A 55,287-nucleotide genomic window follows, 5' to 3' on the forward strand; every position below is an offset into this window, starting at 1 on the left:
CGTCAGGTCGCCCACCTCGCGCAGCGCCTCGGACAGCGCCCCTTCGATCGGGATGAACATGACGACGTAATCGACCGACCCGTCCACCATGCGGGTGTAATCCTTGTCGGCCAGCGTGGTGATGTGGTTGCGCAGGGCGCGGACATGCCGGGTGCGGGCCAGCGCGGCCTCGGCCTCGTCCTCGGCGTTGATGCAGGTCTCGTAATCGACAAGGCTCACCTTGCTGTCGATCACCAGCCGTTTGCCGTCGGGCATGTGCACGATCACGTCGGGGCGAAAGCGCGCGCCCTCGTGGTCGGTGTGGGACTGCTGGATATGGTATTCCTCGCCCTTGCGCAGGCCCGACCGTTCCAGAAGGGATTCGAGGATCATCTCCCCCCACGCACCCTGCCGCTGCTTGTCGCCCTTCAGCGCGCGGGTCAGGTTCACCGCCTCGCGGCTGACCTGTTCGGAGCGGCGGGTCAGGGTTTCGATCTCGGTCTTCAGGGCCGCGCGGTCCTTCAGCGCGCCGTCATGGACGTTGCGCAGTTCGGTCTGGAAATGTTCGACATGCTGCTTCAGGGGGGCCAGGGCCGCCTCCAGCCGCTTGCCGCTTTCCTCGCCGTTCAGGCGCAGGCTGTCGGTGGCCAGCTGCTTGAAGCGCGCCTCCATATCCTCGCGCACGGCGGACAGAAGCTCGATCTTTTCCTGCGCGGCGATGCGTTCCCGCTCCAATAGGGTGTTCAGATGCGACAGTTCCACCTGTGCCGCGTGATGCTGGCTGCGGGTCGTCTCGAATGCCTCAAGCGTGGCGCGGTGGCGGGCGTCGATGTCGGTGGCGCGGCGGTCGGCGGCGCGGGATTCGCTTTCCAGCGTGGCGACGCGGGCGGTCAGGGTGCCGTTATCCTCGCGCAGGGTGCCGACATGGCGGCGCTCCTCGGTCAGGTTGGCGGCGATCTCGTCCTTGGCGCGCGTCAGGCCCGCGTGATCGGCCTGCAGCCGCGCCAGATCCTGCGCGGGACGCGGGTCGGGGCGACGCAGGACCCAGCCGATGATCAGGCCAGCCAGCGCGGCGGCGGCCGCCAGAAGAAGCGGTTCGTTCATGCCATCACCCCCGAGGCCTTCGCCCCGCGTTCGGCGCGCAGATTGCGGGCCAGAAGGTCCATGCAGGCCATGCGCACGGCCACGCCCATCTCCACCTGCTCCTGAATGACGCTGCGGTTGATGTCGTCGGCGATGGTGCCGTCGATCTCCACCCCGCGGTTCATCGGGCCGGGATGCATGACGATGGCGTCGTCCTTGGCGAAGGACAGCTTTTCCGCATCCAGCCCGTAGCGGTGGTAGTATTCGCGTTCGGACGGAATGAAGCCCCCGTCCATGCGCTCTTTCTGCAGGCGGAGCATCATCACCACATCCGCGCCGTCCAGCCCGGCGCGCATGTCGTCGAACACCTCGATCCCGAATTCCGACACGCCCGAGGGCATGAGCGTGGGCGGCCCCACCAACCGGACGGTGTTGGTCATCTTGCCCAGAAGCAGCATGTTCGACCGGGCCACGCGGCTGTGCTGGATATCGCCGCAGATGGCCACGGTCAGGCCGTTGATCCGGCCCTTGGCGCGGCGGATGGTCAGCGCGTCCAGAAGCGCCTGCGTGGGGTGTTCGTGCCGCCCGTCGCCCGCGTTCAGGACCGCGCAGTTCACCTTTTCCGCCAGCAGGTTCACCGCCCCGCTGGACCCGTGCCGCACCACCAGAAGATCGGGGTGCATCGCGTTCAGCGTCAGCGCCGTGTCGATCAGCGTCTCGCCCTTTTTCACCGAGGATTGGGCGACGGACATGTTCATCACGTCGGCCCCCAGCCGCTTGCCCGCCAGTTCGAAGCTGGCCTGGGTGCGGGTGGAGTTTTCAAAGAACATGTTGATCTGGGTCATGCCCGCCAGCGTGTTCGACCGTTTCACCGTGCGGCGCGACATCTCGACATATTGGTCGGCCAGATCCAGAACGGCCAGAATCTCGTCCGGGGCGAGGTGTTCGATCCCCAGCAGGTGGCGGGCGCGAAAACTCATCGGGGGACTCCTGTCCGGGGGTGTCGGGGCGCTTATAGGAACCCGGCGGCGATGCGACAAGCCTTGTTCCCGCAGGCCCGTGGTTCTAGTGTCGCGGCCATGGAACGGGATGCGTGCGATCTGGACTTCGAGACGGCGGCGGCGATGCTGGCCTGGCAGGTCGATCTGGGCGTGCTGGACGTGGTGGGCGACGCGCCGCTGAACCGGTATGAGCTGGAGGCCGTGGCCCCCAAACCCACCCCGGTCGCCGCCCCGCCGGTGGTGGTGGAGGCCCCCGACCCGGTGGCCGAGGCCCGCGCGATGGCCGCCGCCGCCCCCGATCTTGAGACGCTGGCAGAGGTCGTGGCCGATTATCCGCATTGCGAGCTGAAACGCGGCGCGCGCAACACCGTCTTCTGCGACGGGCGGGCCGGGGCGCGCGTGATGATCGTGGGCGAGGCGCCGGGCCGGGACGAGGATATGCAAGGCCGTCCCTTCGTGGGCCGTGCGGGTCAGATGCTGGACCGGATGCTGGCGGCGATCGGTCTTGCCCGCGACAATCCCGACATCACCCGCGCGGTCTATATCACCAATGTCATGCCGTGGCGTCCGCCGCAGAACCGCGACCCTACGAAAGAGGAGGTGGCGATGATGCGGCCCTTCCTGTCGCGCCATATCGAACTGGCGGCCCCCGATCTTCTGATCGTGCTGGGCAACACCTCGGCGCAGGCGGTTCTGGGCAAGACCGGCATCACCCGTCTGCGGGGCACATGGCATGAGGGATTCGGCCTTCCGGTTCGCCCGATGCTGCATCCCGCCTATCTTCTGCGCAATCCGGCCGCCAAGCGCGAGGCTTGGGCCGACCTTCTGGACATACAGGCGAGACTGACATGAACGACACCCCCTTCCGCCCGCTGCGCATCGCGATCCTGTCCATCTCGGACACCCGGACGCTGGAGACGGACAAATCCGGCAAGGTTCTGGCCGAACTGATCGAGGGCGCGGGCCATATCGTCCACGACCGCGTCATGAGCCGCGACGACCGCGCGGGCATCGCGGACCGCCTGCGCGCCTGGGCCGACGATCCGGCGGTTGAGGTGGTCCTGTCCACCGGCGGCACCGGCCTGACGGGCCGCGACGTGACGGTGGAGGCGCATCGCGACGTTTATGAAAAGGAGATCGAGGCTTTTGCGTCGGTCTTTGCCATGGTGTCGATGCGCACGGTGGGCACCTCGGCCATCCAGTCCCGCGCGACGGGGGGGATCGCCAACGGCACCTATATGTTCGCCCTGCCGGGAAGTTCGGGCGCGGTGCGCGATGCGTGGACGGAGATCCTCGTCCACCAGTTCGATGCGACGAACGGCCCCTGCAATCTGGTGGAAATCCTGCCCCGCCTGACCGAAGGGCGCTGACCCCAAGCGTCAGTTCGACGGGCAGCCCCGCGTTTCCACGCTGTGCCCGTCGCCCAGAACGCTGACGGTCAGGGAGGAACGATCAAGCGCGAAGGGCGCGTTCGTCGGGCCGACCATGTCGGCGGTGGCGGTCAGGGTGCTGCCCTGGCGGGTGGTCCGCGTCTCCGACACCCAGATGGCGGGGTTGGCGGGTTCGATCACCACAAGCTCCGTCCCGCCCTGCGCGGGCAGGGTCATCCGCGCGGTGATGGCCAGACCGTCGTCGATGGGGGTGACCGTGCAGGTCAGATTAGCCAGCCGCGCCTCGCGCGCGGTGGCGGGACGGTGGGCGAGGGCGGTCTGGATGCGGGCGTCCGGCGCGCCCTGTCCCGACAGATCGGCCCGTAGGTCCACCGTGGCGGGAATGCAGACATCGCGGCACACGCCCATGTCCAGTTCCGCGTTCAGGCGGATCGGGCGCGCGGGGTCCTGTGGCACCACCTCCACCGGCAGGATCAGTTCGTCGTGATAGCCGATGGTGCGCATCCCGTTCGTGCGAAAGATCGACGGGGTGGGCCAATGCAGCCGCACGGATTTCACGTTCTGCGATCCAGACCAGTCGAAATCGGGGGGGATGCCCGCATCGCCCGGGCTGCGCCAATAGGTTTTCCACCCCTGCGCCAGCGACAGGCGTACCGCCACCATCCGCGCGCCGTCCGGTTCCTGCCATCCCGGCAGGATCTCGCCCGCCACGGGCGGGGGGGCGGCAAGGGCGGGCGCCGCCACAAGGGACGCCAGAAGGAACGGGGCGATAAGGGCACGGATCAGCATGGGCCGGACCATGACGCCGAAGCCCCCGAAATAGAAATCACGTTTGGGCGAAGCGGCCTCCCTTGCAGGGGCGGGTTGCGCGAATACATCAAGGGCATGAGTGATGAGTTGACCCTTGCCGGCGCGGTTCTGATTGCGATGCCCCATATGGGCGATGACCGGTTCGACCATTCCGTCGTCCTGATCTGCGCCCATTCCGACGACGGGTCCATGGGCATCATCGTGAACAAACCCGCCGAGGATCTGGCATTCGGCGACCTGCTGGAACAGCTGGAAATCCCCCTTTCCCCCGAGGGGCGCGACATCCGCGTGCATCTGGGCGGCCCCGTCGAACGCGGGCGGGGCTTCGTGCTGCATTCGGGCGATTACGAGGCCGAAGGGCCGACGCTGGAGATCGAGGGCGGGTTCAAGATGACCGCCACGATCGACATCCTTCAGGCCATGGCGCGGGGGCAGGGGCCGGACCGGGCGCTTCTGGCCCTGGGCTATGCCGGGTGGGGGCCGGGACAGCTGGAGGAGGAGATCGCCCGCAACGACTGGCTGATGCTGCCCGCCGCCTCGGCCGATCTGATCTTCGCGCCCGAGGACGGGCGGAAATGGGCGCAGCATCTGGACGCGCTGGGCGTCGATCCCTTGCTGCTGTCGCCGCAATCAGGACGGGCCTAGCAGCCGGAAGGCGTCCACGTCCACCAGCCCGTGATCGGTGATCTTCAGATGCGGAATCACCGGCAGGCACAGGAAGGCCAGCTGCAAAAACGGCTCGTCCAGCACCACGCCCAGCGATCTGGCCGCACGGCGCAGGTCGATCAGGCGGTCGCGCACGATCTCGAACGGCTCAAGGCTCATTAGCCCGCCAAGGGGGAGGGGCAGGTCGGCCAGAACCTCGCCATTCGCCACGACGGCAAAGCCGCCCTCGATCCGCGACAGGTGGTTCACGGCCAGCGCCATGTCGTCGTAATCCGCCCCCACCACGGCGATGTTGTGGTGATCGTGGCAGACGGTGGAGGCGATGGCCCCTCGTGTCAGGCCGAACCCCTGCACGACGCCCGTGGCGATGTTGCCGTTGTGCCCGTGCCGTTCCACCACCGCGATGCGGATCAGGTCGCGGGCCGGATCGGGGCGGCGGTCGCCGTGATGGTCGGGAATGTCGGCGCGGCGGTGATCGGTCAGAATCTGGCCCGGACGGATGCCGATGACGGAGAGGGTGTCCGAGGTGGAGGAATGACGGAAATCCTCGGCCCGCACATGCGGGGCCTTGACGGAATGGCGGGCGACGGCGGGAAGGCCCTCGCGCGCGGCGAAGGCGGCCTCGTCCGCGACGACCCCGCCCGCGATCACCATATGCGCGCGGCAGCTTTCCAGCGTGTCGATCACCGCGATGTCGGCCCGGCGGCCCGGTGCGATCATGCCGCGGTCCTTCAGGCCGAACGCCTCGGCCGCCGAAAGGGTGGCCGCACGGTAAACGGCCAGCGGCGGACATCCGGCGGCGATCAGGCTGCGGATCATATGGTCGATATGGCCGTGTTCGGCGATGTCCAGCGGGTTCCGGTCGTCGGTGCACAGCGCGATATAGGGCGAGGTGCGTTCAGTCAGCACCCCCGCCAGCGCCATCATGTCACGCGAAACCGACCCCTCGCGGATCAGGATGCGCATGCCTTTACGCAGCTTCTCCAGCGCCTCTTCTTCCGTCGTCGCCTCATGCTCGGTGCGGATGCCGGCGGAAAGATAGCCGTTCAGGTCGCGCCCCGACAGAAGCGGGGCATGGCCGTCGATATGGCGACCCTGAAACGCCTCCAGTTTCGCAATGCAGTCGGGATCGGCGTGCAGCACGCCGGGGAAATTCATGAACTCGGCCAGCCCGATCACGCGGGGGTGGTCGGCATAGGGGGCGAGGTCCGCCGCCATCAGCGCCGCCCCCGCGGTTTCCATATGGGTGGAGGGCACGCAGGAGGATAGGTTCACCCGCAGATCCATCACCAGCCGGTCGGCCGCCCCAAGGAAGTAGTCGAACGCCGCCGCCCCGCAGACATTCGCCAATTCATGCGGGTCGCAGATCGCCGTGGTGATGCCGCGCGGGGTCACGCAGCGGTCGAATTCGAACGGGGTGACCAGCGACGATTCGATGTGCAGATGCGTGTCGATGAAGCCGGGCACCAGAATGCGCCCCGTGCAGTCGATCTCCCGCACGCCGTCATAGGTGTCGAACACGCCGACGATGGTGTCGCCGCAGATGGCGACATCGCCCGCCACCAGATCGCCGGTCATCAGATCGAAGATCCGGCCCCCCTTCAGGACCAGATCGGCGGGGGTGGTGCCGCGCCCTTGCGCGATGCGGTTCTGGATCGTCATGCTCATGCTCCTCTTGCACCTTGGGGGGAAACGATGTGGAGTGGCGGGGCACAAGACGAAAGATCGCCATGCCCCCCGTTCCAGCCCGCCCCATGCGCGGGATCGCCCTGAAGGTCTGTTCGGTTCTGCTTTTCATCGTAATGGCGTCGATCATCAAGGCTACTTCGGACGAGGTGCCGCCGGGGCAGGCCGTGTTCTTCCGGTCGGCCTTCGCCATTCCGGTCATACTGGTCTGGCTGGCGATGCGGCACGAACTGCGCACCGGGTTGAAGGCGCAGAATCTGATGGGCCATGTCTGGCGCGGCCTTGCGGGCACGATGGCGATGGGCTTCGGCTTTGCCGCGCTGGCCTATCTGCCGCTGCCCGAGGCGACGGCGCTCAGCTATGCCGCGCCCCTGCTGACGGTGATCTTCGCCGCGATGTTTCTGGGCGAGGATGTGCGCGCCTTTCGCATGACGGCGGTGATGATCGGGCTGGTGGGGGTGATGATCGTTCTGGCCCCCAACATGACCGTGGGGCCGGGGGCGATGGACGATGCGGCGGCCCTGGGCGCGATGCTGGCGCTGACGGGGGCGGTGTTTGGGGCGCTGGCGGCGGTGTTCATCCGCAAGATGGTCGCGATCGAGACGACGTCGTCCATCGTCTTCTATTTCTCGCTGACTTCCACCGTGCTGTCCTTGGCCACGATCCCCTATGGCTGGGTGTGGCCGGGATGGGGGTTCACGGCATTGCTGATCGTGGCGGGGCTGTTGGGCGGGACGGCGCAGATTTTCATGACGCAGGCGTTCCGCGAGGCAGACGCTTCGCTCATCGCGCCGTTCGACTATGCCTCGATGCTGTTCGCCCTGATCATCGGCTATGTCGTGTTTTCCGAGGTGCCGACCATGACCATGCTGGGCGGGGCCGCGCTGATCATCGCGTCGGGCTGCCTGATCATCTGGCGCGAGCGGCGGTTGGGGCTGGAGCGCAACCAGCCGCGCAAGGCGATGACGCCGCAGGGCTGAACGAACAAAGGCCGCCCCGAGGGACGGCCTTTTGTTATTTTGGTGGAGCCAGGCGGGATCGAACCGCCGACCTCTTGAATGCCATTCAAGCGCTCTCCCAACTGAGCTATGACCCCACCGGAGTGCGTCCCGTTTCCGTGTTGGTCCCGGTCTGCTCGGGCCTTCTATGAGAGGTGCGGGCAGGGTGCAAGAGGAAAAATCGCACCTCGCCCGAACCTTTTTCATATCAGCTTTCGTCTTCGTCGCCCGCCACGTCGGCCAGTTCGTCCAGCGAGACGTTGTCGTCGCTGTCATCTTCCAGCAGATCGTCGTCGATCTCCGATTCGTTGGTCGAATCGTCGTCCAGCAGGTCGTCGCCGTCCAGCTCTTCGGTCAGGTTGGTGTCTTCCTTTTCCGCGCTGACGCGCGAAATCACGGCCGAGGCCGCTTTGCGCCGGGCGCTTTCGATATCCACGATCTCGCCCGTGTAGGGGCTGACGATGGGCGTGCGGTTCAGGTCATAGAAGCGTTTGCCGGTGGTGGGGCAAAGCCGCTTCGTGCCCCATTCCTCTTTGGGCATGTCATATCCTTCAAGGGCTGGCTGGTGCGAAAGGTCGCCGTCGCTTGCCACAGCGCGACGCAAGTGTCAAAGGCTTTCGGACCCAAGGGAATTGGGGGTTACGGGCGGGAATTGCAAGGATAGTCTGGGCCGTGATGGATATGACCCTGCCGCTTCATGTTCCGGGATTGCCGGATGTGCCGCTGATCCTGCGCCGTTCGGCGCGGGCGCGGCGATTTTCGCTGCGTGTGTCGCGGTTGGACGGGCGGGTGACGCTGTCGGTGCCCGCGCGCGCCAAGGTGGCCGAGGCGTTGGCCTTTGCCGGCCGTCATGCCGACTGGCTGCGCGGGGTGATGGACGATCTGCCCGCCGGGCAGCCGGTCACTTGGGGCACCGCCCTGCCGGTGGAGGGGCGGGCGCGGATCGTGACCTCCGCCACAGGGCGGGTGCGGGTGGAGGGGGACGCGCTCTGCGTGCCCGGACCCGCGCCGGGGCCGCGGGTTCAGGGTTGGCTGCGGGGTCTGGCGCGCGACCGTCTGGCCACCGCCTGCGACCGCCATGCGGCCACCATCGGCCTGCGCTACACCCGGCTGACGCTGCGCGACACGCGCAGCCGCTGGGGAAGCTGCACGGCGGATGGGGCGTTGATGTTCTCGTGGCGGCTGATCCTCGCCCCGCCCGAGGTGCTGGATTACGTGGCGGCGCATGAGGTGGCGCATCTGGACCAGATGAATCATTCGCCCGCCTTCTGGGCGGTGGTGGCGCGGCTGTGCCCCGATTACGCCCCCCGACGCGCCTGGCTGCGCGGCCCGGGGGGGGAGGGGCTGCACGCCTGGCGCTTCGCATGATCCCGCCCGTTCCGCCTGCCATGTCGATCCTGCCCAACACGCCCGCCGCGCATGAACGGGTGTATCGCACGCTGCGCACCTCCATCATGCATGGCGAGATGGCCCCCGGTCAGGCGCTGACCCTGCGCGGCATCGGCAAGGAGCATGGTGTCTCCATGACCCCCGCGCGCGAGGCGGTGCGGCGGCTGGTGGCCGAGGGGGCGCTGACGCTCTCCTCCTCCGGCCGGGTGGCGACACCCGCCCTGTCGCCCGACCGGATCGAGGAACTGGCCGCGATCCGCGCGCTTCTGGAACCGGAGCTGGCGTCCCGCGCGTTGCCCCGCGCGCATTTCGCGCTGATCGACCGGCTGGCCGCGATCAACACCGCCAATGCCGAAGCGGTGGCCAAGGGCAATGCCGTTGCCTATATCCGCACGAATCTGGAGTTTCACCGCACCCTTTATTTGCGCGCGCAGGCCCCGGCGATGCTGGCGTTGACGGAAACGGTATGGCTGCAACTGGGACCGACGATGCGCGCGCTCTATTCCCGCCTGCGCCGGAACGAGCCGCCGCAGCACCACCGCCTGATTCTGGCGGCGTTGCGGGCGGGGGACGAGCCGGGATTGCGCCTGGCCATCCGCACCGACGTGACGCAAGGTCTGCGCCACCTTGCCGGATGGGAGCGGACATGACCTATCACATCGACCCGGATGCCGAGATTGCCGAGACGGTCTTGCTGCCCGGCGATCCCTTGCGCGCGAAATGGGTGGCGGAGACGTTTCTGGAGGGCGCCGTTCAGGTGAACGGCATTCGCGGCATGTTGGGGTTCACCGGCGGGTGGCGGGGGCATCGCGTGACGGTGCAGGGCACGGGGATGGGGATGCCGTCCCTGTCGATCTATGCCAACGAACTGATCCGGGCGGGGGCGAAGACGCTGATCCGCATTGGCAGCGCGGGCGGGATGCAGCCGGAGGTGAAGGTCCGCGATCTGGTTCTGGCGATGTCGGCCTGCCATGCGGGCTGGCCCTCGGCGACGATCTTCCGCGAGTTGTCTTTTGCACCCACCGCAGATTTCGGCCTGCTGCGCCGCGCGGCCGGTTTGGCGCCCGAGGCGCATGTGGGGCAGATCTATTCCTCCGACACCTTCTACGACGAACGCCCCGACTTGGGCGAACAGATGCGCCGCCACGGCGTTCTGGCGGTGGAGATGGAGGCGGCGGAGCTTTACGCCCTAGCCGCCCGGCACAAGGCGCGGGCGCTGGCGGTGCTGACGGTGTCGGACCATCTTCTGACAGGCGAAAGCCTTGATCCCGAGGCCCGCGAACGCAGTTTCCCCCGGATGGTTGAGGTCGCCTTGGGGGCGGCCTTTGGAAAGGACGACTGATGCGGACACGGCGGTTGGGGGCGAACGGCCCGGATGTGGGGGCCATCGGCCTTGGCGCGATGAGCTTTGGCGGCATGTTCGGCGCCACGGACGAGGCGACGTCGCGCGCCTGTCTTGATGCGGCGGTGGCGGCGGGGATCGACCTGATCGACACGGCCAACGTCTATGGCATGGGCGTGTCCGAGCAGATCATCGGCGACTGGGGCGGGGCCGCCCGCATCGCCACCAAATGCGGCATCGTCAGCGGCCCGCCCCGCAGCGTGGACAACACCGAACCCTATATCCGCACCTGTCTTGAGGAATCGCTGCGCCGGCTGAAGCGCGATCACGTCGATCTCTATTACATCCACCGCCGCGATCCCGGCGTGCCGGTGGAGGAGGTGGCGGGCACCATGTCCCGTCTGATCGAGGACGGCAAGATCGGCGGCTGGGGCCTGTCCGAGGTGTCGCCCACCACCCTGCGCCGCGCCCATGCCGAATGTCCGGTGACGGCGGTGCAAAGCGAATATTCGCTGTGGACCCGCCAGCCGGAACTGGGCCTCTTGCAGGCGACGGCCGATCTCGGTGTGGCCTTTGTCGCCTTTTCCCCCCTGGGGCGCGGCATGTTCGGCGATGTGCCGCTGCGGCGTGAGGATTTCCGGTCGGGCGTGGATTTCCGTCACACCAACCCGCGCTTCACCGGCGCGGATTTTGCCGAGAATCTGGCCCGCATCGCGCCGTTCCGCGCCTTCTGCCACGATCGTGGCTGGTCGGTGGCGGCGGTGGCCGTGGCGTGGGTGCTGGGCCGGTGGGACCACGTCATCCCCATTCCGGGCACCCGCACCGCCGACCATCTACGCCAATGGGCAAAGGTGCCCGACCTGACGGAGGCCGATCTGGCCGAGATCGACCGCCTTCTGCCCCCCGGTTGGGCGGCGGGGGATCGGTATGGCGATCACCAACTGGCCTTTGTCGAGCGTTATTGCTGAACGCGCAGGCAATCGCGCGGTTCGGCACCTTGGGGTAGATGGATTTCCGCCCCGCAGGCGACGCAGTGAAAGAAGGTCTCGCCTTCCCTTGCCCGCGTCCGATCCTCGCGCCAGCGGCAGTCGCGCGTCAGGGTGCGGCTGCGATGCCACCACCATGACAGGACAAAAAAGGCGATAAGCCCGAGGATGAGGAATATCGGCATCCCCATGATCTGGGGCGTGCCGGGCCCTCAGGCAAGCGCCTTCTGGCCCGCGATGCGATAGCCGACGGCTTCGGCCACATGCGGCTGGCGGACGTCGGCGCTGCCGTCCAGATCGGCGATGGTGCGGGCCACGCGCAGGATGCGGTGATACCCGCGCGCGGACAGGCCGAAACGGTCGGCCACCCGGGCCAGCAGCGCCTGACCCTGTGCGTCGGGGGTGGCGATCTCCTCCAGCAGGGCGCCTTCGGCCTCGGCATTGGTGCGGGCGTGGGTTTCCTCGAGCCGCGCCGTCTGGACCGCGCGCGCCGCCGCCACGCGTTCGGCGATGGTGGCGGACGTTTCGCCCGTGGCCTCCCCCCCCAGATCGGACCACGGCACCGAAGGCACGTCCAGCCGCATGTCGAACCGATCCATCAGGGGGCCGGAGATGCGGCCCATGTAATCCTCGCCGCAGGCGGGGGCGCGCGAACAGGCGCGGGCCGCATCGGCCAGATGCCCGCAGCGGCAGGGATTGGCCGCCGCCACCAACAGGAACCGGCAGGGATAGCGGATATGGGCATTGGCGCGGGCGACCATGATCTCCCCCGTCTCGATCGGCTGACGCAGGGTTTCCAGCACCTGTCGGGGAAATTCGGGCAGCTCGTCCAGAAACAGGACACCGTTATGGGCAAGGCTCAGCTCTCCCGGTTTCGCGCCGCGCCCGCCGCCGGTGATGGCCGGGACCGACGCGGTGTGATGAGGCGCGCGGAACGGCCGGTCGCGGCGCAATCCCCCGTCCAGCAGCCCTGCCACCGAATGGATGGTGGAGGTTTCCAGCGCCTCCATCGGTGACAAGGGCGGCAAGATGCCGGGCAGGCGCGCCGCCAGCATGGACTTGCCCGAACCGGGTGCCCCCACCATCAACAGGTGATGCCGCCCCGCCGCCGCGATCTCCAGCGCGCGCTTGGCCCGTTCCTGCCCCTTCACATCGCGAAAATCGCGGGCGGTGGGGGCGGGGGCGATGTGCAGCGCCTCGGCCGGGGCGAGGGGGGATTGCCCTGTCAGGTGGCGCAGGACATGGGTCAGCGTGGGCGCGGCCAGAACCTGCGTGGCACCGACCCAGGCCGCCTCGGCCCCGCAGGCCTCCGGGCAGATCAGGGCGCGATCGCCTTCGGCGGCGGTCATCGCGGCGGGCAGGGCCCCCGCCACGGGCATCAGCCGACCGTCCAGCGACAATTCCCCCAAGGATACGGTGCGCGCCACGTCATCCCCCGGCACGATGTCCATCGCCGTCAGCAGGGCCAGCGCGATGGGCAGATCGAAATGCGATCCTTCCTTCGGCAGATGCGCCGGGGCCAGATTGATGGCGATCCGGCGCGAGGGAAGGGCGATGGACATGGTGTCCAGCGCGGCGCGAATGCGTTCCTTCGCCTCGCTCACGGCCTTGTCGGGCAGGCCCACGATGGAAAACGCCGGAAGACCGGGGGAGAGGGCGCATTGCACCTCCACCAGCCGGGCCTCCACCCCTTCAAAGGCGACGGTATAGGCGCGGGCAACCATGGCAAACTCCGGGCAAGGTCCGTCCGGCATACGAAAATGTTGGTTTAAGAAAGGTTAACGCGCGCCCGCCGGTTCGGGGCCAGCGCCGAAAAATCTGCGCAAAGGCTACTTGTCCGAAGTTTTCGGGGAACTAAAGCGGCGCTTCCCCCGTTTCCCCATCAGAAAGCCGGATCCGCCACGGCAGGACATGTGGCGGAACACCGTGGGGTCAAGCCCCATCAAACAAAAGCAGAGGGAGAGGGGTCTCATGCCACTCGATATGTTCAGCGATCAGACGATGTCGCGCAAGGCGATGAAAGCGGAACTTCTGGATGCGGAAACCGAACTGCGGCTGGCCTATGCCTGGCGCGACCAGCGCGATGAGAAAGCCCTCCACCGTCTGATCACCGCCTATATGCGGTTGGCGATTTCCATGGCGGCCAAATTCCGCCGCTATGGCGCGCCGATGAACGACCTGATCCAGGAGGCGAGCCTTGGCCTGATGAAAGCCGCCGACAAGTTCGACCCGGATCGGGGGGTGCGCTTCTCCACCTATGCCGTGTGGTGGATCAAGGCCTCGATCCAGGATTACGTCATGCGCAACTGGTCCATGGTGCGGACCGGCTCCACCTCCAGCCAGAAGGCGCTGTTCTTCAACATGCGCCGCGTGCAGGCCAAGCTGGAACGTGAGGCCGAGGCGCGGGGCGAATCGCTGGACAGCCATCAGCTGCGCCACATGATCGCCATCGAGGTCGGCGTGCCGCTGGCCGATGTGGAGATGATGGAGGGCCGTCTGTCCGGCTCCGACTTTTCGTTGAACGCCACGCAATCGTCGGACGAGGATGGCCGCGAATGGATCGACGCGCTGGAGGACGATTCGGCGCAGGCGGCCGAGCAGGTCGAAGGTTCGCATGATGCCGCCTATTTGCGGAACTGGCTGATTTCGGCCATCCAGAACCTGAACGCGCGCGAGCGTTTCATCGTGACGGAGCGCAAGCTGCGCGAAGCGCCCCGCACCCTGGAATCCTTGGGCGAGGAACTGGGCCTGTCGAAAGAGCGCGTGCGCCAGTTGGAAGCCGCCGCCTTCGCCAAGATGCGCCGCAGCCTTGAGACGCAGAGCCGCGAGGTTCACCACTTCCTTTGATCGCAGGCGCGGCCTATGGTTGCGCCCATGATGAAAGGCAAACGCATTCTTCTGATCATCGGTGGCGGGATCGCCGCCTACAAGGCGCTGGAGGTGATCCGGCGCCTTCGCGATCGTGGGGCCGCGGTCACGCCCGTCCTGACCCGCGCGGGGGAGGAGTTCGTGACCCCATTGTCGGTGGCGGCGCTGGCCGGGCACAAGGTCTATCGCGATCTGTTCGATCTGACGGATGAGGCGGAGATGGGGCATATCCAACTCTCCCGTTCCGCCGATCTGATCGTGGTTGCGCCCGCGACGGCGGATCTGATGGCCAAGATGGCGCAGGGGCGGGCGGACGATCTTGCCTCCACCCTTCTTCTGGCGACGGATACGCCGGTGCTGGTGGCCCCCGCGATGAATGTGCGGATGTGGGATCACCCGGCCACGCAGCGCAACATCGCAACGCTGAAGGCGGATGGCGTCCGATTCGTCGGCCCGGACGATGGCGCGATGGCCTGCGGCGAATTCGGCCCCGGCCGCCTGTCCGAACCGATGGAGATCGTGGCGGCCGTCGCCGCGTCCTTCGGCGCGCAGCCTTTGGCAGGGCGGCACATCCTCATCACCTCCGGCCCCACGCAGGAGCCGATCGATCCCGTCCGCTTCATCGCCAACCGATCCTCGGGCGCGCAGGGGACGGCGTTGGCGCAGGCCTGTCTGGGATTGGGCGCGACCGTCACCTTCGTGACCGGCCCCGCCACCGTGCCGCCGCCGACGGGGGCTGCGGTGGTGCGGGTGGAAACGGCGGCGCAGATGCTGGCGGCGGTGCAGGCGGCACTGCCGGCCGATGCGGCGATCTTCGCCGCCGCCGTGGCCGATTGGCGCGTGGCCGAGGCGGGCGCGGCCAAGCTGAAGAAACGTCCGGGCGAGGGGCCGGCCCCGCTGACCCTGATCGAAAACCCCGACATCTTGGCAACCGTTTCCCGGGGGGAGAACCGCCCCCGTCTGGTCGTGGGCTTTGCCGCCGAAACCCATGATGTCCTGACCCACGCGCAGGACAAGCTGCGCCGCAAGGGCTGCGACTGGATCGTGGCCAATGATGTGTCGCCCGCGACGGGCATCATGGGCGGGACGGAAAACGAGGTGACGATCCTGCGCGCGGACGGCACCACCCCGTGGCCCCGCATGACCAAGGATCAGGTCGCCCGCCGTCTGGCGGAGGAGATCGCGGCGGCCCTTGGCTGAGGTTGCGTGGGGCATCGCGACGCCCTATCGTCCGGGCCGAAGACAGGAGGCCCGATGACCGACCCGACCGTAGAGATCCGTGTGCTTGACCCGCGCGTGCATGACTGGGGCATCCCCGCCTATCAGACCGCCGGTTCGGCGGCGGTGGACCTGTTCGCCTGCATCGACGCCCCGATGGAGATTGCGGCCGGGGCCCCGGCGACGCTGATCCCGTCGGGCCTTGCGCTGTTCATGGATACCGACCGCATGGCGGCGCTGGTGCTGCCGCGTTCGGGCTCGGGGCACAAGAAGGGGCTGGTTCTGGGCAACCTCGTCGGTCTGATCGATTCGGATTACACCGGCGAGGTGAAGATCAGCCTGTGGAACCGCAACCCGACCGGCGCCCCCATCGTGGTCGAGCCGGGCGAGCGGGTGGCCCAGATGATGTTCGTGCCCGTGCTGCGCCCGACCCTGACGGTGGTGGACCAATTCTCCGGCACGACCGCGCGCGGGGCGGGCGGGTTCGGATCGACCGGCTGATGCTGTCGGAGGCCGAGCTTCACCGCTATTCCCGCCACATGCTGCTGCGCGAAGTGGGGGGCGTGGGGCAGATGCGGCTGGGCCGGGCGCGCGTTCTGGTGATCGGCGCGGGGGGGCTTGGGGCCGGGGCGCTGCCCTATCTCGCGGCGGCGGGCATCGGCCATATCACCGTGATGGACGGGGATGAGGTGGAGGTGCACAACCTGCAACGCCAGGTCGTGCACGACACCGCCCATATCGGCATGAACAAGGCGCTGTCCGCGGCGGCGCGGATGCGCGCGATCAACCCGCATGTCGTGGTGGAGGCGATGCCCCGCCACCTGACCGATGAGCCGGACCTTGTGGCCGCGCATGACCTGATCCTGGACGGAACCGACAGTTTCGCCACCCGGTATCTGGCGAATGACCTTGCGGTGCGGGTCTCGCGCCCGCTCATCTCGGGCGCCCTGACGCAGTGGGAGGGGCAGATCGGCCTTTATGCCGACGCAGGTTCGGCCTGCCTGCGCTGCGTGTTCCCCGAGATTCCGGCCGAGGGGCTTGTCCCCTCCTGCGCCGAGGCGGGGGTTCTGGGACCCCTTCCGGGCATCATCGGCGGGATGATGGCCGCCGAGGCGGTGAAGCGTCTGGCGGGCGCGGGCACGCCTTTGCGCAACCGGCTGATGATCTTCGACGCGCTTTACATGGAAACGCGGGTGATGACCGTTCATCGTCGCGACGACTGCCCGACCTGCGGGAACCCCGCGCATCGCTGATCGTTTGTCCCCGCAAGGGGAAGGGTGACGATGCCAAGCGATGTTCAGGTGCCCGAGGGGCTGGTCTATGTCGATGACAGGATGCCCGGCATTTCCCGCAAGCGCGCCGGAAAAGGTTTTTGCTTCGTCGGGCCGGACGGGGCCACGCTGAAAGGGCCGGACCGCAGCCGCTGCCTGAAGCTGGCCGTCCCCCCCGCCTATGAAAGCGTGTGGATCTGCGCGTTGGAAAATGGGCATCTGCAGGCCACCGGGCTGGACGCGCGGGGGCGCAAGCAATACCGCTATCACCCCGATTGGGGCGCGTGGCGATCGGCGGCGAAATACGACACGTTGCCCGCCTTCGGGGCGGGTCTGGGCCGCCTGCGCCGCCGCGTGGATCGGGATTTGAAAGAGGATGCGGGCGATCTGTCCTTCAGTCTTGCGGCGATGGTCCTGTTGATCGACCGGACCTATCTTCGGGCGGGAACCCCGGCCTACACCCTTGCCAACAAGACATTCGGGGCCACGACCCTGCTGACCCGTCATCTGTCGCTGGCCGATGGCGTGGTGCGGCTGAAGTTCAAGGCCAAGGGCGGCAAGGCGGTGAACCGCACGCTGCGCGACAAGCGTCTGCACCGGATCATGCACCAGATCGGAGATCTGCCGGGACGGCACCTGTTCACCTGGGTGGATGAGGAGGGGGAGGTTCGGCCCGTCTCCTCTCACAATCTGAACGACTATATCGCCGAAGGGTCGGGGGTGGCGGGGGCGACGGCCAAGACGTTTCGCACCTGGGGCGGGTCGCTCGCGGCCTTCACGGCGGCACGGGAGCCGGGCAAGCTGTCGCTGAAATCCATGTGCGAGCTGGCGGCGGAGGCTTTGGGCAACACGCCCACCATCGCCCGCAAATCCTACATCCACCCCGAAGTTCTGGCGCTGTCCGACATGGAGCCGGTGGCACGGATCGACATGCTGAACGCGCTGCCCACAGAAGGGGACAGCGCGCTGAAGGCCGACGAGCGGCGGATGCTGGCGTTCCTGAACGCCTAGTCGTCTTTCGCTGCGGTTTCGGGTTTCCCCTTGCGCTTGGTCGCGGCCATGTCGTGCAGTTCCTTTTCCGACATGCTGGCGGCCATTTGCTTCGAGGCGCCTTTCAGATCGGATTTCTTCGTCTCGCCCCGTTTGGCCGAAAGTGCGGCCCCGGCGGCTTTCTGCTGGGCTTTCGATTTGGCGGGCATGGCGCGGGCCTCCTTATGCGCGGATGGGGGGTGTGACTTCGCCCGGTGCGGGAAGATCGGGATCTTCGGCTGGGGGCATCTGATCCGGGCCGGGATCGGGCAGATCGGGTCCGGGCGAGGGCGGGGGGGAATTTGGGGGCAGGTCACCGGGTTGCGGGATGCCGACCATTTGAATGTCCGTCATGATGTCCTCCTTTTGAAAGACAACAGAGCGACACCCCGTCATGTTCCCGGAAAACGTCGACTGAGGAACGCCGACCCCTCCGACCCGAAGCGCCATGGGCGATCGGTGGCGCGGGTGATGCCGATGCGCGGGCCGGTGACGACAGGGCCGCGTGGTGCGGGATGGAACCGCAGGATGTCGGCACCGTCCGCCGCCGCGTCCAGCCCGAAAGCCTGCCCGATCTTGCCCGGCCCCGAACACAAGGCGCGCGGTGCCTCGGTGCCGCGCCGCCGCGCCATCACCTCCAGCCCGGCCAGCGGTTCCAGCGCGCGCAACAGCACCGCATCCCCAGACCGGCACACGACGTTCAGACACCAGTGGATGCCATAGGAGCGATAGACATAGGCCAGCCCCGCCGGGCCGAACATCGCCCGGTTGCGGGGGCGGGGGCCGCCAAAGCTGTGGGAGGCGGGGTCGTCGGAGGTATAGGCCTCCGTCTCCACGACGCGCGCGGCCAAGGGGCCGACCTCCAGCCGGCTGCCGATCAGATCGCGTGCGACGTCGGGGGCGGGGCGGTCGAACCAAGCATGGGGAAAGGGGGTCAGCGCGCGCCCCGCAGACTGGACAAACGCGCGACGGCGATCGCCAGCATCAGATAGCAGGCCAGTTCCAACACCTCCTCGGTGCGGCCCGCCATCTGGTCGGTCTGGGCCGAAATCTCGATCCCGAAGCCGGCCAGCTTGCGCCCCAGCCCGTCGATCGTCTTGGCCACCACGCCCAGAACGAAGGCCCCGGCAATCAGCCATGCGTCCAACCGTCCGGCCTTCAGCCGCTGCCACCACAGGGGCGCGTTGCGCGTCAGCAACCGCCACGACGCCCAAAGCGTCAGCGCGATGATCGCGGCCCCCAGAAGCTTCTCCCCCCATGGGGCGGGCCCGGTATAGGTGTTCAGCTTCAAAAGCCCATAGTCGGTGAAACGTTTGTCGGCGTCCATTTCCCGCGCCGCCATCGCCAGAAACAGAAACGGAATCTGCCATTCGCGCCACCGATAGGGCCCCGCCAGCCAGAGCCACAGCACGACCGCCGCGAACAGCACCCCGACCGATGCCAGTTCAAGCCCGTGGCCTTCTTTGAAAAACAGGTTCAAATCGCTCACCGTTGCTGCCGAAATGCCAAGAAATCCGAACGTCACAATCAACAGCGTCAGGCTTATGGTTCTGAACCGGAGGTCTTTCATCGAGTATCCTTTACGAAATATCCGTCCGGCGCGCACCTGCGGCGTTTTGACATATTCGTGTCATGAAAGTGCGACGCCGACACCGCGAATCTGTGCGGTGGGGCGGATGGGTGACGTATGGCATTTGCGGGCGGATGGGCGCAAGATGCGCGACATGACCCATCGCGCCCTTATCGTGTCCCATGGCCAACCCTCCGACCCCCGCCCGGCGGGGGAGGAGATCGAGGATTTGGCCCGCCATGTCGCCACCCATCTGGACGGGTGGGACGTGCGCGCCGCGACCCTGGCCGAAGCCGGGGCGCTGGAGCGGGGGTTGGCCGGGGGGGTGGGGGTCGTTTATCCCCTGTTCATGGCGGCGGGGTGGTTCACCGGCACGCATCTGCCCCGGCGGCTGGCGGCGGCCGGGGGGGCGGCGTGGCCCGTGCTGGCCCCCTTCGGCGCCGATCCGGCGGTGATGGCGCTGACCGTCGATCTGGCGCGGGCGGCGGGGCGACCGGTGCTTCTGGCGGGCCACGGGTCGTTCCGCAGCGCCGAGCCGTCGCGCGTGGTCCACGATCTTGCCGCGCGGATCGAGGCGGAGACGGGGAAGCCCTGCCGCGCGGCCTTCATCGACCAGAGCCCGCAGATCGCGGATGTGGCGCGGGACATGCCGAATGCCGCCTGCCTGCCGTTCTTTGCCGCACGGCGGGGCCACGTGATCGACGATCTGCCGGATGCGCTGGCCAGGGCGGGGTTCACCGGCCCGCTTTTGCCGCCCGTGGGGCTGCATGACCGGGTGCCCGCGCTGATCGCGGCGGCGCTGATGCGGGCGCGGGGGGCATGATCAGCCGGGGCGGTGCGCCACGTCCTTGTGGATGATCACCTCCACCTGCGGATAGGCGAGGGTGATGGTCCGTTTCAGGCCCGCGCCGATGTCATGCGCCTCTCGCAGGGTCAGGTCGCCATCCAGTTCGATATGCAGGTTGATGAAGACGCGGCTGCCGGCGGTCCGGCTTTTCAGGTCGTGGAACCCCCGCACCTCGGGCCAGTTGCGGACCAGCGTCTCGATCCCGTGCAAGAGGTCGGGATCGGCCTGCCGGTCCATCAGCGCATCGAACGCGCCGCGCCCGATCTTCAGCGCGCCCACCACCATCAGCCCCGCCGCTGCCAGCGCCACCACGCTGTCCACCGCCGGCAGGTCCAGCCGCCCCGAGGCCAGCAGCGCGAACAGCGCCCCGATCGATGGGATGAGATCGCCCAGATAATGCAGCCGGTCCGCCGCCACCACGCGGTTGCCCGTGGCCCGCGCCACGCGCCCCTGCCACCAGACCAGCGCCAGCGTCAGCAGGATGGACACCGTCATGACCACGATCCCCGCCCCCTCGCGTCCCAGAGAGGGCGGCTCGGGGTGGATCAGCCGTCGCACCGCCGCCACGGCGATGACGCCCGCCGACACGAAGATGAAGACGGCCTGCCCCAGGGCCGCGATGTCCTCGGCGGAACTGTGGCCGAAGGGGTGATCCTCGTCCGCGGGGCGTTGGGCATAAAAAATCGCCGTCATCGCACCCAGCGACAGGATCATGTCCATCGCGCTGTCGGCCAGGGACGCCGCCACCGACAGCGACCCCGTCTGCGCCACGGCCCACAGCTTCATCAGCACAAGCACCGTCGCCACGAGGAACGAGGCGATCCCCGCCCGCAATGCCAGATGGGTCATTCCAGAATCTCGTCCTTGCCCACGCCCCAGATCTGCGATTTCAGAACCCAGCCGCGTTCGCCCGCCAGCCGCAGGCGGCACCAGTTCGCGGTGCATTGCAGCAACGTCGCCACCACATCCTTCTGCGCGCGCAGCACGACGGTCGAATCCTCGCTCGGGCTGTCGTGCAGGTCGGCCATGTCGGCGGTGATGAGGGCCGAGCGGGAGCCGGACAGAAGCGCGTAATGCATCCAGCCGCCCACGCCCTCGGCATCCTCAACCCGCCGCCAATGACCGTATTCGGCGGTGATCAGCAGGGGCATCCCGTCGCGGGTGAACACCCAGTCGATCCGGTGGGTCAGGCCGGGGCCGCGGCGGGCGTTGCCTTCGCTGGTCTTGAGCGTGACGAAACGGGGCAGGGGCAGGTTCGTCACCGCCCCCAGACGGGGTTCGGGCGCGTCCTGTGCGATGGCGGCCGCGGCCAGGGGCACCAGAAGGGCCAGCATCACGGCCCGCACGAAATTCCACATCACTCTGCCCCTTGGGTCGTCTTTTCCCCCGTCAAACCATTCCAGGCCCGATTTGGCCAGAGGGTCGCGCTTCAGTATCCCGTGACGCGATCCACCAGATGCAGGAAAGGCGCACCCGCCTCGCCCCGCCGCACATTCTCGGCCACCACGCCCGACGCGGTGTCGGGCCGCGTCCAGGCGGCGATATGCGGCGTGACGGTCACGTTCGGATGATGCCAGAACGGATGATCCGGCGGCAAGGGTTCCTGGCGGAAAACGTCCATCGTCGCATGGCCGACCTGACCGGAATCTAGCGCATCCAGCAGCGCGCCTTCGTCGATCAGGGGGCCGCGCCCGGGGTTGATGATTGCGGCCCCCGGGGCCAGCTGCGCCAGGGCGCGGTCGTTCAGCACGTTTTCGGTGGCGGGCGTGTCGGGCAACAGCAGCACGACGATCTCGGCCCCCTTCAGGACCGCGTCCAGCCCGTCGGGGCCGGAGGCGGTGGTCAGACCTTCCAGTGTCTTGGGGCTGCGGCTCCACCCATGCACGTCGAACCCGATGCGGGCCAGGGCGTGGGCGCAGGCGGCCCCCAATTCCCCCAGTCCCAGCACGGCGACCTTGCGGTTCTGGGCCAGGGGGGGCTGCTTCTGGTCCCAATGCGGCGCGGTGGCGGTGATGAAGCGGTCCATGCCCAGATGGTGGCGCAGGGCATGGCCGGTCACATATTCGATCATTCCCTTTTCCAGCCCCGGATCGACCATGCGGCACAGGGGTTGGGTCAGGGTCGTGTTGCCCACCACGCGTTCCACCCCCGCCCACAGGCTGAGCACGGCGCGGGTGTTCACGAAGGGGCTGAAATCCTCGATCAGCCCGCCGGGGGCGAAGACGATGTAGTCGATCGCCGCCGGATCGGGCGCCTCGGTCACGATGTCGGCGGTGACGCCGGCGCGGGACAGGGCGGCCCCCAGATGCGGTTCGTATTTCGCCCATTGATGCGCCCCGGCGGCGAAGAAAACAGTCGTCATTCAGCGGTCCCTTGCCCGATGTACATGCGCGCTCTGCACGATCCCGAAGGCCGTCAGAAGCACCATCATCGCCGATCCGCCATAGCTGACCATCGGCAGCGGCACACCCACGACCGGGGCGAGCCCCATGACCATCAACATGTTGACCGCGAAAAGAAAGAAGAAACTGGCCGCGATGCCCAAGGTCACCAGCGCCGCGAACCGGTCGCGCATCTGGATGGCCGATGTGATGCAGAACACGATGATCAGCGCATAAAGAACAAGCAACGAGCAGGCGCCGATGAAGCCGAACTCCTCGGCCACGACGGTGAAGATGAAGTCGGTATGCTTTTCGGGCAGGAAGTTCAGGCGGCTTTGCGTGCCTTGCATGAACCCGCGCCCCGTCCAGCCGCCCGATCCCAGGGCGATCTTGGCTTGGGTGATGTGGTAGCCGGCCCCCAGCGGATCGCTGGAGGGATCGAGGAAGGTGTCGATCCGGCGATACTGGTAATCGCGCAGAAGCTGCCATGTGGTGCCCCGACTGGCCAGCACGGCCGTCACGATCCCGCCGCCCAGACCCGCGACGGCCGCGAAATAAAGCCAGTGGACCCCGGCGCAGAACATCACCACCGCCCCCCCGCCCAGAAGCAGGATGGCGGTGCCCAGATCGGGCTGCACCATGACCAGCGCCACCGGCAGAAGGATCATCCCGACCGGCAGCAGAACCCACAAGGGACGCGACACCTTGTTCACCGGCAACCAGTCGTAATAGGCGGCCAGCATCATCACGAGGGCGATCTTCATCAACTCGGACGGTTGCAGCGTGATGAACCCGAAGTTCAGCCAGCGCTGCGCCCCCATGCCCACATGGCCCATCACGTCCACGGCGACCAGCAGGCCCACCGACACCAGATAGGCCACCCCCGACATGTTGCGCCAGAACCAGATGGGGATGAACGCCACCACCAGCATCACCGTCAGGCCGACGGCAAAGCGTTTCATCTGCGGCTCGGCCCAGGTGTCGATCCGGCCCCCGGCTACGGAATAGAGCATGAGCCAGCCCACCGCGCAGACCGTGGTCAACAGGATGATCAGGGGCCAGTTGAGGTAGAGGACCTTGCGAAACCCCGTGGGGACCGTCTGGATGCGGTATTCAAGAAAGCTCATCAGGCGCGGTCCGGGGTGGAGGTGGCGCGGGCCAGCGCGTCCATGTCGCGAAGGCGCAGTTCCGACAGGGCCGTCTCGATCCGCGCGCGCTGGTTCTGGGGATAGGCGGCAAGAGCGGGCATCTTGCCCGTCAGCGCGCGCAGCAGAACGTCGCGCACGATGGGGGCGGCCACCGCCGATCCGCCGCCGCCATGTTCCACGACGCACGCCACCGCCACGCGCGGCGCGTCGAACGGGGCATAGCCCACGAACAGCGCATGGTCGCGCCGGTTCCACGGCAGCTGATCGTTGCTGATCACGCCCCGCGCGCGTTCGGCGGCGGTGATGTTGCGCACCTGGCTGGTGCCCGATTTCCCGGCCATGATCATCGACGGATCGACGATGCGGGAATTGTATCCGGTCATCCCCTGAACGTTCGACACCGTGTGCATCCCGCGCTGGACCATGCGCAGAAGGGGGGCGGGAATGTCCAGCGGCGGCGCCTCGGGGACGGCCACGTCCTGTCCGCCGACGGATTTCACCAGATGCGGCACCACCGCCCGCCCCGAGGCCAGCCGCGCCGTCATCACCGCCAGTTGCAGGGGCGAGGTGAGGACATAGCCCTGCCCGATGGAGGCGTTGATCGTATCGCCGATCCGCCAGTCCTGGTCGTAGCTGTCACGCTTCCATTGCCGGTCGGGCATGACCCCTTCGACGATGGCCGACATCGGCAGGTCGTGGCGCGTGCCAAGGCCAAGGCGGCGGCCCATCTCTGCGATCTTGTCGATGCCGACCCGCTGCGAGATGTCGTAGAAATAGACGTCGCAGCTTTTGCCCAAGGCCAGATCAAGGTTGGCATGACCGTGGCCATAGCGCGAATGGCAATGGAACCGCCGCCCGCCGAATTCGTAATATCCGGGGCAATAGACGCGGGTTTCGGCGTCGATCACCCCCGCCTCCAACGCCGCCAGCGCGGTGACCATCTTGAAGGTCGATCCGGGGGGGTAGGCGCCCTGAACCGACTTGTTGGCCAGCGGTCGATGGTCGTTTTCGGTCAGCACCGAATAATCGGCATAGGAGATGCCGCGCACGAACAGGTTGGGATCGAAGGACGGGGCGGAGGCGCAGGCCAGAATCGCGCCGGTCTGGACATCCATCGCCACGACCGAGGCGCTTTCCTCGCCCAATCGCGCCTGTGCGAAGTTCTGGATGCCGGCGTCGATGGTCAGATGCAGGTCCGATCCGGCCACGCCTTCGATCCGGTCGAGTTCGCGCATGACGCGGCCGACGGCGTTCACCTCGATCCGCCGGGTGCCGGCCTGACCGCGGAGCGGGGTTTCCATCCACGTCTCCACCCCGATCTTGCCGATCTGGAACTGGGGGATCTGCAACAACGGATCGGGCACCTCCTGTGCCGCCAGATCGCGTTCGGACACGGGGCCGACATAGCCGATGACATGCGCGAAATCGGTATCCATGGGATAGATGCGCGACAGCCCCACCTCCGGCACCACGCCGGGAAGGGACGGGGCGTTGACGGCCACGCGGGACATGTCGTCCCATGTGATGCGGTCGGCCACGACGATGGGGACGAAGGCCGCGCGCTTGCGCGCCTCCTCCGCGACGCGGGTCAGGTCGGTGTCGGCCAGCGGGATCACGCGTTGCAGGCGGTGCAGCACGTCGGGCACGTCGCCCGCCCCCTCGCGCGTGATGGTCACGCGGTAGTTCTGTTCGTTCCCCGCGATCAGCCGTCCGCCCCGGTCGAAGATCTGCCCCCGATGGGGCGGGATCAGCCGGATCGATACGCGGTTTTCCTCGGCCAGCAGGCGATACTGGTCGGCCTCGTCCACCTGCATGTATCGCAGGCGCGCGCCCAGCACGGCCACGATGGCCGACATGGCGCCGCCCATCACCAGGGCACGCCGCGTCATCTTGCGGGTGCCGTTGTCTCCGTCACGATGGGCGATGCGTTTCACATCCGTCTCCCGTAGGCATCGATTTCACCGGTGGCGGGCTTGTGCAGACCCAGCCCCCAGGTCGAGATCGCCACCACCACAGGATAGCACAGAATGGTGGCCAGCGCTTCCAGCATGGCATACCCCAAGGGCACCTGCGGAAGAAAGGCCGCGCTGAACACGAAACGGTAAGCGAGCGTCATGGCGACAATCAGCACCGCCATCAGCGCCCATTCCCCGATCCAGTTCAATTCGCGCGTGAAGGCGGGGCGGCGGCGCAGGAATTCGGTCGCAAGCACAGTCAGCGCGGCCCACAGGCCGGGCGGGCGCATCAGCAGGAAATCCTCGGTCAGGATCACCAGCGCGATCAGCCAGACCGCCATCGCATCGGGCCGCCGCAGCGTCCAGGCCAGCGTGATGCACAAAAGCACCGCCGGCCCCGGCCATCCGCCCGCCATGCCGCCCAAGGGCAGCAGGTTCGCGGTGATCAGCACCATGCCGAGTGCCACATACAGGCACCGCAGCAACCATCGCCGCGCCCACAGCGTGTCGGTCATGGTGCGCCATCGGACATGAGGTCGGGAATGTCGGGGGTGGCGGGCAGGGGGGGTGTTACCAGATCGCCCGGATCGCCCGGCGTGGGGCGCTCATGCGATCGCAAAACGCGCAGGAACTCCAGCCGTCCGTAATCGGCGGCCAGACGGACGCGCAGGCGGCGGTCGGGGCTTTGTGCCACCTCGCCCACCAGAAGATCGCTGGGCAGGACCGACCCGTCGCCCGAACTCACCACCCGGTCGCCGGGGCGCACCAGATCGGGTTTGTCCAGAAACTCCAACGCGGGGGCGGCGGTGTTGTCCCCCGACAGGATGGCGCGCTGGCCGGAAGGAAGGACGGTCACCGGGATGCGGCTGTTCGAATCGGTCAGCAGGATGACGCGGCTGGTCTGCTGCCCCACGCCCGCGATGCGCCCCACCAGCCCCACGCCGTCCATGGTGGCCCAGCCGTCGCGGATGCCGTCGCGCTGGCCCACGTTCAGGAGAACCGACTGCCGGAAGGGCGAGCCGCTGTCGGCCAGCACCATCCCCGTCACATGCGTCAACTGCGGGTCCAGCCGCACCTGATTGAGGTCCAGAAGCCGGGCATTCTGCTGTTCCAGCTGCAGCGCGGCTTCCTTCCACGCGCGCATCTGCTGCAACTCCCGCCGCAGTTCCTGGTTCTGTTCATAGATGCGGACATAGGATTGGGCATTGTCGATCATGTCCGCCACCCGCGTCACGGGGGCCATGGCCCAGGACATGCTTGGCACGAACCGGTCGGTCAGGGCGGTGCGAAGCTGTTCCATCCGCACGCTTTCGATGCGCCAGATCAGGAACACCGCCAGAAGCAGCAGAACCAGCCCCGCGACCAGAATGCGTCGCAGGGGGCGGGTGAAGGGGTCCGGTCCGGTGCGATCGCGGGGCAATTCTGGCCTCAGGTGTCGTAATCAATCACGTGGCGAAGCTGTTTTTGATATTCCAGCGCCTTGCCGGTGCCAAGCGCCACGCAGTTCAAAGGTTCGTTGGCGACCGAGATCGACAGGCCGGTTTCCTCGCGCAGCGCCAGATCCAGATCGCCCAGAAGCGCGCCACCGCCCGTCAGCATCACGCCGCGATCGACGATGTCGGCGGCCAGATCGGGGGGCGTCGCCTCCAGCGCCTGCATCACCGCGTCGCAGATCGACTGCACGGGTTCGGCCAGCGCCTCGGCCACCTGGGCCTGATTGATCTCCACCTCTTTCGGGACGCCGTTCAGCAGGTCGCGCCCGCGGATCAGCATCGACGCGCCGCGCCCGTCATCGGGCATCCGCGCCGTTCCGATGGAGGTCTTGATCCGTTCGGCCGTGGCATCCCCGATCAGCAGGTTCTGCTGGCGGCGCAGATAGGAGACGATCGCGTCGTCCATCCGGTCACCGCCCACGCGGATCGACCGGGCATAGACGATATCGCCCAGGGACAGCACCGCCACCTCGGTCGTGCCGCCGCCGATGTCGACCACCATGTTGCCGGTGGGTTCGGTGATGGGAAGCCCCGCGCCGATGGCCGCCGCAATGGGTTCGGCGATCAGGCCCGCACGCCGCGCGCCCGCCGACAGGACCGACTGGCGGATCGCCCGCTTTTCCACCGGGGTCGCGCCGTAAGGGACGCAGACGATGATCTTGGGCTTGGAAAAGGTGGTGCGTTTGTGGACCTTGCGGATGAAATGCTTGATCATTTCTTCCGCCGTGTCGAAATCGGCGATGACGCCATCGCGCAGCGGGCGGATGGCTTCGATGCTGCCGGGCGTGCGGCCCAGCATCAGTTTGGCATCCTCGCCCACCGCCAGAACCTGACGCTTCCCGTCCTTGACGTGATAGGCGACGACCGAGGGTTCGTTCAGGATGATGCCCTTGCCCTTCACATAGACAAGCGTGTTCGCCGTTCCGAGGTCGATCGCCATGTCCGACGAAAAGATACCCGCCAATGCCATATGAAGCCGTTCCTGCCTGTTGTCCCCAAGGTGCCGCGTCCTCGGGACACGAACGCCGTCTTATAAAAAACGAACGGGCGAAGCGAAAGGCTCCGCTTCGCCCGATCACACATTAATCAGCAAGGATCAGCCGGCATCGCGATAGCTGACGCCCTTGGTGTCATGCCCCGGCGCCGATTTCTCCCGCCGCAGGATCAGCCGGTTCAGCGCGTTCACATAGGCGCGGGTGGAGGCGACGACGGTATCGGTGTCGGCCGCGTGGCCCGTGGCGATCTTGCCGTCTTCCTCCAGCCGCACGGTCACGGTGGCCTGCGCGTCGGTGCCTTCGGTGATGGCCTGCACCTGATAAAGCGCCAGCTTCGCGTCGTGCTTCACCAGCGCGTTCACCGCGTTGAAGGCGGCATCCACCGGCCCGTCGCCTGTCGCCTCGGACGTCTGGTCGGTGCCGTCCACGGTCAGGGTCAGCTGCGCCTCTTGCGGGCCGTCGGTGCCGCAGATCACGCGCAGACGCTTGACCGACAGCTTGTCATAGGCGGCCTGCGTGTCGGCGTCCTGCATCAGGGCCAGCAGATCCTCGTCATAGATTTCCTTCTTGCGGTCGGCCAGCGCCTTGAACCGCACGAAGATGTCCGCAAGCTGGTTGTCCGCCACGTCGAACCCCAGATCCTTCAGCTTGGACCGCAGGGCCGCGCGGCCCGAATGCTTGCCCATGACGAGGTTGGTTTCCGTCAGGCCCACATCGGCGGGGCGCATGATCTCGAACGTTTCGGCGTTCTTCAGCATCCCGTCCTGATGGATGCCGGATTCATGGGCGAAGGCGTTCTTGCCGACGATGGCCTTGTTGAACTGCACGGCAAAGCCCGACACGGTCGCGACCTTGCGGCTGATCGCCGTCAGGCGGCGCGAATCGATCCCCGTCTGGAAGGGCATGATGTCGTTCCTGACCTTCAGGGCCATCACGACCTCCTCCAGCGCGGTGTTGCCCGCGCGTTCGCCCAGACCGTTGATCGTGCATTCGATCTGGCGGGCCCCGGCCTCCACCGCGGCCAGCGAGTTCGCCGTGGCCATGCCCAGATCGTTGTGGCAGTGGGTGGCGAAGACGATCTCATCCGCGCCGGGCACGCGTTCCAGCAACATGCGGATCAGGTCCGCCGATTCGCGCGGCGCGGTATAGCCCACGGTGTCGGGAATGTTGATCGTGGTGGCCCCGGCCTTGATCGCGATCTCGATCACCCGGCACAGATAGTCGTGCTCGGTCCGCGTGGCGTCCATGGGCGACCATTGCACGTTGTCGCACAGGTTGCGGGCGTGGGTCACCGTGTCATGGATGCGGTCGGCCATCTGGTCCTTGTCCAGATTGGGAATGGCGCGGTGCAGGGGCGAGGTGCCGATGAAGGTGTGGATGCGGGGCTGGGCCGCGTGCTTCACCGCTTCCCAGCAGCGGTCGATATCCTTGAAATTCGCGCGGGACAGGCCGCAGATGACCGAGTTGCGGGACTGTTTGGCGATCATCGACACCGCCTCGAAATCGCCCTCGGACGCGATGGGGAACCCCGCCTCGATGATGTCCACGCCCATGTCGTCCAGCATGGAGGCGATCTCCAGCTTCTCGGACAGGGTCATGGTGGCGCCGGGCGACTGTTCGCCGTCGCGCAGGGTGGTGTCGAAAATGAAAACTTTGTCTTGGGTCGTCATGGCTTCTTCCTTCGTCAGCGTGGGGGCCGGGCGCTGATCATCTCTGAGCGGTCGCGCCCGGGGGCACGCTCAGAGCAGCGTAAGAAGAAGCAGGCCGCGGGGGCGGATCAGGGCGTTGCCCTGCGATGCGATATGTTGGTCCCGTGCCATGGGGGCGACTATACGGGCCGCAAACCGGCACGCAACCCCAAATAAACGACAGGTTTTCTGCCCTATAGCCAGTTTTTCCGGCGGAACCACAAAAAGGGCAGAACGGCCGAGATGCCCATCGCCGCCAGCGCCAGGGGATAGCCCACGGCCCAATGCAGTTCCGGCATGTGATCGAAGTTCATGCCATAGATCGTGCCGACCAGCGTCGGCGGCAGAAACAGGGCGGTGGCGATGGACAGGACCTTGATGATCTGGTTCTGCTCCACCCCGATCAGGCCGACGGTGGCCGAATGGAGGAAGGACAGCTCCGCCTCCACCTGCGCCAGCGCGGTGGAAAGGGAGGTGACATCGCGGTGAATGGCCTTCAGCCGCGCGACGCCCTTGGGCGACATGTGGGCCAGCGGGGGCAGATCCTCATCCTCGGTCCGGGCAGCGTGGCCGCTGGCGGCATCGCGCAGGAACGGGATCAGGCGGTCGAAGCTGAGGATGCTTTCGCGCAGGATGGACAGGGTGCGGTTCTTGCGGCCCAGACGGCGGACCAGCTTGCGCAGATCCTGTTCGGCCATCCCCGACCCTTCGTCCGCATCGAAGAACACGCTGTCGGACAGGTCGGCCAGATCGGCCGAGACCTTTTCCAGCACATCCGCGATCCGTTCCACGAACGCCTCCAGCATGGTGGCCAGAAGGCGCGGGGCCGTGTCCGATTCGCCCGGATGCCGTGCCACGCGGGTGGCGATGGTGCCAAGGGGCAGGGGATCGGCGTGGCGCACCGTCACCAGACGGTCGGGCATCAGCAGAAAGGTGATCTGCGACCGGCGGGGGCGCCCCTTGTTCGCGCCTTCGATCACCACCGCCGTCATCACAAGCGCCGCGCCTTCGATGTAAAGGCGGGCCGAATCCTCGATGTCGGACATTTCGTCCCGCGTGGGGACGGGCGCGCCGATCAAGGCTTCGACGGCGTGTTCTTCGTCGGCGGTGGGGGAGCAGAGGTCGATCCACAGGGCCCGCCCTTGCGGCAGGCCGTCATGGGCAACCAGCTTGCCGTCGGTCAGGATGTGGTGCGCGATCATGCGCGCGAAGATGCCCGCGCCGGGGGGCGCGGGCAAGGGGGATCACGCGTCGGGCGCCGTGATCCGCACGATGGTGGACGACCCTTCGTCGCGGTTTTCGGTCACGGCATAGATCGCGCCGTCCGGCCCGACGCGCACGTCGCGCACGCGCGCCTCAAGGGGAATGCGATCCTCCCACTCCACCGTGTCGCCATCCATGCCCAGAACCACCACGCCCTGCGTCACCAGGCCGCCGATCAGGATCGCGCCGTCCCATTCGGGGAATTCCTCGCCTTCATAGAAGGCCATGCCCGAGGGCGCGATGACCGGGTCCCAGTAATAGAGCGGCTGCTGCGTTTCGGCGTTCTGGGTGATGCCTTCACCCACCTCCTCGCCGCTGTATTCGACGCCATAGGTGACCTCGGGCCAGCCGTAGTTCAGGCCCGCCTCGGGACGGTTCAGCTCATCCCCGCCTTTCGGCCCGTGTTCCACCATCCAGAACTCGCCCTCGGGCGACAGGGCGGCGGATTGGGTGTTGCGGTGGCCAAGGCTCCAGATTTCGGGCATGGCGCCGTCCTGGTCGATGAAGGGGTTGCCTTCGGCCGGGTCGCCCTCGGCGGTGATGCGGATGACCTTGCCGAAATGGCTGCCGACGTCCTGCGCCTGCACACGCGGTTCTTCGTCCGAGCGTTCGCCGACCGTCAGCCAGATCACGTCATCGGCATCGACCACGATGCGCGAGCCGAAATGCTTGTTGCCGTCATAGGTGGGCTGCTGGGCGAAGATGACCTCCACATCCTCCAGCCGGGCGGTGCTGCCGTCCTCCACCAGACGGGCCTTGGCAAGCGCGGTGCCGTTCCCGTCCTCGCGTGGTTCGGCATAGGAAAAGTAGATGATCCCGCTGTCGGCGAAATCGTTCGCCAGCGCCACGTCCAAAAGCCCGCCCTGACCGTCGGCATCCACCTCGGGCACGCCTTCGATCGCGGGGCCGGGGGTGCCGTCGGCGACGATGTGCATGTCGCCCTTCTTGGCGGTGACCAGCATCCGGCCATCGGGCAGGAATTCCATCGCCCACAGCTGCGGCAGGCCTTGGGCCACGGTTTCGGTCGCGACCTCCAGCGGCTCGGCCGGTTGGGGGGCGCGGGTCTGCCCCTCGAAGGCGGGGGTCTGGTCGGGGGCGTTGGGGGCCGCGGTTTCCACCGACGGGCGCGTTTCCTGCGCCATCAGCGGGAAGGGGGCCAGCATGGCGGCGGCCAGCGGCACGGACAGGCGGAGGGATCGGGTCATGGGGCGCTCCTCATCAGGGGTTCCCCCCTGCAACGCGGGAACCGCATGACCGGTTCGCGGGCGGATTGTCGCAGGGCCCCCGTTCCGTCAGTCGGCGCGTTCGACCAGTTGCCCGTCCGCCCATGTGCCCGTCACCACCTGCCCGTTGGCATAGGTCATCGTGCCGGTGCCGTCCGGGGCGTTGGCGCGGAACGTTCCTTCATACACGTCGCCGGAGGCGTAGGTGAGCGTCCCCTCGCCGTCGAACGCCCCCCCCGCCCATTCCCCGGCATAACGATAGCCGTCGGGGCGGACCAGCTCGCCCGTGCCGTCACGCTGGCCCGCGCGAAACCCGCCGGTATAGGTGGTGCCGTCGGCATAGGTGGCGGTGCCGGTGCCCGCGCGCTCGCCCTCGTCCCATTCCCCTTCGTAACGATAGCCGTCGGGGCGGATCAGGGTGCCGGTTCCGTGGTGGCGGCCGTCTTGGAACCCGCCCTCATAGGTGCTGCCGTCGGCCTGCACGGCGCGGCCTTCGCCCGTGATGGCCCCCGCCGCCCATGCGCCCTGATAGGTGCTGCCATCGGCATAGGTGAGGGTGCCCTGCCCATCGGGGCGCCCTTCGGTGAAGGTGCCGGTGAACACCGACCCGTCGGCATAGGTGGCGGTGCCGTCCCCCGCCATCTGCCCCGCACGCCATTCGCCTTCATAACGGTATCCGTCGGGGCGGGTCAGGGTGCCTTGCCCCTCGCGCTGATCGGCGACGAAGCCGCCCTCATACACCTCGCCGCTGGCATAGGTCGCGCGGCCCTGACCCTGCCGCTGGCCCCCCGCGAACCCGCCTTCATAGGTGTCGCCGCCCTGTTCCAGGCGGCCCTGACCCTCGATCCGCCCCTCGGTCCAGTCGCCGGTATAGACGGTGCCCTGCGGTGTGGTCAGCGTGCCGGTGCCGGACGGAACGCCCCCCTCCAGCGCCCCTTCATAGACCGCGCCGTTGGCATAGGTGATGGTGCCCGCGCCGACCTTCTGGCCCGCATCCCATTCCCCTTCATAGACATAGCCGTCGGCCGCCTCGATCCGGCCCTGACCCTGCGGCTGCCCATCGCGAAACCCGCCGGAATAGCGGGTGCCATCGGCATAGACGGCGACCCCCTGACCCGTGCGCTGCCCCGCGACCCAGTCGCCCTCATAGGTCGATCCGTCGGCAAAGGTGATCTTGCCCTGCCCCTCGGGGCGGCCATTTTGAAACGGCCCGGCATAGATCGATCCGTTGGGATAGCGGGCGGTGCCCTCCCCCTCGATCCGACCGTCGACCCAGGCCCCGGAATATTCGTATCCCGACGGCATACGATAGATGCCCTGACCATGCTGCACCCCGCCCCGGAACGTGCCTTCATAGACCGATCCGTCGTCGTATTGGGTGGATTGGACCGCGCCATCCTGCGCCGCGCCCATTCCGGCCAGGGCCATCAGGATCACGCCGCTTGTCCAAAGGTGTCGGGCCATTGCACACTCCGTTGCCGCTTCCCGCCAATTCTTAGTAAAACACTTTCCATGCCGCAACCCGGCGGTGGGCGGGGGGCCGTCGTGCGTGGATGCACACTGGGTCCGCCGTTCATGTCTATGGTGCCAGCCGGAATCGAACGCTAGATTGCCGTTCGCAACCCCTGAGAGGACCGTTCCATGACCAAGCTCGCGATCGTCTATTACTCGACCTATGGCACCAACCACCAGATGGCCGAAATCGCCGCCGACGCCGCCCGCGCGGCCGGGGCCGAGGTGCGCCTGCTGAAGGTTGCCGAAACCGCGCCCGAAGCGGTGGTCAACAGCCAGGACGGCTGGAAGGCGCATACCGAGGCCACGGCCCACATTCCCGTGGCCACGCCCGAGGACATGGAATGGGCGGACGCCTATCTCATCTCCACCCCGACCCGGTTCGGCAACGCGGCCAGCCAGATGCGCGCCTTCATCGACGCGCTGGGCGGCATGTGGTTCCAGGGCAAGCTGGCGAAACCGGCCAGCGTCATGACCTCCACGCAATCCCCCCATGGCGGGCAGGAATCGACCATCCTGTCGCTGTTCAACACGCTGGTCCATTTCGGCGCGATCATCGTGCCGCCCGGATACACCGACGAATCGATCCAGAAGACCGGCGGCAACCCCTATGGCTATGCCCACACCCAAGGGACCGAATTCACCGACGACGTGAAGGCCGCCATCGGCGCGCAGACCCGCCGTCTGGTGGATGTGGCCACGAAGCTGTCGGCATAAAGTCTTCGCACTGGACCGTTCCCATGCCCGCGCCTATAAGCGCGGGCATGACCTGTTGTGCCCATCTTCGTCGAATTAGCGGCCCGGCGCGCTGACCGCCAGCGGCCCGCCGGGATGATCCTTGAAGGCACTTCCCCCCATTCGACGAAGGACCGCGTTCCATGAGCGACACGACCCCCGCCACGCCCGACTACCGCGACACCATCTTCCTGCCGGAAACCGATTTCCCCATGCGCGGCGGCCTGCCCACGCGCGAACCGGGCTGGCTGGCCCATTGGGAAAAGATCGGCATCTATGACCGCCTGCGCGAAAAGGCCGTTCAGGCGAAGGGGGGCCGCACACCGTTCACGCTGCATGATGGCCCTCCTTACGCCAACGGGCACCTGCATATCGGCCACGCGCTGAACAAGACGATCAAGGACATGATCGTGCGGTCGCACCAGATGATGGGCTTTGACGCGCGCTATATCCCCGGCTGGGATTGCCACGGCCTGCCGATCGAATGGAAGATCGAGGAGCAGTATCGCGCCAAGGGCAAGAACAAGGACGATGTGGACATCGTCGATTTCCGTCAGGAGTGCCGCGCCTTCGCCAAGGGCTGGGTCGATATCCAGCGGGAGGAGTTCAAGCGTCTGGGCATCACCGGCAACTGGGCCGATCCCTATCTGACCATGGACTTCCACGCCGAAGCCGTGATCGCCGACGAATTCATGACGTTCCTGATGAACGGCACCCTCTATCAGGGGTCCAAGCCCGTCATGTGGTCGCCCGTGGAAAAGACCGCGCTGGCCGAGGCGGAGGTGGAATACCACGACATCGAAAGCCATACGATCTGGGTGAAGTTCCCGCTGGTCAAGCTGCCCGCCCAGATGATCGAGGCGATCACCCTGATCGGCGATGACGAGGATCGTCTGCCCTTGGAGAAGGTGGATCGGGCCTTGCGCGACGCGAAGGTGGTGATCTGGACCACCACGCCCTGGACCATCCCGCAGAACCGCGCCGTGGCCTTCAATCCCGCCATCTCCTATGGCGTGTATGAGGTGACGGACGCGCCCGAGGGCAACTGGGCCGCGGTGGGGGAAAAGCTGATCCTGGCCGACGATCTGGCCGAAGCGGTGCTGAAACAGGCCAAGGTCGCGGGGTTCGAGCGTCTGGTCGGCTTCAACCCGGACGGGGCCGCCATGGCCCACCCGCTGCGCGGGGTCGAGGGCGGGGCCGGGGAATGGGACTTCGAGGTGCCCATGGTGTCGGGCGATCACGTCACCGCCGAGGCGGGAACGGGCTTCGTGCACACCGCGCCCAGCCATGGCGAGGACGATTACCAGATGGGCCTGAAATACGGCCTGCCCATGACCTATAACGTGCTCGAAGACGGCAGCTATCGCGCCGATCTGCCGCTGTTCGGGGGGCGTGTCATCATCACGCCCAAGGGCAAGGAGGGCGATGCGAACAAGGCCGTGATCGAGGCGCTGGCGGGGGCCGGGGCGCTGATCGCGCGCGGCAAGGTCAAGCACTCCTATCCCCATTCGTGGCGGTCCAAGGCGCCGCTGATCTTCCGCAACACGCCGCAGTGGTTCGCGGGCATCGACCGCCCGCTGGATGACGGCATGGGCCAATACGGCGACACGATCCGCAAGCGCGCGCTGGAATCCATCGAGCGTCTGGTCAAGTTCACCCCCATCTCGGGCCAGAACCGCCTGCGCTCGATGATGGAGGCGCGGCCCGACTGGGTTCTGTCGCGCCAGCGGGCGTGGGGCGTGCCGCTGACCTGCTTCGTCAAGAAGGGGGCCAAGCCCGACGAGGCGAACTTCCTGCTGCGCGACGCGGCCGTCAACGCGGCCATCGTCGCCGCGTTCGAGGCGGAGGGCGCGGATGTCTGGTATCGCGACGGCTTCAAGGCGCAGATCCTGGGGGATCGTGCGGACCAGTATGACCAGATATTCGACGTGCTGGACGTGTGGTTCGACAGCGGCTCCACCCATGCCTTCGTGCTGCGCGACCGCGCGGACGGGTCCGAGGACGGGATCGCCGACGTCTATATGGAAGGGACGGACCAGCATCGCGGCTGGTTCCATTCGTCGATGTTGCAGGGCTGCGGCACGATCGGGCGCGCGCCCTATCGCAACGTGGTGACGCACGGGTTCACGCTGGACGAAAAGGGCATGAAGATGTCCAAATCGTTGGGCAACACCGTGGTGCCGGAGCAGATCGTCAAGGAATACGGCGCGGACATCCTGCGCCTGTGGGTGGCGCAGGCCGATTACACCGCCGACCAGCGGATCGGGAAGGAAATCCTGAAGGGCACGGCCGACAGCTATCGCCGCCTGCGCAACACGCTGCGTTTCCTGCTGGGCGCGCTGAAGGGCTTTCACGACGTGGAGCGGGTGGAGCCGGAGGAGATGCCGGAGCTGGAACGTTGGGTCCTGCACCGTCTGGCCGAGCTGGATGCCGATGTGCGGGCCGGGTATGCCGCCTTCGATTTCCAGGGCGTGTTCCAGAAGCTGTTCACCTTCTGCACGACCGACCTGTCGGCGGTGTATTTCGACATCCGCAAGGACGTCCTTTACTGCGACGGGCCGGATTCCTTGCGCCGTCGCGCCGCGCGGACGGTGCTGGACCTGATCTTCCACCGTCTGGTGACGTGGCTGGCCCCGATCCTCGTCTTCACGACCGAGGATGTGTGGCTCTCGCGCTTTCCCGGTGACGCGTCCTCGGTCCATCTGCAGGACATGCCCGCCACGCCGAACGCATGGCTGAACCCCGACCTCGCCGCCAAATGGCAGGCGATCCGCGCCGCCCGCCGCGTGGTGACGGCGGCGCTGGAGGTGCAACGCAGCGCCAAGGTCATCGGATCGAGCCTTGAGGCCGCGCCGACCGTCCATGTGGCCGACACGGGCCTGCGCGCCGCGCTGGACTCGGTCGATTTCGCCGAATTGTGTATCACCTCGGACCTGACGCTGACCGACGCGCCGGTGCCGGAGGGGGCCTTCGCGCTGGCCGACATTCCGGGCGTCGCCGTGGTGTTCCACATGGCCGAAGGGTGCAAATGCGCGCGGTGCTGGCGCATCCTGCCGGATGTGGGCACGCATTCCCACCCCGAGACCTGCGCCCGCTGCGACGCGGTTCTGGACTGACAAGAAGGCGCCCCGCGGGGCGCCTTTTCATTTGCGTTCGGGAATGATCTGCTGGGCGATCCCTGCCAGCAAAAGATAGACCGAGGTGACGATCAACCCCCAATGCGCCCAGCTTTGCGGATCGAAATCCACCCAGGCGGCCCATCCGGCGAACACGGTCCAGGCGATGGTCATCGGCAGCGACAGCGGACGCCAACGTTTGGTGCGCACGGGGTGGATGAACTTCAGGTTGGTGAACATTGCGATCGTCAGCAAAAGGGTGATGATCAGGATCACCGTCTCGCTGGGTCGGACGGCGAACAGGACCAGCACGACCATGTTCCAGCAGCCGGGAAATCCGGCAAAGGAATAGTCCTTGGTCTTCATCCGCGTGTCGACGAAATAGATGACCGAGCCGTAGACGATGACGAAGATCGTCAGCCACCCCTCCCATCCGTCCAGCAGGCCCGAGGCGAAAAGCGCATAGGCCGGAATGAACACGTAGGTGAGGTAGTCGATGATCAGGTCCATCTGGACCCCGTCATAGGTGGGCCAGTTCCGCCCCACATCATACCGGCGGGCCAGGGGGCCGTCGATCCCGTCCACGATCAGCGCGGCCACCAGCCACAGGAACATGACCGTCCAGGCCCCCTCCACCGCCGCCAGCAGGGCCAGCATGGACAGGACGACGCCGGTGGCGGTCAGAAGGTGGACGGAGAGCGCTTTGAGACGTGGTTCCATGACCGGGATAAGGACCTTTCGGTTGTCGGTTCAGGCGCGGGGATGGGCCTTGGCATAGACCGCCATCATCCGCGCGGCGTCCACCCCTGTATAGGTTTGCGTCGAAGAAAGCGAGGCGTGACCGAGCAGCGTCTGGATCGTCCGGAGATCGCCCCCCCGTTCCAGAAGATGCGTGGCGAAGGAATGGCGAAAGGCATGCGGAGTGGCCGAGGCGGGCAGCCCCAACCGCGCCCGGGCCTGCGCCACGGCCTTGGCCACGATGCCCGCGTTCAACGCCCCGCCGCGCGCCCCGCGAAACAGCGGCCCGCCGGTCAGATCGAAGGGGCACAGCCGCACATACTGTGCCACCGCATCGCGGGCGACGGGCAGGGTGGGCACGATCCGCGTCTTGCCGCCCTTGCCCGTGATGCGCAGCACTTCGGGCAGGGGGGAGGCGGTGGCGGGCAGGGTCAGCGCCTCGGATATGCGCAGCCCGCAGCCGTAAAGCAGGGTGACCACCGCCTGATCGCGTGCGGCGATCCATTTTTCGGGATGCACCGCCACCTCGGTCAGCATGTCGCGGGCGGCGTCCACCGGCAGGGGGCGGGGCAGGGTGCGGCGATACCGGGGCGCGCGGGCCGAGAGGATGGCGCTGGGATCGCCGCCCTGCCGGTCGGCCAGCCATTGCGTGAACGATTTCACCGCCGACAACCGCCGCGCCAGCGACCGCGACCCGACCCCCCGCGCCCGTTCCGAGGCGAGCCAGGCGCGCAGGTCGGTCGGGTCCACCTCCACCAGCCGCGCAAGGCCGAACCCCTCGCCCATATGGCGGGCCAGAAAGTCCAGCCACAGCGTCACATCCTCGGCATAGGCGCGAACCGTGGCGGGCGCGGCGTCGTTGACCCCCGACAGATGCGCCTGCCACCGCACCAGCGCGTCGCGCGCGGCGGGGGGGATCGCCAGGCTCATGTCACGAAAGCCAGCGGCGCATGATCCGTTGGAACACGCCCGTGAAGAAGCCCAGAAGGTCGGTCCCCTGTGCGGGCGTGAACTGATCCGCCGGGCCCGCGCCCAAGGCCAGCATCCCCGGCAGCCGTCCGGGGCCCAGATCCAGACGCAACAGCGCCTCGGACCCGATCCATTTCGTGCGATCGCCATAGATCGTCTCGACCCCGCCCGCCGCCGGGCGCAGGACCACCGGCCCCTCGCGCCCCGCATAATCGGCGATGAAGCCCCCGGGCACCGTGCACAGAACGCCGTCGAACTTGTCCAGCGCGGGGTCGGGTTCGTCCTCCACCGTCTCCAGAACCAGACGGACGGTGTCCACGCGCAGCGTGTTGCGCAGGTCGTGTTCCAGCGTCATCAGCAGGGCGGGGAACGACGGCGGGTCCAGAAGTTGCAGGATCGCGCGGTGGATCTGCGCCGTGCCTGCCACGTTTTCATAGGCGGCGGCGATGACGTGGCGGTGCGTGTCCTGCAGCGCGTCCAGCTCCGTCTCCAGCCGGTCCATCGCCAAGCCGCGCAGGTCCACCACGTTCGATCCGCGCTGCGTGTCGCCCGCCTTCAGAAGCGCGCGCATCACGTCGGCATCCTCCAGCACCAGTTCGGGTTGCGACAGGATACGGTCGCGCCATTCCCGCGCGGACGGCGCGGCGTTTTGAAGATCGGGGGACATGCTGCTCTCGTTCTTGTTTGGCCGAAGGCTACGCGGGCCGGGCAAACGGGTCCATCCCCTTTGGCGAAAATGGGCGCGATATGGACAAGGCGAGGCTTCTGTGAAACAGGTCCGGCCATCCCCCGGAGGTATTGCCATGACCGTCGTCACCCGTTTCGCCCCGTCCCCCACAGGTTACATCCATGTGGGCAACCTGCGCACCGCGCTGATGAACTGGATGATCGCCCGCAAGCAGGGCGGCACGTTCATCCTGCGGCTGGACGACACGGATCAGGAACGCTCAAAACAGGAATATGTCGACGCGCTGAAGGAAGACCTGGAATGGCTGGGCCTGACCTGGGACCGCGAGGAGCGTCAGTCCGCGCGACTGGAGCGTTATGCTGAGGCGGCGACCCAGTTGCGTGCGTCGGGACGGTTCTACGAATGCTTCGAGTCGCCCACCGAACTGGACCTGAAGCGCAAGAAGCTTCTGAACATGGGCCGCCCGCCGGTCTATGACCGCGCCGCGTTGAAGCTGTCGGATGACGAAAAGGCGAAATTGCGCGAAGAACGCGGCGGCTACTGGCGGTTCCAACTGGATCAGGAGCGGATCGAGTGGACGGACGGCATCCTCGGCCCCGTGTCGATCGACGCCGCGTCGGTGTCCGATCCGGTGCTGATCCGTCAGGACGGGCAGGTGCTCTATACCTTCGCTTCCTCGGTCGATGACATCGACATGGGGGTGACCTTCATCGTGCGGGGGGCGGACCACGTCACCAACACCGCAACGCAGATCCAGATCATGCAGGCGATGGGCGGCACGCCCCCCGATTTCGCGCATCATTCGCTGCTGACCGGCCCGCAGGGCGAGGCGCTGTCGAAACGTCTGGGCACCCTGTCGCTGCGCGATCTGCGCGCGCGGGGGGTGGAGCCGATGGCGCTTTTGTCGATGATGGCGCGTCTGGGATCGTCCAAACCGATCGAGGTTGTGGACAGCTTGGACGATCTGGTCGCGGGCTTCGACATCGGCAGCTTCGGCGCGGCCCCGACGAAGTTCGACGCCGAGGATCTGTTCCCGCTGACCAAGCAATGGGTGCAGGCGCGGCCCTTCGATGCGGTGCGCGCCCGCATCGCCGCTTTGGGCGTGCCGGATGGCATGGCCGAACCCTTCTGGCAGGTGGCCCGCGACAACATCACCGTTCTGGACGATCTGGAGGGGTGGTGGACCCTGTTCCGCGACGGCGCCGACCCGCTGATCGAGCCGGAGGACGCCGACTTCGTGGCCGAGGCGCTGACCCTTCTGCCCCCCGCCCCCCACACGCGCGAGACGTGGGGCGAATGGACCGCCAAGGTCAAGGAGGCCACGGGCCGCAAGGGCAAGGGGCTGTTCATGCCGCTGCGCAAGGCCCTGACGGGGCAGGCGCACGGGCCGGACATGGCCGAGGTTCTTCCCCTGATGCAACGCATCCGCGCCAAGGAATGATCGAAGGCCCCCTCGGGGGCCTTTTTCATTGGGGGTTGCCGCCATGGAAAAACGACGCTATCTAAAAATAGTTATAAGATAACATAACGAGAGAGAGTTCATGTCGTTCCCCCTTTCTGCGCTTGCGCTGACCGCCGCGCTGGCCCTTGGCACCGCCGCCCATGCCCATGGCACACATGATCATTCCCACGATCATGACCATGACCACGCGCATTCCGAACCGGAAAAGACCGCCGCCACCGGCTATTTCGAAGATGCCGAGGTGCAAGGCCGCGATCTTTCCGATTGGGAGGGGGAATGGCAGTCGGTCTATCCCTATCTCATGGACGGCACGCTGGATCCGGTGATGGAGCACAAGGCCGAACACGGCGACAAGGCGGCCGAGGAATACCGCGCCTATTACGAAACCGGCTACCGCACCGACGTGGATCACATCACGATCGCCGGCGACCGCGTCTCGTTCACCGAAGGCGACCAGACGGTCACCGGCACCTATGCCGATGATGGGTACGAGATCCTGACCTATGCCAAGGGCAACCGCGGCGTGCGCTATGTCTTCCGCAAGACCGAAGGGGACGACGGCGCACCGGAGTTCATCCAGTTCTCGGACCACATCATCGCGCCGCAGGTGTCGCACCACTACCACCTTTATTGGGGCGATGACCGCGACGTCCTGCTGGACGAGATCGTGAACTGGCCGACCTATTATCCCGCCGATCTGGACGCGCAGGGCATCCTGGACGAGATGCTGGCCCACTGAACGATGAAGGCCGGGCGCGATGCCCGGCCTTTGCCTTATCCCCGCGACAAAAGTGCGGTCGGCCGTGCCTTGGCCAGGGCCTGCACGATCAGCGCCGCCAAGGCCGCCTTCACCAGATCGCCCGGCAGGAAGACGGCCATGATGCCCGCCGCCCCCCACCATGTCGTGGCCGAAGGCGCCAGCAGCCAGAACCCGGTGATCCCGAACACATAGACGACGCCGATCCCGCCCGTGACCGAGGCGGCGAAGGTCACCGCCCCCACATGCGCGCGCCAATGCGCAAGGATCAGCCCGATCACGAAGGCCCCCACCGGATATCCGATCAGGAATCCCGCCGACGGCCCGACAAAGGGCGCAAGGCCCCCGCGCCCCCCGGCAAAGATCGGCAGGCCCAGCGCGCCCACGACCAGATAGAGAAGAACCGCCAGCGCCCCGCGTTTCGCGCCCAGAACCGCGCCGCACAGCATGACGCCCAGCGTCTGCATGGTGATCGGCACGCCGAACGGCAGGTGGATCTGCGGCACCGTCGCCAGCACCGCGATCAGGGCGGCGAACAGCGCCGTCATCGTCAAGGTCCGTTCCATCGTCATCCCCCGTGGCCGTATCACGAAGGGGTTATGACAGACCGCCCCGCGCGCGCAAGGCCTCGGCCAGACGTTCGGAATCGTCCAGCGCGCCCAGAAGGGTGGGCGTCACCACCCGCCAGCGGGGCGTGCCCGCCGCCCGCGCGCGCCACGCATCCGCCAGGCGGGCATGGCGGTCCGCCGTCACGGGCACGGTGCGGATCATCAGCGCCACGGCCATGGCCAGCGTGGCGGGCGGCAGGCCCAGATGCCGCAGCGGGGCCGCCACCCAGGCCAGAACGCCGGTCAGCGCATCCAACCGCGAGGTCATCGTCACAAGGTTCGCGGCAAGGATCGCCGTGGCAAAGCGCAGCACCATCACCGCCCCCGCCTGCGCCGCGCCCAGCCACAGGTGCCACAGCAGGATCACGGCCAACAGTGGCAGGACGGGCCGCAGCACCCGCAGCCCCCCCCGCAGGAACCGCCCCCCGCACAGGGCGTAAAGCGCGAGGGTGACCGCAAGGCCCCCCATCAGCACCGCCGGCCGGTCGATCATCATGACAGCGGCGGTAAACAGCAGCAGCACCAGCAGCTTCGGCCCCGCGCGCAGGCGGTGCAGCGGCGTGGGGTGGGGCCAGGTCAGGGCGATCACAGCGCGTCCCCGGCCAGATGCTCCATCCGGGCGACGAATGCGGGCAGAAGGCGCGCGGGCGGGCCGTCGTCCTGAATGCGCCCGCCTTCAAGCCACAGGACGCGGTCGCACTCCATCACCGCCTCGGGGTCGTGGGTGATGGTGATCAGGCGCTGGGGCAGGGCGGCCAGACGGCGGCGCAGCGCGATCCGGCTGGGCAGGTCCAGCGCGGCGAAGGGTTCGTCCAGCAGGATCGTGCGCGGCCCCATCATCAGGATCGCCAGCAGGCACAGATACTGCTTTTGCCCGTGCGACAGGGTGTGGACCAGACGGCCCGCCCACGCGGTGCGCCCCTCGGCCGTCAGGACGGCGCGCACCTGCGCCTCCGCCTCGCGCGCGGGGTGGCCCATCTGCCGCAGGCCGAAAGCCAGCTCCTCCTCCACCGTGGGGAAGATGATCTGGTGATCGGGGTTCTGGAACAGGATGCCCAGGGCGCGCAGCGCGGCGCGGCGGTCGGTGGGGTCCGCCCCGTCCACCGTCACGTGCCCGGCGGTGGGCGCGATCAGCCCGGCTATCAGCCGCAAGAGGGTCGATTTCCCCGACCCGTTGCGCCCGAGGATGCCGATACGCCGTTCGGTCAGATGCAGGTCGATCCCCGTCAGGATCGGCACATCCTGCACGGCGTAATCCGCGCCTTCGATCCGTATGCCGTCCATGCCCCACCCCTGCTTTGCCCCCTCCTGTCCCGCGTTTTGCCGCCCGGTGCAAGTTAAGCGCGCGTTAACCATTCTGCCGGATGACAGGCGGATGGACGATATCCACGACACCCTGCGCCTGATCCGGTCCCGCCGCGTGGGGGCCGTCACCTTCCATCGGCTGGTGGAGGAGCATGGGTCCGCCCGCGCGGCGCTGCGCGCGCTGCCCGATCTTGCCCGCGCCTCGGGGGTGGAGGCGTATGAGACTTGCCCCCCCGGCGTGGTGGAGGCGGAGCTGCGGCAGGGCGCGGCGGCGGGGGCCGTGGCGATCGGCTGGGGCGATCCGCGCTATCCGCCCGCGCTGGCCGCGCTGCCCGATGCGCCGCCCGTCCTGTGGGCGATGGGGCGGGTGGACCTGCTGGCCCGGCCCGCCATCGCGCTGGTGGGCGCGCGCAACGCCTCCAGCCTTGGGGTGCGGATGGCGCGGACGCTGGCCTTCGGGCTGGCCGATGCGGGGCATGTCGTCGTGTCGGGGCTGGCGCGCGGGATCGACACCGCCGCCCATGCCAGCGCGCTGGAGGGCGGCACGGTCGCCGTCATGGCGGGCGGGATCGACGTGATCTATCCGGCCGAAAACACTGGCCTTGCCACCTCCATCGCCATCAAGGGCTGCCTTCTGACCGAACAGCCGCCGGGGACGGAGCCGCAGGCGCGGCATTTCCCCCTGCGCAACCGCATCGTGTCGGGCCTGTCGCGCGGGGTGGTGGTGGTGGAGGCGGCGGCCCGGTCGGGCAGCCTGATCACCGCGAAGATGGCGCTGGAGCAGGGACGGGAGGTCTATGCCGTGCCCGGCCATCCGTTCGATGCGCGGGCGGCGGGGTGCAACCAGCTGATCCGTGACGGCGCAACGCTGGTGACCCGCGTGGCCGACGTGCTGGACGGGGTGGGGACGGTTCGCCCGACCCCGGTCCGCCCCGTGGTCGCCGCGCGCCGATCCGCCCCGCCCCCGGCGCCTGCGTTGCCCCCGGCGGCCCCTGCGCCCACGCTTCTCGACCTCCTCGGCCCTGCCCCCGTGGCCGAGGATCAGTTGATCCGGGACCTGGGCCGCCCCCCCGCCGATGTCGCCGCCGAAATCCTGATGCTGGAGCTGGACGGCCGGGTCGAACGGCAGGCGGGCGGGATGCTGGTCCGGGTTCCCGATTGACAAACACGGGCGATCCCCCACATCTAGCCCCGCTGCTGAAGGGAAATGTGCATGGCTGTCGTCGTCGTTGAATCTCCGGCCAAGGCCAAGACGATCAACAAATATCTCGGGTCCGATTACACGGTTCTGGCCTCCTATGGCCATGTGCGCGACCTGCCGCCGAAAAACGGATCGGTCGATACCGACCATGATTTCGCCATGTTGTGGGAGGTGGCGGCCGACAGCAAGAAGCATGTCCGGGCGATCGCCGAGGCGCTGAAGACCGACGACACCCTGATCCTTGCCACCGACCCCGATCGCGAGGGGGAGGCGATCTCGTGGCACCTGCAGGAGGCGCTGGCCTCATCCCTGAAAAAGGGCAAGACGGTGCGCCGCGTGACCTTCAACGCCATCACCAAGGCCGCCGTGCAAGAGGCGATGGCCAAGCCGCGCGACATCGACGCCCCGCTGGTGGAGGCGTATCTGGCCCGCCGCGCGCTGGATTATCTGGTGGGGTTCAACCTGTCGCCCGTCCTGTGGCGCAAGCTGCCCGGCGCGAAATCCGCCGGTCGGGTCCAGTCCGTATGCCTGCGCCTGATCGTGGAGCGGGAGATGGAGATCGAGGCCTTCCGCGCCCGTGAATACTGGAGCGTGAAGGCCCAACTCGTCACCCCGCGCGGGGCCGAGTTCGAGGCGCGCCTGACCGTGCTGGGCGGCAAGAAGCTGGACCGCTACGACATCGCCACCGCCGAGGCGGCGGAACTGGCGGTGCAGGCGGTGACGTCGCGCGATCTGACCGTGCAATCGGTGGAGGCCAAGCCCGCCTCCCGCAACCCCTCCGCGCCCTTCATGACCTCCACCCTGCAGCAGGAAGCCAGCCGCAAGTTCGGCATGGGCGCCAAGGTCTGCATGTCCACCGCCCAACGTCTGTATGAGGCGGGGCACATCACCTATATGCGGACCGACGGCATCGACATGGCCCCCGAGGCGGTGATGGCCGCGCGAGACGAGATCAAGCGCCGCTTCGGCGCGGATTACGTGCCCGACAGTCCGCGCATGTACAAGAACAAGGCCAAGAACGCCCAGGAAGCGCATGAATGCATCCGCCCGACCGAGATGTCGGCCTCTCCCGACAGCCTGCGGCTGGAGCCGGATCAGCGCAAGCTCTATGACCTGATCTGGAAACGCACTCTGGCCAGCCAGATGTCCGCCGCCCGCCTGGAACGCACCACGGTCGATGTCGGCAGTGCCGACGGCCAGGTCACCCTGCGCGCCACGGGGCAGGTGGTGATGTTCGACGGATTCCTCGCGATCTATGAGGAAGGCCGCGACGACGATGGCGAGGATGACGGCCGCCTGCCGCAGATCATGCAGGGCGAGCCGGCCAAGAAGCAGGGTGTGACGCCGGAGCAGCATTTCACCCAGCCCCCGCCGCGTTACACCGAAGCGACGCTGGTCAAGCGGATGGAGGAGTTGGGGATCGGGCGTCCGTCCACCTATGCCTCCGTGCTGACGACGATCCAGGACCGCGATTACGTCCGCAAGGACAAGAACCGCCTGTTCCCCGAGGACAAGGGGCGGCTGGTGACGGCCTTCCTCACCAATTATTTCAAGCGCTATGTCGAATACGATTTCACCGCCGATCTTGAGGCGGAGCTGGATGACGTGTCCGCCGGGGATCGCAACTACAAGGACGTTCTGGCCCGCTTCTGGCGCGATTTCTCCGCCGCCATCGCCGACACGTCGGAGCTGCGGATCGGCGAGGTTCTGACGACCATCGACGACTTCCTTGCGCCGCATCTTTATCCCGCCCGCGCCGACGGATCGGATCCGCGTGAATGCCCCGTGTGCCACGCGGGACGGCTGCACCTGAAAACCTCGCGCGGGGGTGGGGCGTTCATCGGCTGCGGAAACTATCCCGAATGCCGCTACACGCGCCCGATCTCGGTCGCGGGGGATGAGGAGGCGGTGGGCGAGCGTGTGCTGGGCGAGGATCCCGCCGGTCTGCCGGTCTGGCTGAAGACGGGCCGCTTCGGGCCTTATGTCCAGCGCGGCGACGCGACCGAGGACCAGCCCAAGCCCCCGCGCGCCAGCCTGCCCAAAGGCTGGTCGCCCGGCAGCATGGACCTTGAAAAGGCCCTGCGCCTCCTGGATCTTCCGCGCCCCATCGGCCCGCACCCCGAGGATGGTGTGCTGGTCGAGGCGGGGATCGGGCGCTTCGGCCCCTACGTCAAGCATGGCACCAAATACGCCAACCTGCCCGACGTGGACGAGGTGTTCGAGATCGGCATGAACCGCGCGGTGGAGGTTCTGGCTTCCAAGGTGGTGCGCGGCCAGCGCGCGGCGGCGGAACCGTTGAAGGTGCTGGGCGATCACCCCGATGGCGGCGCGATGAGCGTGATGGCCGGACGCTACGGCCCCTATGTCAAATGGGAGAAGGTGTTCGCGACCCTGCCCAAGGACATGGAGCCGGAAGCCGTCACCTTCGAGGAGGCGGTGGTTCTGGTGAACGAGAAGGCGGCGAAGGGCGGCAAGAAGAAGGCCGCGCCGAAGAAGGCCGCCGCCAAGACGACCACCCCCAAGACGACCACCGCCAAGACGGCGAAGGCCCCCGCAAAAAAGGCGGCGGCCAAGAAGCCGGCGGCGAAGAAGCCCGCCGCCAAGAAGACGACCAAGACAGAAGAGTAAGGGGGCCTCGCGCCCCCTTTTTCACAGGCGCGGGTTCAGCAGCTTGCCCATCACGCCCTGCGCGCGGATCACGCCGACCGGCTGCCCGCCTTCGGTCACCGACAGTTCGGTCGCCCCGTCGCGCAGACGCTCCATCACCTCTTTCACCGGGGTTTCCGCGCCGACAGCCGGGGCCGGTGACGTCCCCGCCTCCATCACGTCGCGCGCCCGCAGAACCGACAGCGGGTTCATATGCGCCACGAACTCCGCCACGTAATCCGAGGCGGGATTGGCGATGATGTCGCGGGCGGTGCCGCATTGCACGACCCGCCCGCCTTCCATCAGGGCGATGCGGTTGCCGATCTTGAACGCCTCGTCCAGATCGTGGCTGACGAAGATGATCGTGCGCTTCAGTTTGGATTGCAGGTCCAGAAGTTCGTCCTGCAACCGGCTGCGGATCAAGGGGTCAAGCGCCGAGAACGGCTCGTCCATCAGCAGGATCGGCGCTTCGGTCACGAAGGCGCGGGCCAGGCCCACGCGTTGGCGCATCCCGCCGGACAGTTCGGAAACCTTGTAATCGCCCCATTCCGACAGACCCACCAGATCCAGCTGAGCGTCGACCCGCTGGCGGCGTTCGGCGCGGCCCACGCCGTCCAGTTCCAGCCCCAGACCCACATTCTCGCGCACCGACCGCCAGGGCAGCAGGCCGAAGCCCTGGAACACCATCGCCACGCGACGGCGGCGCAGGCGGCGCAGCTCGGCATCGCGGGCTTGGGTGACCGACACCATCTGCGTGCCGTCGTTGATCGCGATATCGCCGCGCACCACGGGGTTCAGCCCGTTCACCCCGCGCAGCAGGGTCGATTTCCCCGACCCCGACAGGCCCATCAGAACGACGATCTCGCCCTCCTCCACGGTCAGGGAACAGTCGTGGACGCCCAGCGTCTGGCCGGTGGCGGTCTTCACCTCGTCCCGGGACGCGCCCTGATCCATCAGCGGCAGGGCCTTGGCGGGGGCGTCGCCGAAGACGATGGACACCTTGTCGAAAATCACGGACGTCATGTGCGGGTCACCTTCAGCATACGGTCAAGGATGATCGCCACGACGACGATGATGAAGCCCGATTCGAACCCGAGCGAGGTGTTCACCGTGTTCAGCGCCCGCACCACCGGCACGCCCAGACCGTTCGCCCCCACAAGCGCCGCGATGACCACCATCGACAGCGACAGCATGATGGCCTGCGTCAGCCCCGCCATGATCTGGGGCAGGGCGTAAGGCAGTTCCACCTTCCACAACCGCTGGCGACCCGTGGCCCCGAAGCTGTCCGCCGCCTCCAGAAGGGCGGGCGGGGTGGAGCCGATGCCGAGGGCCGTCAGCCGGATCGGGGCGGGCAACACGAAGATGACGGTGGCCAACAGGCCCGGCACCATGCCCAGGCCGAAGAACACGATCGCCGGGATCAGATAGACGAAGGTCGGCAGCGTCTGCATCAGGTCCAGAAGCGGGGTGATCGCCCGCTGCAGGCGGGGCCGGTGGGCGGCCGCGATGCCGATGGGCACCCCGATGACCATGCAGGTCGCACAGGCGATCAGGATCAGCGACAGGCTTTCCATCGTCGGATCCCAATATCCCTGGTTCAGGATGAACAACAGCCCCGCCAGCACCAGAAGACAGGTCTTCCAAGTGCGCTGGATCACATAGGTCAGGCCCACCATCGCCGCGACGACGATCAGGGGATGCGCCCCCTGAAGCACGAACAGGACGCCGTCGATCAGCCCCCCCATGACGTCCGAAATGAACGAGAACACGACGCCCCCGTTGGCGTTCAGCCAATCGAAAGCCTGTTTCGCCCATCGTCCGACGGGTATCTTGTGATCGGTCAGCAGGTCCAGCATTCAGCGTCCTTCGCTATGTTTCGGCGGCCCCGCAGGGTGCTGCGGGGCCCAAAGGGCCTTACAGGCCAAGAGCTTTCTTCACGACCGGCAGGCCATCGGCCCCGTCCACGGTCGTCACATCCGTCAGCCAGGTGTCGATGGCGCCGGGATTGTCCTGAACCCAGGACTTGACGGCGTCGTCCGGCGTCATCCCGTCATTCAGGATCAGGCCCATCATCTCGTTCTCCATCGGCAGGGTGAACTTCTGCTGCGTCAGGAAGGTCGCGACATTGGGGCATTCGGCGGCAAAGCCCTTGCGGGTGACGGTGTTCACCACACCCTCACCGCCGAAGAAGTCCTCGCCCCCCTCCAGATAGGTCAGGTCGAAGCTTGCGTTCATCGGATGGGGCGCCCAGCCCAGAAAGACCACCGGCTCCTCGCGCGGATAGAAGCGTGCGACCTGCGCCAGCATCCCCTGTTCCGAAGATTGGACGACGTTCCAACCCTCCAGCTCGCCGCCCGGCTGGGTCAGGCCGATCAGGTATTCGTTGGCCTCGTTCCCCGGCTCGATGCCATAGATCGTGTTGTTCAGCTCGTCCGCGAAATCCGCAAGGTCGGCATAGGTCTTCAGCCCCTGTTCGGCGAGGTAGTTCGGCACGACCAGATTGTATTTCGTCCCCTCCAGGTTCGCGGCCAGCGTCTCGATCGCGCCGGAGTCGAGGTAAGGTCCGATCGCGCTTTGCTGCGACGGCATCCAATTGCCAAGGAACACGTCGATATCGCCCGATTCCAGCGACGCGAAGGTGACCGGCACGCCGATCACGTCCACATCCACGTCATAGCCCAGCGCTTCGAGGATCTGACGGGTCAGCGAGGTCGTGGCGGTGATGTCCGTCCAACCCACATCCGACATCGTGACCTGCGTGCAGGCCGACTGCGCCAACGCCGGAGAGGCGAAGGTCACTGCGGCGGCGGTGGCGAGGAGTGTGGTTTTCAATGGCGTCATGAGGCGCTCCCTTGGCGGTGGATGGTTGATTGATCAGTCAATAAAGATACGTTAGAGGCCGGAATTGGCAAATTCAGCGCAAGATCGGGGGATCCGGATGCCGAAAGTCGGGATGGAGCCTATCCGTCGCGCCGCCCTTATCAAGGCGTGTATCGAAGAAATCGGCCAAACCGGGACGTTGGATGTGACGGTGGGGCAGATTGCGCGCCGTGCGGGCGTGTCGGCGGCCTTGGCGCATCACTATTTCGGCGGCAAGGAGGCGTTGTTTCTGGCGGCGATGCGGGCGATCCTGGTCGCCTATGGGGTGCAGGTGCGCGAAGCGCTGGCCGCCGCCCCCACGCCCGAGGCGCGGCTCGACGCCATTCTGACCTCCTCCTTCGCGCCCGATCATTTCCGGCCCGAGATCATCGGTGCCTGGCTGAACTTCTATGTCTTCGCCCAGCGCGTGCCCGAGGCGCAGCGCCTTCTGGTCATCTATCGGCGGCGGTTGCATTCGAACCTCGTCGCGTGTCTGCGGACAAAGGCGGGGGCGCGGGCATCGGCAATTGCGGCCGGGGCGGGGGCCCTGATCGATGGCGTCTATCTGCGTCATGCGTTGCGCGACGTTATCCCCGACCCCGCCGCCAGCGTCAACATGGTGCGCCATTTCATTGAATCCGACCTGAAAGGAGGGGCGTGATGCGCACCCAACCCCAAGCCAGCCACTTCATCGACGGCGCGTATGTGGAAGATGCGGCGGGCGCGCCGCTGGCCGTCCTGAACCCCGCGACCGGGGACACCATCGCCCGATTGCATGAGGCGACGCCCGCGATCATCGACCGGGCCTTGGCCTCCGCCGCCCGCGCGCAGGTGGCATGGGCGGCGCTGCGGCCGGTGGAACGGGCGCGGATCCTGCGCCGCGCCTCCGACATCATCCGCGACCGCAACGCCGACCTGTCACTGCTGGAAACGCTGGACACCGGCAAACCCATTCAGGAAACCGAGGTGGCCGACTGGCCCTCGGGCGCCGACGCGCTGGAATATTACGCGGGCCTTGCACCTTCGGTGACGGGGGAGACGGTGCCCTTGGGCCCCGACTTCGCCTATTCCATCCGCGAACCGCTGGGCGTCTGCGTGGGCATCGGCGCGTGGAACTATCCCAGCCAGATCGCCTGCTGGAAGGCCGCGCCCGCCCTGGCGATGGGCAATGCGATGGTGTTCAAACCGTCGGAAACCACCCCCCTCGGCGCGCTGAAACTGGCCGATATCCTGATGGAGGCCGGCGCCCCCGCCGGGATCTTCAACGTGGTGCAGGGCATGGGCGCGGTGGGGGCCGCGCTTGTGACGGACCCCCGGGTGGCGAAAGTGTCGCTGACCGGATCGGTCCCCACAGGGCGCAAGGTCTATGCCGCCGCGGCCGAGGGCATCCGCCATGTGACGATGGAGTTGGGCGGAAAATCCCCACTGATCGTCTTTGCCGATGCCGATCTCGACAGCGCGGTCGGGGCGGCGATGCTGGGGAATTTCTACTCCTCGGGGCAGATCTGCTCCAACGGCACCCGCGTCTTCGTGCACCGCGATGTGAAGGAGGACTTCCTCTCCCGCCTGAAGGCGCGGGCGGAGGCGATCGTGATGGGCGATCCGACCGATCCCGCCACGCAGATGGGCCCCTTGGTCAGCGCGGCGCAGCATGAGAAGGTCACCGCCTATGTCGCCCGCGCCAAGGCCGAAGGCGCGCGTCTGGTCACCGGCGGCGGGTCCGAGGGTCTGTTCGTCCAGCCCACCGTGTTTGCCGATGTGACCGACACCATGACGCTGGCCTGCGAGGAGGTGTTCGGCCCCGTCATGGCCGTTCTGGATTTCGACATCGAAGAAGAGGTCATCGCCCGCGCCAACGCGACCGAGTTCGGTCTGGCGGCGGGCGTCTTCACCGCCGACATCACCCGCGCCCACCGGGTCGTGGCGCGTCTGCAGGCGGGAACGGTCTGGATCAACGCCTACAACCTGACGCCGGTCGAATCCTCGTTCGGGGGGGTGAAGCTGTCGGGTGTGGGGCGCGAGAACGGCAAGGCGGCCATCGAGCACTACACGCAGTTGAAATCCGTCTATGTGGGTATGGGGCCGGTCGATGCACCTTACTGATTACGTCATCGTCGGCGCAGGTTCCGCAGGCTGCGCCCTGGCCTACCGTCTGGCGCAGGCGGGGCGGACCGTCACGGTCATCGAACATGGCGGTTCGGACTGGGGGCCGTTCATCCAGATGCCGGGGGCGCTGTCCTTCCCGATGAACATGCCGCGGTATGACTGGGGCTTCAGTTCACAGCCCGAGCCGCATCTGGACGGCCGCCGTCTGGTGACCCCGCGCGGCAAGGTCATCGGCGGGTCATCCTCGATCAACGGCATGGTCTATGTCCGTGGCCACGCGCGCGATTTCGACCATTGGGCCGAGGCGGGGGCCGAGGGGTGGTCCTATGCCGAGGTTCTCCCTTATTTCCGGCGGATGGAGCATTGGCACGGGCCGATGCCCGATGGCAGCGCCTGGCGCGGCGCGAACGGCCCGCTGCACGTCACGCGCGGGCCCCGGCGCAACCCGCTGTTCGATGCCTTCATCGCGGCGGGCGGGCAGGCGGGCTATCCCCTGACCCAGGATTACAACGGCAAGCAGCAGGAAGGCTTCGGCCCGATGGAGGCGACGATCTGGCGGGGGAGACGCTGGTCCGCCGCCAACGCCTATCTGCGCCCCGCGCTTCGGACCGGCCGCGTGAAACTGGTGCGTGCGCTCGCCCGCCGCGTGGTGATGGACGGCATCCGCGCCACGGGGGTGGAGGTGGCCCGCAAGGGCCGGAGCGAGGTGATCCGCGCGAAAAAGGAGGTCATCCTTTCCGCGTCCTCGATCAACACGCCGAAACTTCTGATGCTGTCGGGGATTGGGAATTCCGAACATCTGGCCGAACATGGCATTCCCGTCGTCGCCGATCGTCCCGGCGTGGGGGCCAATCTTCAGGACCATCTGGAAATCTACATGCAGTTCGCGGCGCTTCAGCCGAATACGTTGTTCCGGCATTGGAACATCCCGGGCAAGGCGCGGGTGGCGCTGCAATGGGCCGCGCTGCATACGGGCCTTGGCGCGTCGAACCAGTTCGAGGCTTGCGGCTTCATCCGGTCGGCGGCGGGGAACGAATATCCCGACATCCAGTATCACTTCCTGCCGCTGGCCGTCCGGTATGACGGCAAGGTCGCGGCGGAGGGGCATGGCTTTCAGGTTCATGTCGGGCCGATGCGGTCGAAATCGCGGGGGGCGGTGACGCTCGCCTCCACCGATCCGGCGGCGGACCCGCTGATCCGCTTCAACTACATGTCCCATCACGACGACTGGGCCGAGTTCCGCGCCGCCATACGCCTGACGCGCGAGATATTCGGCCAGCCCGCGATGGCCCCGCATGTGAAGCACGAGATCCAGCCGGGCCCGCGGGTGCAGACCGATGCCGAAATCGACGCCTTCATCCGCGAGCACGCCGAATCCGCCTATCACCCCTGCGGGACGGCGCGGATGGGTCGGGCCGACGATCCCATGGCCGTGGTCGATCCCGAATGCCGGGTGATCGGCATTGACGGGCTGCGCGTGGCCGACAGTTCGGTCTTTCCGCGCATCACCAACGGCAACCTGAACGCGCCCTCGATCATGGTCGGGGAAAAGGCGGCGGATCACATTCTGGGCCAGATTCCCGTCATGCCTGCCGACGTGGACCCGTGGATCAACCCGAACTGGAAAAATTCACAGCGATAGATCGCCGAGCCTCACATTTCAGTGTGCATTCGTGAAACCTTGCACTACCATTCGGTCAGGCCGGGCTATATTCCGCGCCGCGGAGGAACGGGGATAGTCCCCTTGCCCCGATCTTAAGGAGACGAACCATGACCAACACCGCCCGCGTGACCCTCGCCCTTTGCGTTGTCGCTTTCGCCGCCGCTTGCGCCCCCAAGCGTGAAGAAGTCGTCGTCGTCGAGCCGACCCCGGTCACGACCGAGCCGACCTACACCGGCAAATACAAGTAATGTGATGGGGGCGGGCCATGACGGTCCGCCCCGTTGCCCGACCATGATCAAACATCGCGGGTTTCCCGGCCGTCTGACGGGAACCGATCACCAATTCACCATCCGTCGTGCCTCGAAAGAGGGACCCACCAAGATCATCCGGCGCGAGCGTTTCCGGGATCGCAAGAACGTGGACCGTGCCGCCGATGAGGCGTTCATGGCCGCCCTGTGGGCCCATTTCGGCGAAGAGCCGTTCGAGCGTGGCAATCTGGACGCCGGTCGCCTGTCTTGGCTGTTCGGGCGCGAGGTTGTGCCAGCCGAGGATCCGTTCGACCCCCAGGATTACGAAGCGCTTCTGCGCATCGACGCGGCCCGGGCCGAAGCGGCGTTTCCGGCCGTATTCGCCCCTGATGCC

Annotated in this window: 56 protein-coding genes and 1 tRNA gene (2 of these 57 running past the window's edge); 25 read left to right on the top strand and 32 right to left on the bottom strand. The window is 67.1% G+C overall.

Going from position 1 to position 55,287, the window contains the following annotated elements; all coding sequences use genetic code 11:
- Together MU449_RS02975 and MU449_RS02980 are read right to left on the bottom strand one after the other, a co-directional pair.
- Positions 1–1,083, bottom strand: the 5' portion of a protein-coding gene (locus MU449_RS02975) for a DNA recombination protein RmuC (protein ID WP_244736532.1). 366 nt of this gene lie to the left of the window's left edge; 1,083 of the gene's 1,449 nt are visible here — the first part of the coding sequence; its start codon is at positions 1,081–1,083; its stop codon lies off the left edge, out of view.
- Positions 1,080–2,042, bottom strand: a complete 963-nt coding sequence (locus MU449_RS02980; protein WP_244736533.1) for an aspartate carbamoyltransferase catalytic subunit — start codon at positions 2,040–2,042, stop codon at positions 1,080–1,082. Before MU449_RS02980 ends, MU449_RS02975 begins: the two co-directional genes overlap by 4 nt.
- Before the next feature lie 99 nt (positions 2,043–2,141).
- On the opposite strand from MU449_RS02980, the gene MU449_RS02985 reads away from it, so the two are divergent.
- A complete protein-coding gene (locus tag MU449_RS02985; RefSeq protein ID WP_244736534.1) occupies positions 2,142–2,915 on the top strand; it encodes a uracil-DNA glycosylase in 774 nt (257 codons plus the stop codon).
- A complete protein-coding gene (locus MU449_RS02990; RefSeq protein WP_244736535.1) occupies positions 2,912–3,433 on the top strand; it encodes a molybdenum cofactor synthesis domain-containing protein in 522 nt (173 codons plus the stop codon). The genes MU449_RS02985 and MU449_RS02990 overlap by 4 nt, the downstream gene beginning before the upstream one ends.
- 9 nt (positions 3,434–3,442) lie before the next feature.
- Here MU449_RS02990 and MU449_RS02995 read toward each other — a convergent pair whose 3' ends face one another.
- Complete coding sequence (locus MU449_RS02995) at positions 3,443–4,243, bottom strand: protein-disulfide reductase DsbD domain-containing protein (RefSeq protein ID WP_244736536.1); 801 nt, start codon at positions 4,241–4,243, stop codon at positions 3,443–3,445.
- A gap of 108 nt (positions 4,244–4,351) precedes the next feature.
- Here MU449_RS02995 and MU449_RS03000 point away from each other — a divergent pair, with 108 nt between their 5' ends.
- Positions 4,352–4,909 (top strand): YqgE/AlgH family protein, encoded by a 558-nt coding sequence (locus tag MU449_RS03000; protein WP_244738944.1) that lies wholly within the window; start codon positions 4,352–4,354, stop codon positions 4,907–4,909.
- Here MU449_RS03000 and ade read toward each other — a convergent pair.
- On the bottom strand, positions 4,895–6,598 hold the full coding sequence (gene ade, locus MU449_RS03005) for an adenine deaminase (protein WP_244736537.1): 1,704 nt from the start codon (positions 6,596–6,598) through the stop codon (positions 4,895–4,897). The genes MU449_RS03000 and ade overlap by 15 nt on opposite strands.
- Positions 6,599–6,660: 62 nt before the next feature.
- Between ade and MU449_RS03010 the strand changes: the two genes are divergently transcribed.
- Positions 6,661–7,596 (top strand): DMT family transporter, encoded by a 936-nt coding sequence (locus MU449_RS03010; protein WP_244736538.1) that lies wholly within the window; start codon positions 6,661–6,663, stop codon positions 7,594–7,596.
- 40 nt (positions 7,597–7,636) lie between these two features.
- Here MU449_RS03010 and MU449_RS03015 read toward each other — a convergent pair.
- Both MU449_RS03015 and MU449_RS03020 read right to left on the bottom strand, forming a co-directional pair.
- Positions 7,637–7,712, bottom strand: a tRNA-Ala gene (locus tag MU449_RS03015).
- Between the two features lie 110 nt (positions 7,713–7,822).
- On the bottom strand, positions 7,823–8,155 hold the full coding sequence (locus MU449_RS03020) for a TIGR02300 family protein (RefSeq protein ID WP_244736539.1): 333 nt from the start codon (positions 8,153–8,155) through the stop codon (positions 7,823–7,825).
- A gap of 146 nt (positions 8,156–8,301) precedes the next feature.
- Between MU449_RS03020 and MU449_RS03025 the strand changes: the two genes are divergently transcribed.
- From MU449_RS03025 to MU449_RS03040, 4 genes are read left to right on the top strand one after another with little or no spacing between them, the layout of a single operon-like run.
- Complete coding sequence (locus MU449_RS03025) at positions 8,302–8,982, top strand: M48 family metallopeptidase (protein ID WP_244738945.1); 681 nt, start codon at positions 8,302–8,304, stop codon at positions 8,980–8,982.
- A gap of 20 nt (positions 8,983–9,002) precedes the next feature.
- Positions 9,003–9,653: a GntR family transcriptional regulator gene (locus tag MU449_RS03030; RefSeq protein ID WP_244738947.1), complete on the top strand. Its 651-nt coding sequence runs from the start codon at positions 9,003–9,005 to the stop codon at positions 9,651–9,653.
- Positions 9,650–10,345 carry a purine-nucleoside phosphorylase gene (deoD, locus tag MU449_RS03035; protein ID WP_244736540.1) on the top strand — a complete coding sequence of 232 codons (696 nt, stop codon included), beginning with the start codon at positions 9,650–9,652 and terminating at the stop codon, positions 10,343–10,345. The genes MU449_RS03030 and deoD overlap by 4 nt, the downstream gene beginning before the upstream one ends.
- Entirely contained in the window at positions 10,345–11,313 is a 969-nt protein-coding gene (locus tag MU449_RS03040; RefSeq protein WP_244736541.1) for an aldo/keto reductase, read from the top strand. The genes deoD and MU449_RS03040 overlap by 1 nt, the downstream gene beginning before the upstream one ends.
- Before the next feature lie 230 nt (positions 11,314–11,543).
- Here MU449_RS03040 and MU449_RS03045 read toward each other — a convergent pair whose 3' ends face one another.
- A complete protein-coding gene (locus tag MU449_RS03045; RefSeq protein ID WP_244736542.1) occupies positions 11,544–13,055 on the bottom strand; it encodes a YifB family Mg chelatase-like AAA ATPase in 1,512 nt (503 codons plus the stop codon).
- A 247-nt stretch (positions 13,056–13,302) separates the two neighbouring features.
- On the opposite strand from MU449_RS03045, the gene MU449_RS03050 reads away from it, so the two are divergent.
- The 5 genes from MU449_RS03050 to MU449_RS03070 are packed head-to-tail and all read left to right on the top strand — an operon-like array spanning position 13,303 to position 17,699.
- The gene (locus tag MU449_RS03050; protein WP_244736543.1) at positions 13,303–14,178 is read left to right on the top strand and encodes an RNA polymerase factor sigma-32; all 876 of its coding nucleotides are present in this window, start codon (positions 13,303–13,305) and stop codon (positions 14,176–14,178) included.
- 27 nt (positions 14,179–14,205) lie between these two features.
- The gene (gene coaBC / locus MU449_RS03055) at positions 14,206–15,399 is read left to right on the top strand and encodes a bifunctional phosphopantothenoylcysteine decarboxylase/phosphopantothenate--cysteine ligase CoaBC (protein ID WP_244736544.1); all 1,194 of its coding nucleotides are present in this window, start codon (positions 14,206–14,208) and stop codon (positions 15,397–15,399) included.
- Between the two features lie 54 nt (positions 15,400–15,453).
- Positions 15,454–15,918: a dUTP diphosphatase gene (dut, locus tag MU449_RS03060; protein ID WP_244736545.1), complete on the top strand. Its 465-nt coding sequence runs from the start codon at positions 15,454–15,456 to the stop codon at positions 15,916–15,918.
- A complete protein-coding gene (locus MU449_RS03065; protein WP_342345635.1) occupies positions 15,918–16,670 on the top strand; it encodes a HesA/MoeB/ThiF family protein in 753 nt (250 codons plus the stop codon). Before dut ends, MU449_RS03065 begins: the two co-directional genes overlap by 1 nt.
- A 30-nt stretch (positions 16,671–16,700) precedes the next feature.
- Complete coding sequence (locus MU449_RS03070) at positions 16,701–17,699, top strand: DNA topoisomerase IB (RefSeq protein ID WP_244736546.1); 999 nt, start codon at positions 16,701–16,703, stop codon at positions 17,697–17,699.
- On the opposite strand, the gene MU449_RS03075 is transcribed toward MU449_RS03070, so the two are convergent.
- Genes MU449_RS03075 through MU449_RS03090 form a run of 4 tightly spaced genes read right to left on the bottom strand, consistent with a single transcriptional unit; the run spans position 17,696 to position 19,287 of the window.
- Positions 17,696–17,887, bottom strand: coding sequence for a DUF3008 family protein (locus MU449_RS03075; RefSeq protein WP_244736547.1), 192 nt, complete (start codon positions 17,885–17,887; stop codon positions 17,696–17,698). The genes MU449_RS03070 and MU449_RS03075 overlap by 4 nt on opposite strands.
- 13 nt (positions 17,888–17,900) lie before the next feature.
- Positions 17,901–18,071, bottom strand: a complete 171-nt coding sequence (locus MU449_RS03080) for a hypothetical protein (protein WP_244736548.1) — start codon at positions 18,069–18,071, stop codon at positions 17,901–17,903.
- Positions 18,072–18,109: 38 nt separating this feature from the next.
- The gene (locus tag MU449_RS03085) at positions 18,110–18,712 is read right to left on the bottom strand and encodes a DNA-3-methyladenine glycosylase (protein WP_425310570.1); all 603 of its coding nucleotides are present in this window, start codon (positions 18,710–18,712) and stop codon (positions 18,110–18,112) included.
- Positions 18,652–19,287, bottom strand: coding sequence for a hypothetical protein (locus MU449_RS03090; RefSeq protein ID WP_244736549.1), 636 nt, complete (start codon positions 19,285–19,287; stop codon positions 18,652–18,654). Before MU449_RS03090 ends, MU449_RS03085 begins: the two co-directional genes overlap by 61 nt.
- 154 nt (positions 19,288–19,441) lie before the next feature.
- Between MU449_RS03090 and MU449_RS03095 the strand changes: the two genes are divergently transcribed.
- The gene (locus tag MU449_RS03095) at positions 19,442–20,110 is read left to right on the top strand and encodes a CbiX/SirB N-terminal domain-containing protein (protein WP_244736550.1); all 669 of its coding nucleotides are present in this window, start codon (positions 19,442–19,444) and stop codon (positions 20,108–20,110) included.
- Here the strand turns inward: MU449_RS03095 and MU449_RS03100 are convergent, their stop codons facing one another.
- The 12 genes from MU449_RS03100 to MU449_RS03155 all read right to left on the bottom strand — a co-directional run bounded on the left by MU449_RS03100 (position 20,111) and on the right by MU449_RS03155 (position 33,744).
- Positions 20,111–20,983 carry a cation diffusion facilitator family transporter gene (locus MU449_RS03100; RefSeq protein ID WP_244736551.1) on the bottom strand — a complete coding sequence of 291 codons (873 nt, stop codon included), beginning with the start codon at positions 20,981–20,983 and terminating at the stop codon, positions 20,111–20,113.
- Complete coding sequence (locus MU449_RS03105; protein ID WP_244736552.1) at positions 20,980–21,492, bottom strand: SH3 domain-containing protein; 513 nt, start codon at positions 21,490–21,492, stop codon at positions 20,980–20,982. The genes MU449_RS03100 and MU449_RS03105 overlap by 4 nt, the downstream gene beginning before the upstream one ends.
- A gap of 71 nt (positions 21,493–21,563) precedes the next feature.
- Positions 21,564–22,496, bottom strand: coding sequence for a 2-hydroxyacid dehydrogenase (locus tag MU449_RS03110; RefSeq protein WP_244736553.1), 933 nt, complete (start codon positions 22,494–22,496; stop codon positions 21,564–21,566).
- Positions 22,497–23,642, bottom strand: a complete 1,146-nt coding sequence (gene rodA / locus MU449_RS03115; protein WP_244736554.1) for a rod shape-determining protein RodA — start codon at positions 23,640–23,642, stop codon at positions 22,497–22,499.
- A complete protein-coding gene (gene mrdA / locus MU449_RS03120; RefSeq protein WP_244738950.1) occupies positions 23,642–25,552 on the bottom strand; it encodes a penicillin-binding protein 2 in 1,911 nt (636 codons plus the stop codon). The genes rodA and mrdA overlap by 1 nt, the downstream gene beginning before the upstream one ends.
- 41 nt (positions 25,553–25,593) lie before the next feature.
- Positions 25,594–26,133, bottom strand: coding sequence for a rod shape-determining protein MreD (locus MU449_RS03125; protein WP_244736555.1), 540 nt, complete (start codon positions 26,131–26,133; stop codon positions 25,594–25,596).
- On the bottom strand, positions 26,130–27,038 hold the full coding sequence (gene mreC / locus MU449_RS03130) for a rod shape-determining protein MreC (protein ID WP_244736556.1): 909 nt from the start codon (positions 27,036–27,038) through the stop codon (positions 26,130–26,132). Before mreC ends, MU449_RS03125 begins: the two co-directional genes overlap by 4 nt.
- An 8-nt stretch (positions 27,039–27,046) precedes the next feature.
- A complete protein-coding gene (locus MU449_RS03135; RefSeq protein WP_244736557.1) occupies positions 27,047–28,081 on the bottom strand; it encodes a rod shape-determining protein in 1,035 nt (344 codons plus the stop codon).
- A 126-nt stretch (positions 28,082–28,207) separates the two neighbouring features.
- Positions 28,208–29,776, bottom strand: a complete 1,569-nt coding sequence (locus MU449_RS03140; RefSeq protein WP_244736558.1) for a 2-isopropylmalate synthase — start codon at positions 29,774–29,776, stop codon at positions 28,208–28,210.
- A gap of 212 nt (positions 29,777–29,988) precedes the next feature.
- On the bottom strand, positions 29,989–31,032 hold the full coding sequence (locus MU449_RS03145; RefSeq protein ID WP_244736559.1) for a magnesium transporter CorA family protein: 1,044 nt from the start codon (positions 31,030–31,032) through the stop codon (positions 29,989–29,991).
- A 6-nt stretch (positions 31,033–31,038) separates the two neighbouring features.
- Complete coding sequence (locus MU449_RS03150; protein ID WP_244736560.1) at positions 31,039–32,262, bottom strand: PQQ-dependent sugar dehydrogenase; 1,224 nt, start codon at positions 32,260–32,262, stop codon at positions 31,039–31,041.
- Positions 32,263–32,349: 87 nt separating this feature from the next.
- Positions 32,350–33,744, bottom strand: coding sequence for an MORN repeat-containing protein (locus MU449_RS03155; protein ID WP_244736561.1), 1,395 nt, complete (start codon positions 33,742–33,744; stop codon positions 32,350–32,352).
- 177 nt (positions 33,745–33,921) lie between these two features.
- Between MU449_RS03155 and wrbA the strand changes: the two genes are divergently transcribed.
- Positions 33,922–34,509 carry an NAD(P)H:quinone oxidoreductase gene (gene wrbA / locus MU449_RS03160; RefSeq protein ID WP_244736562.1) on the top strand — a complete coding sequence of 196 codons (588 nt, stop codon included), beginning with the start codon at positions 33,922–33,924 and terminating at the stop codon, positions 34,507–34,509.
- A gap of 161 nt (positions 34,510–34,670) precedes the next feature.
- Positions 34,671–37,643: an isoleucine--tRNA ligase gene (gene ileS / locus MU449_RS03165; protein WP_244736563.1), complete on the top strand. Its 2,973-nt coding sequence runs from the start codon at positions 34,671–34,673 to the stop codon at positions 37,641–37,643.
- 27 nt (positions 37,644–37,670) lie between these two features.
- Here the strand turns inward: ileS and MU449_RS03170 are convergent, their stop codons facing one another.
- The 3 genes from MU449_RS03170 to MU449_RS03180 are packed head-to-tail and all read right to left on the bottom strand — an operon-like array spanning position 37,671 to position 40,017.
- Positions 37,671–38,363, bottom strand: coding sequence for a CDP-alcohol phosphatidyltransferase family protein (locus MU449_RS03170; protein ID WP_244736564.1), 693 nt, complete (start codon positions 38,361–38,363; stop codon positions 37,671–37,673).
- Positions 38,364–38,393: 30 nt separating this feature from the next.
- Complete coding sequence (locus MU449_RS03175; protein WP_244736565.1) at positions 38,394–39,311, bottom strand: tyrosine recombinase XerC; 918 nt, start codon at positions 39,309–39,311, stop codon at positions 38,394–38,396.
- 1 nt (position 39,312) lies between these two features.
- Positions 39,313–40,017, bottom strand: coding sequence for a DUF484 family protein (locus MU449_RS03180; protein WP_244736566.1), 705 nt, complete (start codon positions 40,015–40,017; stop codon positions 39,313–39,315).
- A 136-nt stretch (positions 40,018–40,153) separates the two neighbouring features.
- Between MU449_RS03180 and gltX the strand changes: the two genes are divergently transcribed.
- Together gltX and MU449_RS03190 are read left to right on the top strand one after the other, a co-directional pair.
- On the top strand, positions 40,154–41,479 hold the full coding sequence (gene gltX, locus MU449_RS03185; RefSeq protein ID WP_244736567.1) for a glutamate--tRNA ligase: 1,326 nt from the start codon (positions 40,154–40,156) through the stop codon (positions 41,477–41,479).
- A 100-nt stretch (positions 41,480–41,579) separates the two neighbouring features.
- The gene (locus MU449_RS03190) at positions 41,580–42,239 is read left to right on the top strand and encodes a metal-binding protein ZinT (protein WP_244736568.1); all 660 of its coding nucleotides are present in this window, start codon (positions 41,580–41,582) and stop codon (positions 42,237–42,239) included.
- A gap of 35 nt (positions 42,240–42,274) precedes the next feature.
- Here the strand turns inward: MU449_RS03190 and MU449_RS03195 are convergent, their stop codons facing one another.
- Genes MU449_RS03195 through MU449_RS03205 form a run of 3 tightly spaced genes read right to left on the bottom strand, consistent with a single transcriptional unit; the run spans position 42,275 to position 44,149 of the window.
- Positions 42,275–42,823: a biotin transporter BioY gene (locus MU449_RS03195; protein WP_244736569.1), complete on the bottom strand. Its 549-nt coding sequence runs from the start codon at positions 42,821–42,823 to the stop codon at positions 42,275–42,277.
- Positions 42,824–42,854: 31 nt separating this feature from the next.
- Positions 42,855–43,454 carry an energy-coupling factor transporter transmembrane component T family protein gene (locus MU449_RS03200; protein WP_244736570.1) on the bottom strand — a complete coding sequence of 200 codons (600 nt, stop codon included), beginning with the start codon at positions 43,452–43,454 and terminating at the stop codon, positions 42,855–42,857.
- Positions 43,451–44,149, bottom strand: a complete 699-nt coding sequence (locus MU449_RS03205) for an energy-coupling factor ABC transporter ATP-binding protein (protein WP_244736571.1) — start codon at positions 44,147–44,149, stop codon at positions 43,451–43,453. The genes MU449_RS03200 and MU449_RS03205 overlap by 4 nt, the downstream gene beginning before the upstream one ends.
- Before the next feature lie 91 nt (positions 44,150–44,240).
- On the opposite strand from MU449_RS03205, the gene dprA reads away from it, so the two are divergent.
- Together dprA and topA are read left to right on the top strand one after the other, a co-directional pair.
- Positions 44,241–45,332 carry a DNA-processing protein DprA gene (dprA, locus tag MU449_RS03210; RefSeq protein ID WP_244736572.1) on the top strand — a complete coding sequence of 364 codons (1,092 nt, stop codon included), beginning with the start codon at positions 44,241–44,243 and terminating at the stop codon, positions 45,330–45,332.
- 51 nt (positions 45,333–45,383) lie between these two features.
- Positions 45,384–47,999 (top strand): type I DNA topoisomerase, encoded by a 2,616-nt coding sequence (gene topA, locus MU449_RS03215; RefSeq protein WP_244736573.1) that lies wholly within the window; start codon positions 45,384–45,386, stop codon positions 47,997–47,999.
- A 21-nt stretch (positions 48,000–48,020) separates the two neighbouring features.
- Here the strand turns inward: topA and choV are convergent, their stop codons facing one another.
- The 3 genes from choV to choX are packed head-to-tail and all read right to left on the bottom strand — an operon-like array spanning position 48,021 to position 50,858.
- A complete protein-coding gene (gene choV / locus MU449_RS03220) occupies positions 48,021–49,040 on the bottom strand; it encodes a choline ABC transporter ATP-binding protein (protein WP_244736574.1) in 1,020 nt (339 codons plus the stop codon).
- On the bottom strand, positions 49,037–49,873 hold the full coding sequence (gene choW / locus MU449_RS03225) for a choline ABC transporter permease subunit (RefSeq protein WP_244736575.1): 837 nt from the start codon (positions 49,871–49,873) through the stop codon (positions 49,037–49,039). The genes choV and choW overlap by 4 nt, the downstream gene beginning before the upstream one ends.
- A 58-nt stretch (positions 49,874–49,931) precedes the next feature.
- Positions 49,932–50,858, bottom strand: a complete 927-nt coding sequence (gene choX / locus MU449_RS03230) for a choline ABC transporter substrate-binding protein (protein WP_244736576.1) — start codon at positions 50,856–50,858, stop codon at positions 49,932–49,934.
- A gap of 97 nt (positions 50,859–50,955) precedes the next feature.
- Here choX and betI point away from each other — a divergent pair, with 97 nt between their 5' ends.
- The 5 genes from betI to MU449_RS03255 all read left to right on the top strand — a co-directional run.
- Entirely contained in the window at positions 50,956–51,537 is a 582-nt protein-coding gene (gene betI / locus MU449_RS03235; RefSeq protein WP_244736577.1) for a transcriptional regulator BetI, read from the top strand.
- Positions 51,537–52,979, top strand: a complete 1,443-nt coding sequence (gene betB, locus MU449_RS03240) for a betaine-aldehyde dehydrogenase (protein ID WP_244736578.1) — start codon at positions 51,537–51,539, stop codon at positions 52,977–52,979. The genes betI and betB overlap by 1 nt, the downstream gene beginning before the upstream one ends.
- A complete protein-coding gene (gene betA / locus MU449_RS03245; RefSeq protein WP_244736579.1) occupies positions 52,966–54,624 on the top strand; it encodes a choline dehydrogenase in 1,659 nt (552 codons plus the stop codon). The genes betB and betA overlap by 14 nt, the downstream gene beginning before the upstream one ends.
- Before the next feature lie 128 nt (positions 54,625–54,752).
- Positions 54,753–54,893, top strand: a complete 141-nt coding sequence (locus MU449_RS03250) for a hypothetical protein (RefSeq protein ID WP_244736580.1) — start codon at positions 54,753–54,755, stop codon at positions 54,891–54,893.
- A 43-nt stretch (positions 54,894–54,936) separates the two neighbouring features.
- Positions 54,937–55,287: the 5' portion of a hypothetical protein gene (locus tag MU449_RS03255; protein ID WP_244736581.1), read on the top strand. 36 nt of this gene lie beyond the right edge of the window; the window shows 351 of its 387 coding nt (coding positions 1–351); it begins with the start codon at positions 54,937–54,939; the stop codon falls past the right edge of the window.

It is taken from the genome of Falsirhodobacter halotolerans, from assembly GCF_022899245.1.
GTDB classification, from domain to species: Bacteria; Pseudomonadota; Alphaproteobacteria; order Rhodobacterales; family Rhodobacteraceae; genus Falsirhodobacter; species Falsirhodobacter halotolerans.

Excerpts from the sequence above, each read along its gene's own strand:
- choX (WP_244736576.1), bottom strand. The coding sequence starts at position 50,858 with ATGACGCCATTGAAAACCACACTCCTCGCCACCGCCGCCGCAGTGACC.
- MU449_RS03050 (WP_244736543.1), top strand. The coding sequence starts at position 13,303 with ATGCCACTCGATATGTTCAGCGATCAGACGATGTCGCGCAAGGCGATG.
- mrdA (WP_244738950.1), bottom strand. The coding sequence starts at position 25,552 with ATGACGCGGCGTGCCCTGGTGATGGGCGGCGCCATGTCGGCCATCGTG.
- MU449_RS03175 (WP_244736565.1), bottom strand. The coding sequence starts at position 39,311 with ATGAGCCTGGCGATCCCCCCCGCCGCGCGCGACGCGCTGGTGCGGTGG.
- MU449_RS02990 (WP_244736535.1), top strand. The coding sequence starts at position 2,912 with ATGAACGACACCCCCTTCCGCCCGCTGCGCATCGCGATCCTGTCCATC.
- MU449_RS03100 (WP_244736551.1), bottom strand. The coding sequence starts at position 20,983 with ATGACCCATCTGGCATTGCGGGCGGGGATCGCCTCGTTCCTCGTGGCG.
- MU449_RS03170 (WP_244736564.1), bottom strand. The coding sequence starts at position 38,363 with ATGGAACCACGTCTCAAAGCGCTCTCCGTCCACCTTCTGACCGCCACC.
- MU449_RS03150 (WP_244736560.1), bottom strand. The coding sequence starts at position 32,262 with ATGACCCGATCCCTCCGCCTGTCCGTGCCGCTGGCCGCCGCCATGCTG.
- MU449_RS03040 (WP_244736541.1), top strand. The coding sequence starts at position 10,345 with ATGCGGACACGGCGGTTGGGGGCGAACGGCCCGGATGTGGGGGCCATC.
- dut (WP_244736545.1), top strand. The coding sequence starts at position 15,454 with ATGACCGACCCGACCGTAGAGATCCGTGTGCTTGACCCGCGCGTGCAT.
- MU449_RS03075 (WP_244736547.1), bottom strand. The coding sequence starts at position 17,887 with ATGCCCGCCAAATCGAAAGCCCAGCAGAAAGCCGCCGGGGCCGCACTT.
- MU449_RS03125 (WP_244736555.1), bottom strand. The coding sequence starts at position 26,133 with ATGACCGACACGCTGTGGGCGCGGCGATGGTTGCTGCGGTGCCTGTAT.
- gltX (WP_244736567.1), top strand. The coding sequence starts at position 40,154 with ATGACCGTCGTCACCCGTTTCGCCCCGTCCCCCACAGGTTACATCCAT.
- MU449_RS03110 (WP_244736553.1), bottom strand. The coding sequence starts at position 22,496 with ATGACGACTGTTTTCTTCGCCGCCGGGGCGCATCAATGGGCGAAATAC.
- rodA (WP_244736554.1), bottom strand. The coding sequence starts at position 23,642 with ATGAGCTTTCTTGAATACCGCATCCAGACGGTCCCCACGGGGTTTCGC.
- ade (WP_244736537.1), bottom strand. The coding sequence starts at position 6,598 with ATGAGCATGACGATCCAGAACCGCATCGCGCAAGGGCGCGGCACCACC.
- MU449_RS03140 (WP_244736558.1), bottom strand. The coding sequence starts at position 29,776 with ATGACGACCCAAGACAAAGTTTTCATTTTCGACACCACCCTGCGCGAC.
- MU449_RS03090 (WP_244736549.1), bottom strand. The coding sequence starts at position 19,287 with ATGAAAGACCTCCGGTTCAGAACCATAAGCCTGACGCTGTTGATTGTG.
- ileS (WP_244736563.1), top strand. The coding sequence starts at position 34,671 with ATGAGCGACACGACCCCCGCCACGCCCGACTACCGCGACACCATCTTC.
- MU449_RS03205 (WP_244736571.1), bottom strand. The coding sequence starts at position 44,149 with ATGGACGGCATACGGATCGAAGGCGCGGATTACGCCGTGCAGGATGTG.
- MU449_RS03180 (WP_244736566.1), bottom strand. The coding sequence starts at position 40,017 with ATGTCCCCCGATCTTCAAAACGCCGCGCCGTCCGCGCGGGAATGGCGC.
- MU449_RS02985 (WP_244736534.1), top strand. The coding sequence starts at position 2,142 with ATGGAACGGGATGCGTGCGATCTGGACTTCGAGACGGCGGCGGCGATG.
- MU449_RS03155 (WP_244736561.1), bottom strand. The coding sequence starts at position 33,744 with ATGGCCCGACACCTTTGGACAAGCGGCGTGATCCTGATGGCCCTGGCC.
- choW (WP_244736575.1), bottom strand. The coding sequence starts at position 49,873 with ATGCTGGACCTGCTGACCGATCACAAGATACCCGTCGGACGATGGGCG.
- dprA (WP_244736572.1), top strand. The coding sequence starts at position 44,241 with ATGGACGATATCCACGACACCCTGCGCCTGATCCGGTCCCGCCGCGTG.
- betA (WP_244736579.1), top strand. The coding sequence starts at position 52,966 with ATGCACCTTACTGATTACGTCATCGTCGGCGCAGGTTCCGCAGGCTGC.
- MU449_RS03020 (WP_244736539.1), bottom strand. The coding sequence starts at position 8,155 with ATGCCCAAAGAGGAATGGGGCACGAAGCGGCTTTGCCCCACCACCGGC.
- MU449_RS03070 (WP_244736546.1), top strand. The coding sequence starts at position 16,701 with ATGCCAAGCGATGTTCAGGTGCCCGAGGGGCTGGTCTATGTCGATGAC.
- MU449_RS03190 (WP_244736568.1), top strand. The coding sequence starts at position 41,580 with ATGTCGTTCCCCCTTTCTGCGCTTGCGCTGACCGCCGCGCTGGCCCTT.
- MU449_RS03030 (WP_244738947.1), top strand. The coding sequence starts at position 9,003 with ATGTCGATCCTGCCCAACACGCCCGCCGCGCATGAACGGGTGTATCGC.
- choV (WP_244736574.1), bottom strand. The coding sequence starts at position 49,040 with ATGACGTCCGTGATTTTCGACAAGGTGTCCATCGTCTTCGGCGACGCC.
- MU449_RS03135 (WP_244736557.1), bottom strand. The coding sequence starts at position 28,081 with ATGGCATTGGCGGGTATCTTTTCGTCGGACATGGCGATCGACCTCGGA.
- topA (WP_244736573.1), top strand. The coding sequence starts at position 45,384 with ATGGCTGTCGTCGTCGTTGAATCTCCGGCCAAGGCCAAGACGATCAAC.
- betB (WP_244736578.1), top strand. The coding sequence starts at position 51,537 with ATGCGCACCCAACCCCAAGCCAGCCACTTCATCGACGGCGCGTATGTG.
- MU449_RS02995 (WP_244736536.1), bottom strand. The coding sequence starts at position 4,243 with ATGCTGATCCGTGCCCTTATCGCCCCGTTCCTTCTGGCGTCCCTTGTG.
- MU449_RS02980 (WP_244736533.1), bottom strand. The coding sequence starts at position 2,042 with ATGAGTTTTCGCGCCCGCCACCTGCTGGGGATCGAACACCTCGCCCCG.
- MU449_RS03095 (WP_244736550.1), top strand. The coding sequence starts at position 19,442 with ATGACCCATCGCGCCCTTATCGTGTCCCATGGCCAACCCTCCGACCCC.
- MU449_RS03045 (WP_244736542.1), bottom strand. The coding sequence starts at position 13,055 with ATGGTTGCCCGCGCCTATACCGTCGCCTTTGAAGGGGTGGAGGCCCGG.
- deoD (WP_244736540.1), top strand. The coding sequence starts at position 9,650 with ATGACCTATCACATCGACCCGGATGCCGAGATTGCCGAGACGGTCTTG.
- MU449_RS03010 (WP_244736538.1), top strand. The coding sequence starts at position 6,661 with ATGCCCCCCGTTCCAGCCCGCCCCATGCGCGGGATCGCCCTGAAGGTC.
- MU449_RS03065 (WP_342345635.1), top strand. The coding sequence starts at position 15,918 with ATGCTGTCGGAGGCCGAGCTTCACCGCTATTCCCGCCACATGCTGCTG.
- MU449_RS03105 (WP_244736552.1), bottom strand. The coding sequence starts at position 21,492 with ATGTGGAATTTCGTGCGGGCCGTGATGCTGGCCCTTCTGGTGCCCCTG.
- MU449_RS03080 (WP_244736548.1), bottom strand. The coding sequence starts at position 18,071 with ATGACGGACATTCAAATGGTCGGCATCCCGCAACCCGGTGACCTGCCC.
- MU449_RS03195 (WP_244736569.1), bottom strand. The coding sequence starts at position 42,823 with ATGGAACGGACCTTGACGATGACGGCGCTGTTCGCCGCCCTGATCGCG.
- betI (WP_244736577.1), top strand. The coding sequence starts at position 50,956 with ATGCCGAAAGTCGGGATGGAGCCTATCCGTCGCGCCGCCCTTATCAAG.
- coaBC (WP_244736544.1), top strand. The coding sequence starts at position 14,206 with ATGATGAAAGGCAAACGCATTCTTCTGATCATCGGTGGCGGGATCGCC.
- MU449_RS03250 (WP_244736580.1), top strand. The coding sequence starts at position 54,753 with ATGACCAACACCGCCCGCGTGACCCTCGCCCTTTGCGTTGTCGCTTTC.
- wrbA (WP_244736562.1), top strand. The coding sequence starts at position 33,922 with ATGACCAAGCTCGCGATCGTCTATTACTCGACCTATGGCACCAACCAC.